Consider the following 55,185-nt stretch of genomic DNA (forward strand, 5'->3'; position numbering starts at 1 on the left):
CAGCGGCGCGGGCGCCAGATCGTCGAACGCTTCGGCCGATCTGACGCCCAGGGGCAGGATCTCCTCGATCACGGTCTCAGCGGGGACGGGCGATCAGACCCGACACCGCACGTACGATCTCCGCCGGCCGCTCAAGCGGCAGCATATGACCGGCGCCGGGGAGGCGTTCGAACCGCGCGTCGGGCAGCGCCTTGGCGAGCGCGTCGCCCAGCTCCGGCTTGACGACCCGGTCGTGCTCGCCCGCGAGCACCACGGCGGGCACCTCGACGGTGGCCAGGGCCGCGCGCAGATCCATGCCGCGGGACGAGGCGAAGCAGTCGGCGCGTACCCGCGGGGAAGCCGCCGCGAACATCTGCCGGTTGACTTCGAGGAGATACGGGTCGACCCCCTTGCCCATCGTCTGGGCCAGCAGCCGTCGGCCGAGGGCCGGCTGTCGCAGGGCCCGGGAGAACAGCGCGCTGCCCATCATGCGCACCTCGCTGTCGGGGGTGTCCTGGTCATGCGCGGCGGTGCCCAGCAGGACGAGACCGCGCAGCCCGCGCGCGGCGGCCGGGTCGGCCGTGACATACGACAGGGCCGCGAAGCCGCCGCCGGAGTGTCCGACGAGGAGGGCGTCGCGGGAACCGGTCTCGCCCAGCACCGCCGCCAGGTCCGCGCCGAACCGGCGGATGGCGATCGGCTCCTCGCCCAGGCCCGACGCGCCGTGCCCGCGCTGGTCGTACAGCACCACCCGGTGGCCGGAGCGGATCAGCCGGTCGGCGACCGTACCCCAGACCCGGCGGACCGCGGCCCAGCCGTGCGAGAGGACGACGGTCGTGCCGGTCGGCGCCCGCAGCGGGGCGAGGACGGTGACGGCGAGCGTGGCGCCGTCATCCGTATGTACCGTCGTCTCCTCGGTGCGGGAGAGGGTCCCGGTGGGGTTCACCGCGTCCTCCCGGCCAGCGGTCGGGTCAGCAGCGCGTTGAGCGAGACGAAGGCCGCCAGCGTCGCTTTCGAGTGCTCGGCGCCGATGTCGGCGACCCTGGACAGGAGTTTCAGCTTGCCGTGCGGGCGCCCCTGGAAGTGCATGGTGACGCGGGTGCGGTGGCCGTCGTCCAGCGGTTCGAGGAGGAAGTCGGCCGGGCCGCGGAAGACTCCGTCGACATACTCGACGGTCAGCCGGCGGCCCGGCACGACGGCCACCGTACGGGCGGTGAAGCGGAGCTTGAGCCCGCCCTTGTCGACGCCCTTGGTATGGACGGTCACGCCGACCTCGCCGCCCACCACGTCGGGCGCGCCGGAGACGGTCGCGAAGGTGTTGGCGGGCACCCACCAGCGGGCGGCACCGCGGAACTCGGCGATGAGCGCGTCCCAGACGACGTCCGCGGGGGCGTCGACCACCGCCTCGTCGATGATGTCGTAGCCGTTCATGCCAGTCTCCCTGTGTGGGGCGGCGGATGGGAAGGTCGGGAAGCGGGGCCCGGGAAGGGCCCCGCTCCGGTGCGGCAGGGCCGGGTCAGGCGAAGAAGCCCTGACCGGGCGTGAGGATGCCGGCCGGGTCGTAACGCCGCTTGGCGTTGCAGAGGTCGGTGTAGCGGTTGCCGAAGTGCCTCTTCCAGTCCGCGGGGGTCATCCGCGGGACGGCGCCGACCAGATAGCGCTTGGCGCCCAGCGCCACGGCCTTGTCGTACAGCCGCCGGTTCTGCTCCAGCATCCCCGCGATGTCCGGCTCACCGGGGTGCGGGAAGCGCAGCAGGTCGAAGAGGTAGCCCACCGAGTCGTTCGGCTGCACCGCCATCGGACGCTTGAGCTTCGACGTGCGGTACGGGTACGTCAGTACGAAGCCGATGCCCAGGTCGTTCGCGGTCAGCTCGGCCTCGGCGATCTGGAGGAACTGCTTCACCTTGGAGGCCGGCAGGAACAGGCTCAGCCAGGGCTTGGGCTGGTCCCAGTAGTCCGCCTCCTTGTAGTACTCGACATACGCGTCGAACCGGTAGACGTAGTCGAGGAACGGCATGTCGTCGATGACGGCCTCGGCGCGGACGTCCCGCAGCCCCGCGATCAGCGGCTCCCGGGCGGGAGCGGTGCCGGTGTAGGTCGCGCCCAGCTCCATCTTGTAACGCCAGCCCGAGTCGTCGGGCCTGCGCTGGAGTTCACCGGCCTGGACCTCGAACCGGCCCTCCGCCAGGACCTTCTCCGCGTCGGCCAGATAGGTCGCCGCGTCGTTGTAGACGAGGTTGAAGACGACCACCCGCTCCTTGGGCGGGACGATCTTCACCTTGGCGCGGACGATGATGCCCACCTGACCGCCGCCCGCCAGCGCGGCGTTGAACAGGTCGGGGCGGACCGAGGGGGAGGCGGTGAGGAGCTGCCCGGTACCCGTGACGATGTCGATCGACTCGATGGTGTCGACCGCGAGGCCGTACTTGCCGACCGTGCCGCCGATGCCGCCGACGCTGATCGTGCCGCCGATCGACAGATGCATGTAGTCGGGCATGGCCGGCGGCATCTTGCCCTTGGCCAGGGCCGCTTCGGTCAGCTGGTGCCAGGTGACACCCGCCTCGACCACGGCGGTGTTCGCACCGATGCTGACGATCTTCGACAGACCGCGCGAGTCGATCGAGATACCGCCCGGGACCGCCGCCTGGCCGTAGTTGGAGTGCGACTCAAGATCGTCGCCGGTGCCGCTGCGCCCGTTCGCGGCGATCTTCAGATCGTTGGACCGGGCGAAGTCGACCATCTTGACGATGTCATCGATCGAGCCCGGTACCAGCACGGCCCAGGGAGTGATGTCCGACACCAGATTGCCGAAGTCCTTGCCGAACTGCACAAGGTCGGCCGCCGAGGTCTTGAGCGTGCCGTCCAGCGCCGGTACGGGCGACACCCTGCCGCCGTCGTGGCCGCGGCCCGCCTCGGCGGCGGTGGCCCAGGTCCGCGTGGCCACGTTCCAGCCCACGACGGTCGCGGCGGTCGCGGCAATTGAGCCCAGGACTCTGCGCCGAGAGGGGGTGTTGGTGCTCATCTGGTCCGTTCTCCCGTTCGTCATGCGTGGTTGACGGCCGGTCGCCCGGCGCCCACGGTGGTGGCGAGCTGGTACTCGCCCAGGTCGAAGTGCTTGGTGCCGTTGCGGAACCGCCAGGTGTACGTGGGCCAGATCGACGGGTTGCGCCCGGCGCTGTCCAGGTACCAGCTCTTGCAGCCGCCGGCGCTCCAGACCGCGCGCGCCTGGCGCCTGTCGAGCGTGGCGTTGTACGCGCGCTGCGCCTCCGGCCGTACCTCGACGCTGGACAGCCCGCGCTTGTCCATCTGCTTGAGCGCGTCCACGACGTAGGCGATCTGGGACTCGATCATCACGGTCTGCGAGGAGTGGCCCAGTGTCGTGTTCGGGCCGAGCAGCATGAAGAGATTGGGGAACCCGGCGATGGTGGTGCCGCGGTGCGCGGACATCCCCTCGCTCCAGGCCTCCCGGAGCTGGACCCCGCCCCGGCCCCAGATCCGCCGCGCGATCGGACGGTCCGTGGCGAGGAAGCCGGTGCCCATGATGATGGTGTCCACCTCGCGCTCCCGGCCGTCCTTGGTGACGATGGACTTGGCCCGGACGTGGTCGATGGAGTCGCTGACGATATCGACGTTCGGCTGCTGGATCGCCGGGTACCAGGTGTTCGAGAACAGCAGCCGCTTGCAGGCCACGACATAGTCGGGGGTGAGCCGCTCCCGCAGCGCCGGGTCCTCGACGCTCTTCTTGAGATGGTCCGAGGCCATCTTCTGGACCTTCTCGGCCACCTTGGGCCGGGCGAAGGCGAAGGCCAGGACCTCCCGGCCCCACATGTTGAAGTTGCGCCGGAAGCCCTGGTAGCCGGGGAGGCTACGCAGCATCTTCGTGTGGAAGGCGCTGTTGACCTTGTCGTTCTTGGGGCCGACCCACGGAGGCGTGCGCTGGTAGAGGTCGAGCTGCCCGACCTCGGGCTGGATCTTCGGCACGAACTGGATGGCCGAGGCCCCCGTACCGATCACGGCGACGCGCCTGCCGGTCAGATCGTGGTCGTGGTCCCAGCGGGCCGAGTGGAAGACCTTCCCCTCGAAGTCACCGAGCCCCGGCAGATCGGGGACGGCCGGCTCGCTGAGATAGCCGGCGCCCGTGACCAGGACCTGGGCGGTGTACTCGCCGCCCGAGGTCTCGATGTGCCAGCACCGGGTGTGCTCGTCCCAGCGGGCCGCGATCAGCTCGTGGTTGAAGCGGATGTGCGGGCGCACCCCGAAGCGGTCGGCGCAGTCCCGCAGATACGCGTACACCTCGTCGCGCTTGGCGAAGGTGCTCTTCCACTCCGGGTTGCGGGCGAAGGAGAAGGAGTAGAGATGGGCCTGGACGTCACAGGCGCACCCGGGGTAGTCGTTGTCGCGCCAGGTGCCGCCCACCTCCTCGGCCCGTTCGAAGACCAGGAAGTCGTCGATGCCCTGCTGGAGCAGCCGGATGGCCGTTCCCAGGCCCGAGAAACCGGTGCCGATGACCGCGACCCGCAGATGACGGGTGGGTCCCCGGCCGGCTGGGCGCTCCGGCTCCGTACCGTTGCCCACCCCGTCTCCGCGGGCGGGTTCGAGAATGCTCGTCACGGCGGCCTCCTCAGCCCCTGCGCGCGATGGTGACGCGGAAGTTGTTGAAGAACTTGTCCTCAAGCGTGTACGCGAAGATGTCGAGGTAGCGCTCGAAGCGGGCCACGACCTCCTCGCCCTCCAGGGCGACGGCCGTCGCACGGTCGGCGGCCAGCCGCTTCAGCCAGGCGCGGCACGCCATCGCGAACGACTCCCGCTCGTTGACGATCTCCACGACCTCGAACTGGCCCTCGGCGGCGGCGGTCAGCTCGTGGAGATGCGGGATGTGCATCCCCTCGAACTCGGAGCGCTGGAGGAACTTCAGATCGGCGAGCAGCTCCCGGTTCATGGGCTGGGCCTCGGCCGTCATCGTGTGCAGGACGAACTTCGCGCCCGGGTTCAGCGCCTTGTACACCTGGCCGAAGAAGAAGCGGTAGCGCTTGGTGCGCTCACGCGGCGGCAGGTTGGAGGAGACGAAGTGCTCCAGCGCGTTGATGCAGAACGCCGCGTCGTACTTCTCGTCCGTCGCGTGGTCCGCCCAGCTCTCCACCCGCGTGGTGATCCGCGGGTTGTCCAGGCCGGCGATGAACGCCTCCTGGGTGCGGCTCAGCGTGAGACCGACCGCCTCCTCCACCCCGTGCACGGTGGTGAGCCGGTTGAGCATGGTGCCCCAGCCGCAGCCGATGTCCAGCACCCGGCGGGCGCCCTGGGCCCCGGCCAGCGCGGCGAACACATCGAGCTTGCGCTCCTGGGCCTCGTCCAGTGTCGCGACGAGATCCTCGTCCTGCTCCCAGTAGCCGCCGGAGTACATCATGGTCGGGCCCAGCAGGAGCCGGTAGAAATCGTTGCTGACCTCGTAGTGGTGTCTGACCGCGTCGACCTCGGGGTCCACCGACCTGGGTGCGACCGTTGTCATCCTCGACCTCTTTCCTGATCCTGTCGCTGCGCCGCTCGTACCGACCGTGTGATGCGGTCACGAGATAACCGCGTGGCTCGCAACAGATGTGCAAGACGACCGCGCGTCAACGGTGTTGCGTCCGGATTGCGCGCGCCGCGCTTCCATGCCTCTCGACACCGGATGCACCGCGAGAGAGGACCGAAGCTCATGACGCTCCCCACCATCGAAGAACTGGCGAGCCAGCTGGAGGCCGTGTCGGGCGCGCAGGAGGTCAGCCCCGACGCACCGCTCCAGCACATCGCGGACGTCGACTCGCTGGACCTGATGGAGTGGCTGTACGGGTTCCAGAACCAGTACCCGCACATCCCCGCCGACGAGTCGCTGTTCGCGGATCTCGATGACACGACCACGCTGCGGCATGTGTACGAGCGGATCGTCGCGCTCGTTCCGCAGCCGGCGCAGGCGTAGCGAGAGCGCCCGTGAACGGCTTCGACATCACCGGGTGGGGCATGGCCGTACCCGAGCGCAAGGTCACCAGCGTGGAGCTCGCGGAGCGGTTCGGTGTCGACGAGAACTGGATCGTCAGCCGCTGCGGCATCCGGGAGCGCCGTGCCGTGGGGCCGGGACAGACGACCGCCTCGCTGGCTGTCGAGGCCGGCCGGCGCGCCCTGGAGAAGGCGGGCCTGACCGGTGCCGACATCGCCCATCTGATCGTCGCCACCGCCACGCCCGAGCAGCCCTCACCGGCCACGTCCGCGTTCGTCCACCACGATCTCGGTATCGCGGGCAGCGCGCACGACGTCAACTCGGAGTGCGCGGGGTTCGTCTACGGTCTGGTGTCGGCGATGGCGCTGATCGCCATCGATCCCCGGCCCATCCTGCTGATCGGCTCCGACACCCACACCCTGACGGCCAACCCCGCCGACCGTGATCTGTCGATCCTCGTCGGCGACGGGGCCGGGGCGGTCGTGCTCCAGCCCGGCCCGGAGAACCGGGTGAAGGCCTGGAACCTCGGCGCTGACGGCTCGTGCACCGGCAGTCTGAAGGTGCTGGCGGGCGGCAGCAGGATGCCGACCACCGAGGAGACGGTCCGCGAGGGGCTGCACTTCGCCAAGATCAACGGCAATGAGATCTATCTCAACGCCGTGCGCTACACGGTCCGTACGGTCCGGGAGACGCTGGAGAGCGCCAAGGTCGACGCGGCCGATGTCGACCACATCATTCCGCACCAGGCCAATATCCGGATCATCAACTCCATCCTCAGCCACACCGGTCTGCGGCCGGAGGCGCTGGTCACCAATCTGGAGCGGTACGGCAACACCGCGTCAGCGTCCATCCCGATCGCGCTCACCGAGGCGCTGGAGGGCGGCCGGATCCATCCGGGCGACCAGGTGCTGCTGGCCGGTTTCGGCGCGGGAATGACCTGGGGATCGATGCTCATCGAGTGGGGCGGGGAGAGGAAATGAGCCGTAACAGCGAGCCGGGCACCCGTCCCGAGCGGCCGGTCGCCCTGGTCACAGGGGCGTCCGGCGGGCTCGGGCAGGCCCTGGCGCTCGAACTCGACGCGCTCGGCTGCCGGGTCGCCGTCCACTACAACAGCTCGGAGGCGGCGGCCCACGCCGTACGGGAGAAGCTGAGCAACGACTCGGCCGTCGTGACCGGCGATGTCGGCTCCTGGGACGCCGTCACCGCGATGTACGCCGAGATCGGTGAGCGGCTCGGTCCGGTCGACGTGCTCGTCAACAACGGCGCCATCCGCAAGGACGCGCTGATGGCGATGCAGTCGCCGGCGGACTGGCAGCAGGTCATCCAGACCAATCTGATCGGTTCGTTCCACACGGCGCGGGTGTCCGTTCCGTATATGCTCCGGCAGCGGTGGGGCCGGATCATCAATGTGGTGTCGCCCTCCGGGCTGATCGCGACGGCGGGTCAGACGGCGTACTCCGCCTCGAAGGCGGGTCTCATCGGCTTCACCCGCACCCTGGCCGCCGAGTGCGGCAGACGGGGTGTGACCGTGAACGCGCTCTCCCCGGGGTTCATGATCACGGGAATGACGGAGAACCTGCCGGGACACGTCATCGAGGGGATGGAGGGCAAGGCCCCCATTCCGCGCTTCGTCACGGTCGAGGAGGTGGCCCGCAGCGCCGCCCTGTTCCTGGACCAGGACTGTATGACGGGCCAGGTCATCAGCATCGACAGCGGTGTCTCGATCACCTGAGAACGGCTTGTACGCACAGAGAGGCGGCCCGGCGCATCCTGCCGGGCCGCCCGCGTTCGTTCCCCCGCTACTGCTGGGGCCTTTCGTTTGGATCAGGCCCGGTCACGGAGCGGGCCTGATCCAAAGGAAAGGCCCTACGCCACACGCCACTCGGGCACCGGGGGCGCGGGGTGGGTGAGGCAGCCGTCCGCCGTCAATAAGCAGGGCCGCGGCGGGGCCGGCCGCGGGCACGGGGCCTCGAACATGCCCATCAGCAGGGGGTCGAGACGCGGCACGGCGCCATGGTCGGGCGCCGGTCTTCGGGGGGTGTCGGGGCCGCGCAGCAACTCCAGATAGGCGGCCTGGCTCTCCGGCGCCGGGTCGATCCCCAGCTCCTCGGCGAGCACCTCCCTCAGCTGCTGATAGGTGCGCAGTGCCTCGGCCCGGTTGCCGGCCGTACGGTGCGCGGCCATCCGGCACCGGTAGGCGCTCTCCCTGAACGGCGCCCGCCGTACCGCCTCCTCGGCGTACCGCAGCGCGTGATGCTCGTCGCCCAGGGCCGCCGAGGCGAGACTCGCGGTCTCCAGCGCGGACAGTCGCAGCTCGTCGAGCCATTCCCGCACGCCGTTGACCCACTCGCCCTCGTGGGCGGGCAGGAATGACCCGCGTAGATTCGACACGGCCGCGGCGGCGAGCTTCTGGGCGACGGCGAACGAGCCGGTGGCGTACGCCTCGGCCGCCTCCCTCGCCGCCGCCTCCGCGCACTCGACGTCGACGGCCGCGTCGTCCGGCAGCCGCAGCAGATAGCGACCGCCCTGGGCGACCAGCGGTGTGACCCCGGGCCGCTGCTGGGGGAACGTGACGAACGTACGGACCCGGCTGACAACACTGCGCAGGGCCGAGGCCCAGGTGTCCGGCAGTCCGTCGGGCCAGACGGTGTCGGCCAGTTGATCGCGACTGGTGCCGCCGGACCGTTCGAGGATGAGCCTGGCGAACGCGACTTGAGCCTGAGCGCTGGACAGATGCTGTGGCGGAACCCCTTCGGGTTCGATCGTGACAAGGCCAGCGAGTCTGATGAGCAAGCTGTACTCCCCGGTGCGGTCGGCCCTGGGCCGGTTGCACCGACGGCGGCTGCCGCCGGCGAGGGTGTCGACATCACGCCAGGGGGCCCCGCCACAGTGGTCCTTGTGAAGGAGTCCGGGACACTCTGTGCATGCCCCCTGCACAGAAATTGGACGATATCAATCGGCCATCTCGGTGTGTCAATAGTGGCCGGGAAACATTACCGGGATTTCTCTGGAGACCATCATTCCGCTTGCGTAAAGCTGACGCGTTGTTCTTGCGCTCCCCTCTTTTCCCATTTCAGCGCCGTGTTGCGCGCGCCTTGCGCAGCTGTCGTTGAATTTGCGTCGGCACTCTGAGTCCAGGTTGAGCGGACTCCGGTAATTGTCCGAAACGTGGTGAGGGAGACGTACGTGAACACATCCGGGGGCTGGGAACGTCTCGCGCCGAAACTGGCCGCGACTCATCGCCGTGTGCGGGCCCTGGAGTGGGAGCCCGCCCGCCGCAACAGCTTTGTGACGTACACGGTCGAGCGCGACACCGCCTACGCCGACCTCGACGGCGAGCGCCTCCTGATGATGTCGGGCTACAGCTACTTGGGCCTCGCCGGCGACGAGCGCGTGGTCGCCGCCGCCAAGTCCGCCGTCGATCTGTACGGCACCGGCAACCACGGGGTGCGGGCGCTGGCGGGTTCGATCCCGCTGCACGAGGAACTGGAGGCGGAGGTCGCCCGGTTCGCGGGCCGCCAGGAGGCGCTGGTGTTCGGCTCCGGGTACGCGGCCAATGTCGGCACGGTCGGCGCGCTGGTCGGCGCCGGGGACACCGTACTGATCGACAAGTACGACCACGCCAGCATCGTGGACGGCTGCCGGCTGAGCGGCGCCACCGTCACCCGCTTCCGGCACAACGACGTCGGCCACCTCGACCGCAGGCTCGCCGCCGCGAGCCCGGACGGGATCCGGCTCGTCATCGTCGACAGCGTCTACTCCATGGACGGTGACATCGCGCCGCTCCCGGAGCTGCGCCGGGTGTGCGACGCCCACAACGCGCTGCTGATGGTGGACGAGGCCCACGCCCTCGGTGTCATCGGCGCCACCGGCAAGGGCATCGAGGAACACTTCGAGTACACCGCGCGCGTCGACGTCAAGCTGGGCACGCTCTCGAAGGCCATTCCCTCGATGGGCGGCTGGGTGGCGGGACCGAGCGAGCTGATCGGCCATCTCAAGTACGCGGCACGGCCGTTCCTCTTCTCCGCGGCCCTCGGCCCTGCCCAGTCGGGCGCGGCGCTCGAATCGCTGCGGATCCTGGAGCGCGAACCCGAGCGGGTCGGCCATATCCAGCGGGAGTCCGCGCGCTTCCGCCAGATGCTGAACGACGGCGGGATGCGCACCGGCGACAGCGAGACCGCCGTCGTCCCCGTCATCGCCGGATCCGACGACGCCGCGTACGACTACGCCACGGCCTGCCGCGCGGCGGGCGTCATCGGTCTGCCGGTGGTCACCCCGGCCGTCCCCAACGACCTGGCCAGGCTGCGGATCGCGATCACCGCACGCCACACGAAGAGCGACATCGACTTCGCCGCGGAGGCCTTCCTCAAGGCGGCCCACGTGTGCGGACTCATCGCGGACTGACGCACCGTCAGCTCGCTTCTCACCTCCGCCCTCCGCCCTCCGACGTTCGTACGGGATACGGGATCCGAGATGCCAACCTCACCGAGGCACGCACCGCCACAAGCGCCTGTCGCGATCACCGGCATGGGTGTGGTCACCCCGGCCGGCTGCACCCCCGACGATCTGTGGGCCGCGCTGCGCGCGGGCAGGTCCACAGCCGCCGCGCTCACCCATCTCGACCTGGAGCGCCACCGGGTGCGCATCGGGTGCCGGGTCCGCGGGCTCGACTCCCTCGGTCTCGTGCCCGCCAAGGACGCCCGCAGGATGGACCCGTTCGCGCTGTACGGGACGACCGCCGCCCTCGCCGCGCACCGGGACGCCGGCGGGCCCACCGCCGATCCCGGCCGTACGGCGATCGTCGTCGGCAACGCCGTCGGCGGCCGGGCCACCAGCGACCTGGAGTCCCGGCACTTCACCGAGTCGGGACCGCACCGGGTCAACCCGCTGATGCCCCTGATGACGATGCCCAACGCGGCGGCGGCCCAGATCTCGATGCGGCTCGGCTGGCAGGGGCCCGCCCTGACCATCGCCACCACCTGCGCCAGCGGCGCCGACGCCATCGGCCACGCGCTGACACTGCTGCGGACCCACCGGGCCGATGTCGTCCTGGCCGGCGGCTGTGAATCGACCCTCACCCCCGTCACCCTCGCCGGATTCGGCAACCTCAACGCCGTATCGCTGCGCAATGACGACCCGGAGCACGCGTCCAGGCCGTTCGACGCCGACCGCGACGGCTTTGTGATGGGGGAGGGCGCCGGGTTCGTCGTCCTCGAACGCCTCGACGACGCGCGGGCGCGCGGCGCCCGTACCTACGCGACCGTCGCCGGCTACGCCGCCACCTCCGACGCGTACCACCTGGCCATGCCGCTGCCGGACGGCGGCGCCGCAGTCGGCGCGATGGCGGGAGCCATCGCCGACGCGGGTCTGGCCCCCTCCGACATCGTCCATGTCAACGCGCACGGCACCTCGACCCCGCACAACGACCGGGCCGAAGCACTCGCGCTGGCCAAGGTGTTCGGCACGGACGGCCCGCCGGTGACCGCGAGCAAGAGCGTCATCGGCCATCTCATCGGCGCCGCGGGCGCCGTCGAACTGATCGCCACCGTCCAGGCGATGAGCCGGTGCGAGGTCCCTCCCACCGCCAACCACGAACAGCTGGAGCCAGGCATGGAAATCGATGTGGTCCACGGCGCCCCGCGCACCGTCGCGTCCGGTCCCGCGCTCTCCAACTCCTTCGGCTTCGGCGGCCACAACTCCAGCCTGGTGGTGGCCCCGATATGACCGTCGCCCCCGCCCCGACGGCGACGCGCACCGTCACCGCCGATGAGATCGCGGCCTACCGGGGCGCCGTCCGCGCCGAGCTGCCCGCCGCGCGTGACCAACTCGCCTCGCCCGTCCACGCGTTCGTCCTCGCCCACGCCGTCGCCGAACGTACGGTGGCCGCGCTGACCGCCGACGAGCCCGGTCCCGTGTCGGTCGTCCACCTCGGCCAGGACATCCGCTGCCGGCGGCTCGTACGCCCCGGTGAACAGGTCACCGTACGGCTGGAGGTGCTCGGCGCCCGCCGTGAACCGCGCGGGACACGGGTCGCGCTGCGCTCCCGGCTGACCGGCGACGGCGCGGACCTCACGGACTCCCCGAGCTCCCCGGATCCGGGTGGTGCCGCCGAGCCGTTCGCCGAACTGGTCACCAGCGCCCTGCTCGTGGGCGCGACCGCCCTTGAACCCTTCGGGGAGATCTCCGGCGGCGCCGCCGCCCCCGCTCCCGCAGGAGCGGCCGAGCCCGCCACCGTCGTCCACGAGCCGACCGTGGAGTGGATCCGCCGCTACGCGCTGGCCTCCGGCGACGAGAACCCGATCCATCTCGACGCCGACGCGGCCCGCGCCGCCGGTTTCCCCTCGGTCATCGCGCACGGGATGAGCGTGCTGGCCCTGGCCGTCGAGGAGATCACCGACCGGTACGCCGACGGTGACGCCGCCCGGATACGGGGGATCGGCGGTCGTTTCTCGGCGCCCGTCACGCCCGGCGAGCCGCTCCGGTTCGACCTCCAGCCGGACACGGCCCGCCGCGTGGTGCGCTTCGGCTGCCGCACCCCCGCGGGACCCGCCGTCAAGAGCGGCTGGGCCGAACTGGCCGCGCACCCGGGCAGAGCGGGAGCCGGACATGACGACTGACGGCCCCGGCCTGGTGGGCGGATTCCTCTCCCAGGTCCGCGAACGGCCCGACGCCACCGCCCTGGTGTGGAACGGCGAGGAGACGACCTACCGCGAGCTGTACGAGCGGGCCGGACGCGAGCGCGACCGGCTGACCGGTCTTGGGCTCACCCCCGGCGAGCCCATCGGCCTCCTGGCCACCAAATCACCCGCGGCCGTCGCGCTGGTGCTGGCCTGTCTGCTGGCCCGGCGCCCCTTCCTGCTGCCGTCGCCCGCGCTCGCCGACTCCCTGCTCGCGGATCTCTTCGCGCAGGCGGGCTGCCGCCGGGTGATCACGGCCGACGGCACGGACGCCGCGGTGGCGCCGAACCCCGAGGTCACCGCGCAGCCGCTGGCCCCCCGCGAGGCCGCAGAAGTGTCGTTCATGCTCACCACCTCCGGCTCCACCAGCCTGCCCAAGATCGTCCCCCTGGGCCGGGACGCCGTGAACCGGTTCGTCGCCTGGGCCGCCCCCGCCTTCTCCATCGGGCCAGGCGTCACCGTACTCAACTACGCACCGCTCAACTTCGACCTGTGCCTGCTGGATATCTGGACGACCCTCGCACACGGCGGCCGGGTGGTCCTGGTCGACCCGGCACTGGCCGCCCGGGGCGCGCATCTGCTCGACCTCCTCGTCCGCCATGACGTACGGGTGGTCCAGGCGGTGCCGATGTTCTACGGGCTGCTGCTCGACGCGGCCGAGCGGCGCGGGGCGACATTCCCCGGGGTCGGGCAGGTGATGTTCAGCGGCGATGTCATACCCGACCGCACCTTCGCCGCCCTGCCCGGACTGTTCCCCGGGGCCCGGATCCACAACATCTACGGCTGCACCGAGACCAACGACAGCTTCGTCCATGAGGTCGACACCGGCGCCACCGAGTGTCCGCCGGTACCGATCGGCCGCCCGCTGCCGGGAGTCGAGGCCCTGATCCTCACCCCGGACGGCGCGGCCGTCGAGGGGCCGGGCTCCGGCGAACTGTATGTCTCCACCCCCTTCCAGTCGGCCGGCTATCTCGACCGGACCCGGCACGCCGACAAGTTCACCGGCCATCCGCTGGGACGCGACGACCGGCGCTGGTTCCGCACCGGCGATCTGGTACGGCGTGACGCCGACGGCAGGCTCCATCTCACCGGCCGCGCCGACCACCAGGTCAAGGTCCGTGGTGTCGCCGTGAACACCGCGGAGATCGAACGGGTACTGCTCGACCACCCCGCCGTACGCGAAGCGGGGGTGGCCGCCGTACCCGACCAGGTCGAGGGCCGCCGGCTCATCGCCGCCGTACAGAGCGAACCGGGCAGCGGGCTCAGCTCTCTGACGTTGCGTCAGCACTGTGCGAGACGTCTGCCCAGGGCGGCCGTCCCCGCCAAGCTCCGGATCGTCGAAGAACCGCTGCCGAAGACCGCCACGGGAAAGGTCGACCGCACGGCGCTCGACCGCCTCGACGAGCTGTCCACCGTCTCCACCGCCACGTCAGCCACAACCGCCCAGGGAAGGACGTCATGAGCCACGCCGGCACCATCAAGCAGTTCGTCATCGAGGAGTTCCTGCCGGACATCACCGCCCAGGAGCTGGCGGACGACCACGATCTGCTCTCGGACGGTGTCATCGACAGCCTCGGTGTGCTGAAGCTGATCGCCTGGGTCGAGGACCGCTTCGAGCTGCCGATCGGCGACACCGACCTCGACCCCGACAACTTCCGCAGTGTGGCGGCCATCGACGCGTTCATCGCCGGTGCACGCCGTACCGAGGTGGCGGGCGGATAACGGTGCATGACGCACTCACCGGCCTGCTGGAGCGGCGCGCGCCCGTCGGGCGCGAGACCTGGCGGTCGTTCTGGGACCAGCTCGGCGACGGCGGCCTCGACAGAGCGCAGGCCCTCGCCCTGCTGGCCTCCCTGGCCACCTCGCTGCCCGGCCACGGGACACTGCGCCCGCTGCTCGACTCGCTCGCCGAGCGGCGGCCCGCCCGGCCGGCGGGCCGCTGGCCGGGAACGGTCAATGTGGTGGGCACCGGAGGCGGACCGAAGACCTTCAATATCTCCACCGCGTCGGCCTTCGTGGCCGCCGCTACCGGGGTGCGGGTCGTCAAGACGGGCTCGCGCGCGTACACCAGCTCGCTCGGCTCCATCGATCTGCTGGAACGGCTCGGCGTCCGGCTGACCTCCTCCTACGACCAGACCGCCGACACCCTGGACCGGTACGGCATCGCCTTCGCCGGACCGTTCGTCTACCCGGCGCAGCTGACCCGGCTGGCCAGGACCATCGCGCCGACGAGCATGAAACCCTTCGGCCGCTTCCTCAACGCCCTCGGGCCGTTCCTCGCGGATCTGCCCGTCACGGCGCAGGTCACCGGGGTCTCGGCGAGCGCGCCCCTGGCCGAACTCCGCGCGCTCGCCAGGAGCGAGAGCGGGACCCGGCCGGGCCGCACGCTCTGGCTGACCACCAACGACCGCGGCGCCGACGAACTGCTCGGCTTCGCCAACAACACCATCCACACCCACGACGGCCGTGAACTCCACATCCCCGCAGGCGAGTTGGTCCCGCCCGGCGGAGGCTTCGACGATCTTGAGCCCGCCCCGGACCCCGCCTCGGCACCCGCGCACTTCCTCTCCGTGCTCGCGGGCACCGGGGGAGAGGTGGCCACCCGTACGGTCTGCCTCAACGCGGCGGCGCTGTCCGTCGCGAGCGGACACACCACGGATTGGACGCGGGCCGTCGCCGCCGCCCTGGAGGCGGTACGCGGCGGAGCCGCCCGCGAACTCGCCGAGCGCGTAAGGGCCGGGGCGTCGCGCCCGCCCACCCGCACGGAGGAGATGACCCATGGCTGACTTCTTCTCCCGCGTCGGACCCGGCGAAGGACCGGGTCTGGCCCTCTTCCTCAACGCCGGGGACCCACCGCTCGACGTCCTCGCCGACCTCGTACTCATGCTGGACGAGGAGGGCGTCGACTGCCTCGAACTCGCCGTGCCCTTCCCCGACTCCGTCACCGACGGGCCCGTGATCCGCCGCTCCTCCCGCCGCGCCCTCGACCAGGGCGTCGGGCTCGACGAGGTCCTCGACTTCATCGCCGCCGTACGCCCGCGCCTGCGCCGGCTGCGGATCGCGCTGCTCGCCGACTGGAGCCACTCACTCAAGCACCGGGACCGCGAGCACGGCGACCCGGCGCGCACCCTCCGTACGATCGCCGGCTCGGGCGCGGACGGACTGCTCGTCCACGCGCTGCCGCCCCGGCTGCGCACCGCACACCACGCGGCGGCCCGCGAGGCCGGGCTGCCCGTCGTCACCACCTGCTACCAGCAGAGCCCGCCGTCGACCATGGCCGAGGCCGCGGCCGACGCCACCGCCTATCTCTATCTCGTCGCCCACTACGGACGCAGCGGCACCGCCCCCGCCACCGGGCACGCCGCGCTGGCGACCACCGTCGCCGCGCTCCGGGCGCACACGGAATCCCCGATCGCCATCGGCTTCGGGGTCAGGACCAGACAGGACGTGGAGACCGTGGGCGCCTGCGGAGCCGATGCCGTCATCATCGGCTCCGCGGGTGTCGCCCGGATCGAGCGGTCGCTCACTCAGAAGAGCGACGTCGTCGACGGTTTCCGCGCCTTCGTCAGGTCCGTATCGCCCAACCGTTCCATCACACCTGAGAGAACCGGGAGTTGAACATGTTCGTCCGTGACCTGGAGAGCGTGAAGACGGTCGAGTGGGGCAACGGTCTGAGCCGTCGCTTCATCGTGGCCGCCGACGGCCTCGACTACAGCATCACCGACACTACCGTGCGCGCGGGTACCAAGTCCCGTCTGGAGTACCGCAATCACATCGAATCCTGCTACTGCATCGAGGGTTCGGGAGAGGTGATCGAGCTGGACGGCACCTCGCACCCGATCGTGCCCGGCCGTCTCTACTCACTCAACGAGAACGACGCCCACTACCTCGTGGCCGGCCCGCACGAGGATCTGCGTCTGGTGTGCGTCTTCTCCCCGGCGCTCCAGGGTGACGAGGTCCACCAGCTCGACGAGCAGGTCTCCTCGGCGTACTGACCGCACACCGCGGTTCCCGGTCCGTCCGTCACCGAACCGCGCGTCACCGAATCACCCGTCACCGAATCACCCGTCACCGAATGGCCCGTCAACGAATCGTCAGGGAAAGGCTCGCCGTGATCCGCTGGAACGCCGACCAGGCCGAACTGCGCGAAGGTCTGGCCCGGTGGGGTGAGGCGCTCAGCGCCGGCCACATAGAACAGGACGAACAGGCCACGTTCTCCTGGGACAAGTGGAAACTGATCCGGGAGACCGGCATTCTCGGACTGCCCTTCGAAGAGCGCTGGGGCGGCCTCGGCCAGTCCCTGCTCACCACCATGTATCTGCTCGAAGGGCTGGGCGAGCACTGCCGCGACTCCGGGCTGAGCTTCTCGGTCACCACCACCATGGCCAGTACCGGTGTGCCACTCGCGCGATTCGGCACGGACGCGCAGAAAGAGCGGTATCTGACCCGGATCTGCTCGGGCGAGGTGATCGGCGCCCATGCCATCACCGAGGCCGAGGGCGGCTCGGACGCCATGGCGATGACCACCAGAGCGGTACGGGACGGCGACCAGTTCGTCCTGAACGGCTCGAAGATCTTCGTCAGCAACGGCCCTGTCGCCGATGTGTTCGTCGTCTACGCGCGTACGCATCCGGACGGCGGCCCGCTCGGGGTCACCGCGTTCCTCGTGGACCGGGACACCCCGGGGCTCACGATCGGCACACCGACCAAGAAGATGGGACTGCGCACCTCGCCGCTCAGCGAGTTGTTCTTCGACGAGTGCCGTGTTCCGAGGACCCGGGTCCTCGGCCGGGTCGGCGGCGGATTCATCGTGCTCGACCAAGTGATGAAGCGGGAGATCCTCTTCTCCTTCATCGTGAACGTGGGGGAGATGCGGCACCGGCTCGACCGCTGCCTCGACTACGCGAAGACCCGTCGTTCCTTCGGCAGACCGATCGGCTCGTACCAGTCCGTCGCCAACAAGATCGTCGACATGAGGATCCGGCTGGAGACGGCAGGCAAGTGGCTGTACGACACCGGTGAACGCCTCGCGGCCGGCGAGAACGTCACGGTGGATCTGGCCATCGCCAAACTGATCACGAGCGAGAGCAATGTGGCGACCAGTCTGATGGCCGTGCAACTCTTCGGCGGGCACGGCTATATGACCGAGTACGGCCTGGAGAAGGACGTGCGCGACGCCGTGGCCGGCACGATCTACTCCGGTACCACGGAAATCCAGTACAACCGCATCGCCTCGATGCTGGGTCTGGGCACGTGAGCCCGGAGCCCGCCTCCGGGCTCCCGGCGGGACACTCGGCCGCACCCGAGACCCGCCGGGTTCTGAAGGTCTGCGGGGCCACCTCCGCCGACGACCTCACCACGCTCGCCGCCGCGGGCGCGGACTGTGTCGGCCTGTGGCACGGCATACCCGGCGGCCACGCCGAACTCCCCGCCCGGCGCCTGAGCGAACTCGTCACGGCCGCCCGCGCCACCGGCCGGCTCGAACCGGTCCTCGTCACCTTCCTCGGCGACCCCGAAGTCCTCGCCGGTCTCGCCCGTCGCACCGGGCTGCGCTGGCTGCAACTGCACGCCTACCAGCCACCCGCGGTGGTACGGACGCTGCGCGCCGCCCTGCCCGACGCGGTCCTGGTCAAGGTCCTCCATCTGCGCGGCGGCAGCTGTCCGGAACGTCCGCTGATCGGCGCGTACGAGCGGGCCGGCACCGACCTGTTCCTGCTCGACACGGCCACCGAGGACGGCCGGATCGGCAGCACGGGACATCAACTCCCCGAGCGTGCTGTGCTCGGCCTGCTGCCCCGGCTCACCCGGCCGTTCCTGCTCGCCGGGGGCATCTCCCCTTACAACCGTCCCGACTACGGGTCCGTCGTCGCCCACCCCGGCTTCCGTGGCATCGATGTCGACACCGCGGCCCGTGATGCCCACGGACGTATATCGGCGCCCGCCGTCACCGCTCTGGCCCGCGCCTGGCGGACCGACACGCCCCCTGAGGAGTCCCGATGACGTCCCGGTTCCTGGAAGCCCTGCTGGCCGCCGGTCGCCCGCTGGTCATGGAGATCAAACGGCGCGACGCGCACGGCTACGACCTGCTCGGCGGCCGGACCCCCGCCGCGATCGTGGAGTCGTACGAAGCCGCGGGCGCGCCCTGTATCTCGGTGGTGACGGGACGCTGGTTCGGTGGCACCACCGATCTGCTGCGCGATGTCGCCGCGCTCACCGATCTGCCGCTGCTCCAGAAGGACTTCATCACCCGCAAGGACCAGCTGTCGGCCGCGAGGGAACTCGGCGCCTCCGCCGTGCTCCTCACCGCCGCGCTGCTGCCCCGGTCCAGTATGCGCACCCTGATCACCGCCTCACTGACCCTCGGCCTCACCCCGTTCGTGGAGGTGACGGAGGAGTCCGAACTCGACGGTCTGCCACACGCCGACGAGTGCGTCGTGGCCGTCAACAACAAGGACATCAAGGCCAAGGAGCGTGACCGCGGCGACCTCGACCGCAGCCTCGCCCTGCTGCCCGCGGTCCGGGCCTCGGGCACCCGCTGCCCGGTCAGCGCCAGCGCCATCGACGGCCCGCTCGCCGCCGCGAAACTGCTCGACGCGGGGTACGCCGGCCTGCTGGTGGGCACCTCGCTGCTGCGCACCGACAGCGCGGCCGGCTGGGTCGACCGCCTGGACCGCGCCAGGACCCGCCCGGTGGGCCGGCCGCACTGACCGGCCCCGACCGGCCCGCCCCCGCCGCTCAGGAGAACCGCCTGCCATGACCGCACCCGTATCCCTTTCCGCTTCCGCCACCGCCGCGGCGTTCGCCGTCCGTGCCGTGACCCTGCACGCGGGTGACGTCCCGCTGTCGGGTCTGCTCGCCGAGCCGGAAGGCGGCTCGGAACCACGCTCCGTGATCGTCGCCGTCCACGGCCGGGGCATGTGCGCCGACTACTTCAACGGGCTGACCGATCCGGCCGACTCACTGCTCACCCTGGGTGCCCGGCTCGGTCATACGGTGCTGGCCCTGGACCGGCCCGGGTACGGCGCCTCCGCCGGCCCACTGCCGGACGGACAGCCCCTCGGCGAACAGGCGACAACACTGCACCGGGCCCTCGCCGGCTTCGCCCGGCACCACCCCACCGGCTCGGGTTTCTTCGTGGTGGCTCACTCCGACGGTGGCAAGGTGGCGCTGCACATGGCCGCGCAGGACGCGGGAAGCGGGCTGATCGGGCTCGACGTCAACGGATGCGGCTGGCGGTACGCGCCCGAGGCGCGGCACTTCCCCGACACCCTCGGCGGTGGCGCGTCCCGGCTCAACTGGGGCCCGCTGCACCTGTATTCACCCGGTACGTTCCGGGCGAGCCGGGCTCTGCTGAGGCCCGTACCGGCGCGCGAGGCGGCCCAGACGGCGACCTGGCCCGTCCAGTACCCGCGGCTGGCCGGCCGGATCACCAGCCCGGTCAGACTGACCTTCGCGGAGCATGAACTCTGGTGGGAGCTGGACGACGAGGCGCTGGCGGCGATGACGGGGCAACTGACCGCGGCGCCGGTCGTCACGGTGGAGCGGCTGTCCGCCGCCGGGCACAACATCAGCATCGGCCGCGCGGCCCGCGCCTACCATCTGCGGGCGCTTGCCTTTCTGGAGGAGTGTCTGCGGCGGGCCGGAGACACCCCCGCCGGATCCTGAACTCCACGCGGGGGAAGGCCGGTTGTGCGCGGGCGTCGTCCCGGTGATCAGTACGTGATCAATCCGTGGTCATGGCGGGGGAGCGCGGCGCATCGCGGCTACTGTGTGCGCACTGTATTCATCCACGCACCGAGCGGCTCCAGGAAGGACCCCTCCTCATGGCGGCAGAGACCGCGGATCTCCCGCAGCATCCCAGGCCGGGCCCGCGTGCCCTGATGGCCGACGGGCAGCGCTCGTACTCCTTCGAGTTCTTCCCGCCGAAGACGCCCGCGGGGGAACGTACGCTCTGGAACGCGATCCGCCGGATCGAGGCGCTCGCGCCGTCCTTCGTCTCCGTGACCTATGGCGCCGGCGGCTCCTCGCGCGACCGGACGATCGAGGTCACCAAGCGCATCGCCGCCGAGACCACCCTGCGCCCGGTCGCCCATCTCACCGCGGTCGGCCACTCGGTCGCCGAACTGCGGCACATCATCGGGCAGTACGCGGACGCCGGTATCCGGGACGTACTCGCGCTGCGAGGGGACCCGCCGGGTGACCCGCGCGGCGAGTGGGTCCGCCATCCGGAAGGCTTCGCCCAGGCCAGTGAACTCGTCACCCTCATCAGGGAACTCGGCGATTTCACGGTCGGGGTGGCCGCCTTCCCCGAGCGCCATCCCCGCTCGCCCGACTGGGACAGCGACATCCGCCACTTCGTCGCCAAGTGCCGGGCGGGCGCCGACTACGCGATCACGCAGATGTTCTTCGACGTCGAGGACTATCTGCGGCTCCGCGACCGGCTCGCTGCCGCGGGCTGTACGACCCCGATCGTCCCCGAGATCATGCCGGCCACGGATGTACGGCAGATCCGCCGCTTCGCCGAACTCAGCGACGCCCGCTTCCCCGACGCGCTGGCCCAACGGCTCGAAGAGGCGCGCGACCGGCCGCGGGACGGACATCGCATCGGTGTCGAGTACGCCACGGCCATGGCCGAACGACTGCTCGCCGAAGGCGCCCCCGGACTGCACTACATCACCCTGAACCGCTCCACGGCCACGATGGAGATCCACCAGAACCTGGGCGTGGGGGTACGACGCGACCGGCCACTGGCCGCCACTCGTCCCTGAACCGACGGCCGGCCGGGGGCCGGTGAGCCGTCCGCCCGCTTGGACGCTGGAACATGGAGCTGAGATTCATGGCTATGTTCCGTCTCACCGCGCCGTACTTGACTGGTCCCCTGACGCAGTACGTGAGAAAGCCGTGTCACATGTCGGCGGCGGCGTTGGCGACGACACCGTGGCGGTCGCCGGATCACCTCGTATCGGACGGCTTCGACCACCAGACAAGGAAGTCCCATGAGCTTCAACCCGACCGGAACCCCGAACCCCTACGCCGCCTATCCGCCCGCCCCCGCGGTGGCGCCCGTGCGCCGGAGCAAGGCGGTGGCGCCGCTGCTGATGATCGCCACCATCACCATGGGGCTGATGGCCGGTCTCTTCTTCGCGTACGACATCTCGGTGATGCCGGGGCTGGCCAGGACCGACGACCGCACCTATGTCGACGCGATGCAGAACTTCAACGCCCTGATCGACGGCAACGGTCTCTTCGGCATGATCTTCATCGGGGCGCTGCTGGCCGCGGCGGTCGCGGCGTTCCTTGAGCACCGCCAGGGCGGGCGGGGTGCCGCGCTCTGGATCGGGGCGGCGGCCGTGCTCTATCTGGTGGCCCTGATGATCACGTTCAGCGTCAATATCCCGCTCAACAATGAACTGGCCGCCGCCGGTGACCCGGCCAAGATCACGGACTTCTCGATCGTCGAGAAGTTCAGGACCACCTGGGAGACGAGCAACATCGTGCGGACTCTGGTCTGCACGGCGGCGCTCGGCTTCCTCGCCCGCGCGCTGGTGCTGCACGGCCGTGCGGGCGCCGGCGCAGGCAGCGCCACGATGCGCCCGCACGGCGTCTGAGCCGGGGCCGGGACAGGCGGGGCGGTGGGCTCCGGCCCCACCGCCCCGCCTCATCGACCGCTCAGCGGTCCCGGGCTCAGCAGTCCCGGAACTCGGGCGACTGGTTGAGGATCTGCGAGCGCGTCGAGGTGAACCGGGTGTGGGTCGCACCGCCCTGGTCCTCCGGGCGGAACACGGCCACCCGGTGGCAGTTCTGGAACGCCAGGCCGACCCCGAAGTGCCGCTCCAGACTGGAGCGGATGGCGTCGCTGGCGAGCGCGCGCAGCAGCTGACCGCGTTCGTGCTCGGAGGGCGGCGGTGTCTGGTTGTCGGCGAACACCGCGTCGCCGCGCCGCAGTTCACCGACCAGATCGGCGATGAGGGTGTACGCGTACGGCAGGGAGGTCCGGACGGTGTCCACGAAGTCCTCTTCGCGGATCTGGCCGTTCTCGGCGTCGGCGAGCAGCTTGGGGGAGACATCGAGCGACATGAGTGCCTGTCCTGTCGGGTTGGGGGTCACAGGGGCCCGGTGGGGGAGGAGACGGTACGAGGGCGCGGCGGAACTCAGCGCGCCAGGGCGTCCGGGCCGTGCCGGAAGCCGGGGTCGACCTGGAGCGCGAGTTGGCTCCCGGTGGCCCGGTCGGCCCACGCGTGCGCGTTGCGCAGATGGAACTCGACGGCGTGGCGCTGGAACGTGTCCCAGTCCTTCGGCCGCGCGTCGACCGCGGCGCGCAGCTGGCGCAGGGTGTGCGCGTTGTGCGGTTCGAGCCCGCCTCCCGTACGGCCCTGCTCCTGTGCCCGTACCCAGGGGGACTGCTCGCAGTAGGCGATCAGATCGTCCCCGACATGCTCCTTGAGGAAGAGGAGATCGTCCTCGCCCGTCACCTTGTTGCCGACGACGGCGAGCGCGATCCCGAACTCCCGGGCGTGATCGCGGTACTGGCGGTAGACCGAGACGCCCTTGCGTGTGGGCTCGGCGACCAGGAACGTCAGATCGAACCGGGTGAACAGACCGGAGGCGAACGCGTCGGCCCCGGCGGTCATATCCACGACGACATACTCACCGGGCCCGTCGACCAGATGGTTCAGATACAGCTCGACGGCCCCGAGCTTGGAGTGGTAACAGGCCACCCCGAGGTCGCTGTCGTCGAACACCCCGGTCACCATCAGCGGCACCCCACCCACCGGACGCGCGTGGTGAGTGTGCACCGGGTCCTCGCCGAGCACCCGCAGCAGACGTGAACCGCGCCCCGGCGGAGTGGTCTTGATCATCTCCTCGCGTGAGGCGATCAGCGGATTGTTCCCGCGCAGCCAGTCCTTGATCTCGCCGGTGCGCGCGCTGAGCGGTGGCGCGTTGTGGCTCTCGCCCTCCCCGGGGGAGAGGGCCTCGGCCAGATGCTGGTTGATGTCCGCGTCGATGGCGACCACGGGCGCCCCCTCGGCGGCTAACTGCCGGGCGAAGAGGGCCGACAGCGTGGTCTTGCCGCTGCCGCCCTTGCCGACGAACGCTACGCGCACGGCTCAGCCCTCCGGGGTCAGCAGACCGCGCTCGTACGCCGCGACGAGTCGCTGCGGTACGAGATGGGACGTACCGTCGATGGTGACGGGCACGAGGGTCGGCGTGACGCCCTTCCACTGGGCCCGGCGGTGACGGGTGTTGCTGCGGGACATCTTCCGTTTGGGTACGGCCATGGCGAACCTCCTGGGTGCGGAGCGCGGATGGTGATGCCGTCGAACGCTACATGCAAATGAACACCGTTACCAAAACCGGCTCGCGCCCATGAGTGACGCGGGCTCGCGCCCACGAGTGATGAGGAGAGAGCCATGACGACCGCGCACGCTCCCCACCCGGACCACACGCACCAGCACGGCGCGGGCTGCGGCCATGTGGCCTTCCCGCACGCAGGGCATGTCGACTACGCGCACGACGGCCATGTGCACGCGGTCCACGGCGACCATGTGGACGAATGCGAGCCCGGAGCCCACGCCCCGCACAGTGGCCATACGCACCAGCACGGCGAGGGGTGCGGCCATGTGGCAGTGCCTCATGACGGCCATGTGGACTATGTGCACGACGGACACCGCCACGCCGAGCACGAAGGGCACTGGGACGACCACTGACCCCTACGCGTACGACCGCCCCCTACGCGTACGGCCCCGGACGCACCTGAGAGGGTGCGGCCGGGGCCGTGACGTCATGCGGTGATACGTGGGGCTCGGCCCCGCGCGGCGGTCAGCTCACCGGGGCGGGCGGAGTGGACTTGGAGATGTCCTCCGCCTGCTTGCTCTCCTCCGCGAGCCGCTCCATCCCGCTCGTGGTCTTGAGCGGCTTCTCCTTGACGAAGAGCACCGCGACGAGCGCCAGCGCGGCGAACGGCGCGGCGACCAGGAAGAGTTCCGCCGTGGCCACACCGTAGGCGTGCTGCACGATCTCCCGCATCGCGTCGGGCAGCTTCGAGATGTCGGGTACGGCGCCGTGGCCCGCGCCACCGGACGCTCCCTGGCCGGACTCGCCCAGGCTCTTGGTCATCTCGGCCGCCACCCGGTTGGCGAGCACCGCGCCGAGGACGCTCGTACCGATCGTTCCGCCCATGCTGCGGAAGAACGACAGGACGGACGTGGCCGCGCCCAGTTCGGCGGCCGGTACGTCGTTCTGCGCCACCAGCACCAGGTTCTGCATCAGCAGCCCGACGCCGATACCGAGCACCGCCATATAGAGGCTGAGCAGACCGAAGCCCGTGCCGGCGTCGATGGTCGCCAGCAGGCCCAGGCCGGCTGTCATGATCACGCTGCCCGCGATCAGATAGACCTTCCACTTGCCGGTGGCGCTGATGATCTGGCCGGCGACGGTGGAGGAGACCAGCAGACCGAGGATCATCGGCAGGCCCATCAGCCCGGCGACGGTCGGGGACTTGCCGAGCGAGATCTGGAAGTACTGCGAGAGGAAGACGGTGCCGCCGAACATGGCCACACCGACCAGCAGGCTGGCGACCGTGGTCAGGGCGACCGTGCGGTTACGGAAGATGTCCAGCGGAATGACCGGCTCGGGGACCTTGGCCTCCACGAAGACCGCGGCCACCAGCAGCACCACACCCGTGGCGGTCAGCGCGAAGGTCTGCCAGGAAGCCCAGTCGAACTGGTTGCCCGCCAGGGAGATCCAGATCAGCAGCGCGGAGACGCCCGCCACGATCAGGAACGCGCCCAGGTAGTCGATCTTCACCTGGCGCCTGACCGTGGGCAGCCGCAGCGTGCGCTGCAGGATCAGGATCGCGGCCACCGCGAACGGCACACCGATGAAGAAGCACCAGCGCCAGCCCAGCCACGAGGTGTCCACCAGCACGCCGCCGATCAGCGGCCCGGCGACCGTACCGACGGCGAAGACGGCGCCGAAGATCCCGGAGTACTTGCCCAGCCGCCGGGGCGGGATGATCGCGGCCATGACGATCTGCGCGAGCGCGGTCAGACCGCCGGCGCCGATGCCCTGGATGACCCGGCTGAAGATGAGCAGGCCGACGCCCTGGGAGAAGCCGGCCAGCAGCGACCCGACCACGAACATGGCGAGCGACAGCTGGAGCAGCAGCTTCTTGTTGTAGAGGTCCGACAGCTTGCCCCAGAGGGGCACGGTCGCCGTCATGGCGAGCAGTTCGGAGGTGACGACCCAGGTGAACGACGACTGACTGCCGTCGAGGTCGGCGATGATCCGGGGCAGGGCGTTGGCCACCACTGTGCTGGCGAGGATGGCGACGAACATGCCGGCCATCAGCCCCGACATGGCCTGGAGTATCTGGCGGTTGGTCATGGAGGTCGGCGCCTGTCCGGGCGCCTCAATTGCACTCAAGGTGTCCTTCTTCGAGTCCATGGTCGATACGTGGGTGGAAGCGGTGGAGGGCGGGCGGCCGGCTGTCAGCCGTCGGCCGGAGGTTCGGGCAGCCCGGCGGCCAGATAGGCGAAGACGCGCCGGAAGATGTCCGGGAAGGAGGCATCCGGGCCCTGCGCGCACCAGTGCTCGACGGCGACCCGTACGGCCGTCGTGCCCGCGGCTGCGAGCAGCCGCGGATAGAGCCCGAGCGCCGAGGTGTCCGGGACATGGGCGCAGGGCCCCGGCCGACGGGATCCCCGCTCGCCCTCCGCCGTACGGAACGCCGGCGCGCCGAGCCGTTCCGCGATGGTTTCGGCCAGTTCGAGTTCCTCGGTCATATGGGCGCCCATGCCGCGGACGAGCAGATGTGGGGAGCGTTGCAGCACTGTGGCCCGCAGGTCCCAGATCTCGCGCTGCTCCTCCACATCGGCCAGTTCGGTGGCGAGCGCCTCGCGGACCGCGTCGAGCGCGGTCATCGAGGCCGGTGCCTCGCGCACCGCGCGCCGTACCCGCTCGCCGACGCCCCGGTCGATCATGACGAACGCGTCGTCATGGCTGTCGAAGTAGTTGAAGAAGGTACGCGGAGAGACCCCCGCGGCCTCGCTGATCGCCTCGACGGTGACATTCTCGGCGCCGTGCTCGGCGGCGAGCCGTACCGCCGCCTCGGCCAGCGCGGCTCGTGTGGCCTGCTTCTTGCGCTCGCGGAGCCCCAGCGCCGCACCCTCGCTTTTCACATCTTGCAGGGTATGCAAAAGTGCAGGATCCGCAAAATTAATCATCGCTGCCTGCGCCGTAACATGATCCGTATGGAGCAACGTGCACTGGGCAAAACGGGACGAAACGTATCCGTCGTGGGGCTGGGGACCTGGCAGCTGGGCGCCGACTGGGGCGAGGTGTCCGAATCGGATGCCTTCGCCGTCCTGGACGCGGCCGTGGAATCGGGCGTCACCTTCTTCGACACGGCGGATGTGTACGGCGACGGCCGGAGCGAACAGCTCATCGGCCGCTATCTGAAGGGCCGCCCGGACGCCGGGGTGTTCGTCGCGACGAAGATGGGCCGGCGGGCCGACCAGGTCCCGGAGAGCTACGTTCTGGACAACTTCCGCGCCTGGAACGACCGCTCACGGGCTAATCTCGGCGTGGACACCCTGGATCTCGTACAACTGCACTGCCCGCCCACGCCCGTCTACACGTCCGACGCGGTCTTCGACGCGCTCGACACCCTGGTGGCGGAGGAACGGATCGCCGCCTACGGCGTGAGCGTCGAGACCTGTGCCGAGGCCCTCGCGGCCCTCGCGCGCCCCGGTGTGGCCAGTGTCCAGATCATCCTCAACCCCTTCCGGCTCAAGCCGCTGGAGGAGGTACTGCCCGCCGCCCGGGCGGCGGGGGTCGGCATCATCGCGCGCGTACCCCTCGCCTCCGGTCTGCTGACCGGGAAGTACACCGCGGACACGGTCTTCGCCGCCGACGACCACCGTTCGTACAACAGGCACGGCGAGGCCTTCGACCAGGGCGAGACCTTCTCCGGTATCGAGTACGGGACAGGGCTGGCCGCCGCCGCGGAGTTCACCGGGCTGGCACCCGAGGGCGCCACCCCGGCGGCCACGGCGCTGCGGTGGATCATTCAGCAGCCCGGCGTCAGCAGTGTCATCCCCGGCGCCCGCTCCGTCGGGCAGGCACGTGCCAACAGCGGCGCGGCGACCCTCCCGCCGCTGTCGCCGTCGACCCTGGAGGCGGTCCAGGAGCTGTACGACCGCCGGCTGCGCGCCTCGATCCATCCCCGCTGGTAGCGCCCGCGCCCCCGTGGGCACTGCTGGCGAACGGGTGATCATGGGCCGTTCGCGCTCCGATTACGCGGCACAGGCGCAAGAGTTGGTCGTTTCTGTGGCTGTATCGCTTCGCGCCATGTAGCGTCTTGATCAGCTGTCGTGGTTCCGAAGTACCGCTCGCCCGTGACGTGCCGTCACGGGCGTTTGTGCTGTTCAGCGTCTCTGCGGACCAAGGCGATCACCTCCGGTTCCCGTACGGTGCGGGAATCTTGCGTCCCTTGAAACGGAGACTCAGCATGGCCAGTGGAACAGTGAAGTGGTTCAACTCGGAAAAGGGCTTCGGCTTTATCGCCCAGGACGGCGGTGGCCCGGACGTGTTCGCGCACTACTCGAACATCTCCACGTCCGGCTTCCGTGAGCTCCAGGAGGGCCAGAAGGTCACCTTCGACGTCACGCAGGGCCAGAAGGGTCCGCAGGCGGAGAACATCCTTCCCTCGTAACACACCGCCGTCCCAAGGGCTCTGAGCAGCCCGGTGGCCGGCACGGAACAAGAGGGCGTCGGCCCGGCGGAGCTTCTTTCCGCCGGTCCGGCGCCTTTGTCGTTACTCCGCGTGTGAAACGGGGGAGGGCTTGACCGTGCCGGACGACCGCCGCGCGACGGAAGCGGCGGGGCCGGTCCGAGGGACGGAGGAGTTTCGGTGGCACTGACCCGAGAAGAGCGCGAGCTGTTCCTGGCCGAGCCGCGTATCGCCGCGCTCGCGGTGGCGGCGGCGGAGGGGCGGGCTCCGCTCACGGTGCCGATCTGGTACCAGTACCGGCCGGGCGACGACATCTGGATCATGACCGGACGTGACTCGCGCAAGGGCCGGCTCATCGCCGCGGCGGGCCGCTTCACCCTGATGGTCGAACGCGCCGAACCGAGCGTCCGCTATGTCTCGGTCGAGGGCTCCGTGACCGCGACCGAGCCCGCCACCCGCGAGGCGCTCCACGAGATCGCCTCACGCTATGTCGCGGTGGACAAGGTCGGCGCGTATGTCGACTCCGCCTGGTCCGAGCACGGCGAACAGGTCATCATCCGGATGCGGCCCGAGCACTGGCTCTCGGCCGACCTCGGACAGCTCTGAGGGCCGCTGGGCCGGGCGTGGTCAGGCCGCGCTCTCCTTCTCCCGGGCGGCGCTCAGGACACTCTCGGGGATCGCGAGATTCCATGCGGTGATCACCGGCCGGTCGTGCTCCGTGCCGAGACGGGAGACGGTCCCGGTGGCGAGAAGGAACAGCGCTCCGGCGGCCGGGAGCAGCCCGAGATAGCGCGCGGTGAGCACCCGCAGGAAGTGGGCGTGCGAGACCAGGGCGACATCGTCACCCGAGCGCAGTCCCTCCAGGGCCTCGGTGAGCACCCGGTCGGCGCGGTGCCCGACCTCCGCGGGGCTCTCCCCGGGCCGGCCGTCGGGACCGGGGACGGTGCCGTCGGTCCACAGGTCCCAGCCGGGGCGCGTGTGGTGGATCTCGGCCGTGGTGATGCCCTCGTAGCCGCCGTAGTTCCACTCACGCAGATCCGGCGTGGTGCGGAGTCCGCCGAGACCGGCCAGCTCCGCGGTGCGCCGGGCGCGCGCCATCGGGCTGACGAGTGTGAGGCCGATCCGGCGCTCACCGAGAAGGGGCGCCAGGGAACGGGCCTCGCTCTCGCCGCGCTCGGTCATCGGCAGGTCGGTGTAGCTGGTGTGCTGCCCGGACAGGGACCAGGCGGTCTCTCCGTGCCGTACCAGGATCAACTCACCCATGGGTGCCGCCCACTTCCTGTTCTCCGCACTCCGCCGCCGGAGTCGTCCCCGGCGGTCGTCGGCCCGGACGGCCCGCCCGTGCCGAGGGGAGAACTCGGCGGGCCGCGAGCGCGTTCCTCGGCGGGCCGCGGGAAGCCCGTCACGCCCAGTGTCCCCTGTTCCGGCGCTCGGGACATGGCGGGAATGCCGAGGGGGAGCGTCGCGTTACCCCAATGTGCGACTTGATGGAAACGATATCCATCATGAGGAGGGAGTTCCTATGAAGCCTCGTATCCACCCCGTCTCCCGTCCGGTCGTCTTCCGGGACCGCGCGGCGGGTACCGCGTTCCTGACGCGCTCGACCGCGGATTCGACGCGGCGCGTGGAGTGGGAGGACGGCAACACCTACCCCGTCATCGACGTGGAGATCTCCTCCGCGAGCCACCCCTTCTACACCGGGACCGGCCGGGTATTCGACACCGCCGGCCGGGTGGAGCGGTTCGAGCGCCGCTACGGCGCCTCGGGTGGCGCGAAGAAGAGCTGACGCCGTACGGCTGATCCGCGCCGCGTACCGGAGCGGGTGCACGACCTGTGTGAGAAGAGCCGGACGGAGACCCCGACCAGGGTTTCCGTCCGGCTCTTCCACGTGCGGGGGCGGGCGGGTGCGGGGCGCGTCAGTCCGCGGAGCGGGGCGACTTCACGGTCCTGACCAGGGCGGCCAGCTCGGGGACCTTCGCCGCCTCGTCGAGCGCCTCCCGCAGCGCCGCGTCATTGGTGGGGCGTGCCTCGGCCAGCAGTCGCAGCCCCGCCTCGCTGACATTGGTGTAGATCCCGCGGCGGTCGGTCGGGCACAGATAGCGGGTGAGCAGTCCGCGGTCCTCCAGCCTGGTCACCAGCCGGGTGGTGGCGCTCTGGCTGAGGACGACCGCGTCGGCGACCTGCTTCATCTGCAGATGGCCGCCCTCGCCGTCGTGCTGACGGCTGAGGACATCGAGCAGGGAGTACTCACGGACGCTCAGACCGTGCCCGGCCTGCAGCGCGCGCTCGATATGCCCCTCGATCCTGCCGTGCAGCAGCGAGAGGGCGCACCAGCCCTGGGCGAGCCCGGTGAGCGCGGTGTCCGTGGCGGTCATGGCTTCCTCCAGCGGGAGATGAGGGCGGGCGGCGGCGGGAAGCGTCCCCGTACCCCAGGATAGGGCACATTCGCAATATAGCGCGTTTGCAATTAAACAGCGTCTGCAAGTATTGTCGGCGCTCGTAAAGCGCTCGTGCAAACGTTCTGGAGGTCACATCCATGCCACTCGCGCTCCTCGCCCTGGCCATCGGGGCATTCGGAATCGGCACCACCGAATTCGTGATCATGGGGCTGCTCCCCGAGGTCGCCGCCGACTACGGCGTCACCATCCCCACGGCAGGACTGCTGGTCACCGGCTATGCCCTCGGAGTCGTGCTGGGCGCCCCGCTGATGACCGTCCTCGGCACCCGGATCCCCCGCAAACGGATGCTGATGGTGCTGATGGGGCTGTTCGTGGTGGGCAATGTGCTCTCCGCGCTCGCTCCGAGCTTCGGACTCATGCTCACCGGACGCGTCGTCGCCTCGCTCGCCCATGGAGCCTTCTTCGGCATCGGATCCGTCGTCGCCGCCGGTCTCGTCGCCCCGGAGAGGAAGGCCGGCGCCATCGCCATGATGTTCACCGGGCTGACCGTCGCCAATGTCGTCGGCGTACCGTTCGGCACCTACCTCGGCCAGAGCGCCGGCTGGCGGGCCACCTTCCTCGTGGTCGCCGGACTCGGTGTCCTGGGCCTCGCGGGCATCGCGAAGCTCGTACCGGAACAGCCACGGCCCGAGGGCGTACGGATACGGCATGAGCTCGCCGCCTTCCGTAACGCGCAGGTGCTGCTCGCCATGGCGATGACCGTCCTCGGCTTCGGCGGGGTCTTCGCCGCGATCACCTACATCACGCCGATGATGACCGAGACCGCGGGCTTCGCCGACTCCTCCGTCACCTGGCTGCTGGTGCTCTTCGGTCTCGGTATGGTCGCCGGGAATCTGATCGGCGGCAGGTTCGCCGACCGCCGGCTGATGCCGCTGCTGTATGTCTCCCTGGGCTCGCTCTCCGTGGTGCTCGCCCTCTTCACCTTCACCGCGCACAACAAGATCGCGGCGGCCGTCACCCTCACACTGATCGGCGCCCTGGGGTTCGCGACCGTACCGCCGCTCCAGAAGCGGGTCCTCGACCAGGCGTCCGCCGCGCCCACCCTGGCCTCCGCCGTCAATATCGGCGCCTTCAACCTCGGCAACGCGCTGGCCGCCTGGCTCGGCGGCATCGTCATCGCCGCGGGGCTCGGATACACGGCGCCGAACTGGGTCGGCGCCGCGCTGGCCGGCTCCGCCCTCGTCCTGGCGATCGTCTCCAGCGCCCTGGAGCGCCGCACGCCGACCGCCGGGGAGACGGTTGCCGAGGCGGCTGCTCCGCGGCGGCCCGAGCGGGTCACCACTACCGCGCCGCACTGACCGGGCTCTCCCGTACGGAGGCGGCGGACCGCCACAGCGCGCGGCACCGACGACGTCGTTACGTTGGAAGTCGGAAGTCGGTGTGCCCCCTCCTTCTCCCCACAGTGCAAACCGCTCACAGCGCCCCCCACAGTGAATCCACGAAGAAAAGGAACACCATGAATTCCGTCCCCAACGTCGTACTCAACAACGGCGTCAGGATGCCGCGGCTCGGCTTCGGTGTCTTCCAGGTCAGCGACGAAGAGACCACCGGCGCGGTCAGCACCGCGCTGGAGACGGGCTACCGCAGTATCGACACCGCCGCCTTGTACCGCAACGAGAAAGGTGTCGGCCGCGCCATCGCCTCCTCGGGCCTGCCCCGCGACGAGCTGTTCATCACCACCAAGCTCTGGAACGACGACCAGGGGTACGACTCGACGCTCGCCGCGTTCGAGGCGAGCCTCGCCAAGCTCGGTCTCGAACGGGTGGATCTGTATCTCATCCACTGGCCCACCCCGGCGCGCGACCGCTATCTCGACACCTGGCGCGCGATGGAGAAGCTGCTCGCCGACGGCAGGACCCGCGCCATCGGTGTGTCCAACTTCCAGCCCGCCCATCTCCAACGTCTGCTGGACGAGACCGATATCGTCCCCGCCGTCAATCAGATCGAGCTGCACCCCGGTCTCCAGCAGGAGGAGCTGCGGGACTTCCACGCCCAGCACGGCATCGCGACCGAGGCGTGGAGCCCGCTGGCACAGGGCGCCCTGCTCCAGGAGGAGGCGGTCACCGAGATCGCGGGGCGGCATGAGAAGACGCCCGCGCAGGTGGTGCTGCGCTGGCACCTTCAGCTCGGGAACATCGTCATCCCCAAGTCGGTCACTCCCGCGCGGATCCGCGAGAACATCGACGTCTTCGACTTCGAGCTCTCGGCAGGCGACATGGCCGCGCTCGCCACGCTCGACCGCGGTCTGCGTACCGGCCCGGATCCCGACACCCTCAACTGACCGGCGCCGGCGCGGGTGCCCCGGCCGTCACACCGCCCAGCCACTTCAGTCCGTCGATGACGAACCGGTTCTGGACCTCGTTGCCGAACGTCCACGACAGTGTGGTGCCCGACCCGTAGTCCATGGCGTTGTGACCGAAGTTGGTGTACAGCATCCGGTAGTTCTTGTTGGTCCACACGATCGGGTAATACCCGCTGTACCAGGACTGGTTGGGGTCCGTGCCCAGTGGGAAGCTCACCGGATCGACCGAGGCCAGGACATTGATGGCGGGGTTCTTCCTGAGGTCGTTCGTCCAGCTGTACCACTCGCTCACGGCGGAGGTGAACGTCGCGGGCAGCCGGGTGGTCGACGGATGGGAACGGTTCTCGGTCCGCAGCACTGCGGTGGTCGGGCCCCAGGTGTTGGACTTGAACCCACCGCTGCCCAGGAACTCGTTGTGATACCAGGGCCACTTCTGGGCCTCGGTGGTGAACGCGGAGACATGGAAGCCCATCCAGGCCCCGCCGGCCCGCATGTACTGCTCGAACCCGGTCCGTTGCGCCGCCGTCTGCGGCAAGTCGTCCAGGAACAGCACCACTTGGTAGTCCCGCGGAGTCGTGCTGGTCAGGCGATTCCAGTTGTTGGTCGACTCGTAGGAGAAGTTGTTGGCGGCGGCGGTCCTGGGGAACCACTCGTTCGCTTCATGGACGAAGCTGATGTGGGCGGCGTCCCAGGTGCCGTTGTAGAAGGCGAGCACCTTGAACGCGGGCGCGGCGGGTGACTGCGCGCGTCCGACGCCGGGCACCGCGGCCAGTCCGAGCAGCAGCGCGAGCAGTACGAGCAGACGCAAGGGGCCGTGCGTCGTACGGGACGTGAGTATGGCCATTGTGACGATCCTTCCCGCGCCGGTTCGGTGAACGGAGGCGCGTGGAATGTGGGGGATGTCGCGCACATGACAGTAGAAGGACAGCGGGAAGCGCTTGCTGGACGATTTAAGAAGTGAACCAACGCCCTGTCAAGGCTTTGGTATGGACCAACGGCCGGCCGGTCCGAGGTTCCTCCCGGCGGTGTCAGGCGTTCTCGTCCGGGTTCCACTCCAGCAGGCGCACCTTCGCCACGGTCCGTACATGGCGCCGCATCGCGGCCGCGGCGGCCTTGCCCCGTCCCGACTCGATCGCGTCGAGGATCGCGCGGTGCTGTGCCAGCGACCGCTTGGGGCGACCGGGCTGGCGCAGAGACTCATTGCGGCTCTCGGCGATCTGCTCCGTGATGGAGCGCATGAACTCGGCGAGCAGTCCACTGTGCGCGGCGGCGGTCACCGCGGTGTGGAAGAGCCGGTCGCCCTCCACTCCATAGCCGCCCGCCTCGATCTCGTCGGACATCTGGTGCAGCGCGTCGTGCAGCGCCGCCAGATCCAGATCGGTGCGCCGCTCGGCCGCGAGTTCGGCGAGCTTGGTCTCCAGCGCCTCACGCGCCTCCAGCACATCGGGCAATCGCCGCTTGCGCTCCACCAGTCGCTCGACGGGCTCGGGATCGAGACCCGCCCGGGTCAGATAGGTGCCGCCGCCGTGCCGTACCTCGACCAGCCCCTGGACCTCCAGGACGACGATCGCCTGCTTGACGGAGGCGCGGCTCACCCCCAGCCGCTGGGCCAACTCCCGCTCGGGGGGCAGCCGATCGCCCACCCCGAGGTCGCCCTCGCTCACATAGCTGCGCAGTCGGTCGAGGACCTGCTCGTACAAACGCGGCCGGGCCATCGGCCGCAGTGCGTCGGACATCCGGACCCCCCATCGCTGCCCACTGTCTCGCGATCCTGTGCGCGCCCAGCCTAACACCGGGCGGTCAAGTGGCTGAGCCAATTCCTGTCCGATCTCTTGACGCTCGCCCCGGCAGGCCGTCAATGTGGTCCAGCCACTTGGCCAGTCGTCCAGTCAGCCAGTCGGCCAATTCCCCGCTGTTTCAAGGGACCCAGGGACGGGAGCCCGCGCAATGTCCGCCGAACTGATCTCGATCCTCGTACTCGCGGTCGTCTTCGTGATCGCCACCACCCGCTCGATCAATATGGGCGCGCTCGCCTTCGCCGCCGCGTTCGGCGTCGGAGGACTGGTCGCCGGTCTCGACGCCGACGGTATCTTCGCGGGCTTTCCCGGTGATCTGTTCGTGGTGCTCGTCGGCGTCACCTATCTCTTCGCGATCGCCCGCGCCAACGGCACCACCGACTGGCTCGTCCACGCCGCGATCCGGCTGGTCCGCGGCCGGATCGTGCTGATCCCCTGGGTGATGTTCGCGATCACCGGCGCCCTGACCGCCATTGGGGCCGTCTCCCCGGCGGCCGTGGCGATCGTCGCGCCGATCGCGCTCAGCTTCGCCGCGCGGTACGGGATCAGCCCGCTGCTGATGGGCGCCATGGTGGTGCACGGTGCCCAGGGTGGTGGCTTCTCACCCATCAGTATCTACGGTTCGATCGTCAACGGCATCGTGGAACGGGAGAACCTGCCGGGCAGCGAACTCACCCTCTTCCTCGGCTCGCTCGTGGCCAATCTCGTCATCGCCGGGGTCGTGTTCGTACTCTTCGGCGGACTCAAGCTCTCCGCCAGGCGCCAGGAGCCCGGTGGTACGGAGCCCGGTGGGACCGAGCCCGAGGGGCAGCGGGGAAGTCTCCGGCTCACCCCCGCCATCGGCGCCACCCTCGCCGCACTGGTCGCGCTCGTCGTCGCCGTCCTGGGCTTCGACCTCGACGCCGGACTCTCCTCCCTCACCCTCGCCGTACTGCTCAGCGCGGTCTGGCCGGACACCAGCCGCAAGGCCGTGGGCGAGATCGCCTGGCCGACGGTACTGCTCATCTGCGGTGTCCTCACGTATGTCGGTGTCATGGAGGAGATGGGCACGATCGACTACGCCGGAAACGCCGTCGGGGACATCGGCATCCCGCTCCTCGCCGCCCTACTGCTCTGCTACATCGGCGCGATCGTCTCCGCGTTCGCCTCGTCCGTCGGCATCATGGGCGCGCTCATCCCGCTCGCCGTGCCGTTCCTCGCCCAGGGCGAGATCGGGGCGATCGGCATGATCACGGCGCTCGCGATCTCGGCGACGGTCGTCGACGTCAGTCCGTTCTCCACCAATGGCGCGCTGGTGCTGGCCGCCGCGCCCGAGGTGGACCGTGAGCGCTTCTTCCGGCAGCTCATGGTGTACGGAGGGATCGTGGTGGCGGTGGTACCCGCCGCGGTCTGGCTGGTACTCGTGGTGCCAGGCTTCGGGTGACCGCTTTGCCCGCGATGATCGGCCAGACTCGTCAACAGTTAGGAGAACGACGCGTGTCCTCTCTCTTCCCGGCCCTCGCCGCGCGTTCGGAACGCCCCGCACTCCGGTTCGGCGACCGCGCCCTCAGCTATGCCGAACTGGCGGACGCGGCCGGTTCCCTGGCCGCTCGTATCGCCGGTGAACGACGGATCGCGGTCTGGGCCACCCCCACGCTCGGCACGGCCGTGGGGGTGGTGGGCGCGCTACTGGCCGGTGTCCCCGCCGTCCCGGTCAACCCCAAGAGCGGCGAACGCGAGCTGGCGCACATCGTCGCGGACAGCGCGCCCACCCTGGTCGTCGCCGAACCGGATGCCGTCCTCCCGGCCGCGCTGGCCGGGCTGGTACGTGTGGACGCCGGAGCCGGCGGCACGGCCGACGCGGCCACGGAACACCCACGGGCCGACGCCTTCCCCGCGCTGTCCCCGGAGGCCCCCGCCCTGATCGTGTACACCTCCGGCACCACCGGACCGCCCAAGGGCGCTGTCGTACCGCGCCGCGCCATCGCCGCGACGTTGGACGCGCTGGAGGACGCCTGGCAGTGGACCGCCGACGACGTACTCGTTCACGCCCTGCCGCTCTTCCATGTCCATGGGCTGATCCTCGGCATCCTCGGCCCGCTGCGCCGCGGCGGGTCCGTCCGCCATCTGGGCAGGTTCAGCACCGAGGGCGTCACTCGTGAACTGTCGTCCGGTGCCACGATGCTCTTCGGCGTACCGACGATGTACCACCGTATCGCCGAGGCGCTCGCCACCGATCCGGCGCTCGCGAAGGCGCTGGCCGGAGCGCGTCTGCTGGTATCGGGCTCCGCCGCGCTGCCCGTGCACGACCATGAACGGATCGCCGCGGCGACCGGCCGTCGGGTCATCGAGCGGTACGGCATGACGGAGACCCTGATGAACGCCAGCGTGCGGGCGGACGGCGAGCCGCGCGCCGGGACCGTCGGGGTACCGCTGGGTGGCGTCGAACTACGGCTTGTCGACGAGTCGGGCGTCGCGTTCGAGGCGTACGACGGCGAGACGGTCGGCGAGATCCAGGTACGCGGCCCGAATCTCTTCACGGAGTATCTGAACCGGCCCGACGCCACCGAAGCCGCCTTCACCGACGGCTGGTTCCACACCGGGGACATGGCGATCCGCGACCCCGACGGCTATGTCCGTATCGTCGGCCGCAAGGCCACCGATCTGATCAAGAGCGGTGGGTACAAGATCGGCGCGGGGGAGATCGAGAACGTTCTGCTGGAGCATCCCGGGGTACGGGAAGCCGCGGTGACCGGCGAGCCCGACGCGGACCTCGGTGAGCGGATCGTCGCCTGGATCGTCCCGGCCCGCGCCGAAGCGCCGCCGTCCGCACAGGAGTTGGCCGATCATGTGGCGGCGCAGCTCGCCGCGCACAAGCGGCCACGCACCGTACGCTATCTGGACGCCCTGCCCCGCAACGACATGGGCAAGATCATGAAGCGCGCGCTCCATGACTGAGCGGCCGAACGCGCGCGAGGTCATCGCCACCGTCGTCGACGAGGGCGCCTTCACCGAACTGCCCCCGCTCCAGGGCGTGTCCGCGCCTGAGGGACCGCTGGGCTGGGAGGGGTACGACGCCTCGCGCGCCCGCGCCGAGGAACGTACCGGGGAGAAGGAGTCCGTCGTCTGCGGCACCGCGCGGATCGACGCGGTCGACGTGGTGCTGATCTCCTTCGAGTTCGGCTTCCTCGGCGGCTCGCTGGGGGAGCGCACCGGCGATCTGCTCGAAGCCGCCCACACCCTCGCGCGTGAGCGGGGGCTGCCGGTTGTCTCGCTCATCGCGACCGGGGGCAGCCGGATGCAGGAGGGGATGCATGCGCTGCTCCAACTCCAGCGTGTGGCACGGCAGTCCGCCCTGACCCGGGCGGCGGGACTGCCGCAGCTGGCGGTGGTGCGCGACCCGACGACCGGTGGTGGCTGGGCCACGCTCGGGGCGGGCGCCGATGTCGTCCTGGCGCTGCCCGGCGCCCAGATCGGTTTCGCGGGCTCGCGTGTGCGCCCGGCGGACGCCGACCCGTACGCCTACACGGCGGAGGCGCAGCTCGCCGCGGGCCATGTCGACGCGGTGGTGGGCCGGCACGAGCTGCGCACCACCGTCGGCCACTGGCTGACCCTGCTCACGGGAGGCGTACGGGACGCCGTGCCGTCCGCCGCCCCGCCCCCGGAGGGACTGGGCCGCGCGGGGCTCCCCGCCACCGGATGGGAGGCCGTTCTTCAGGCCCGCGTCCCTCAACGGCCCCGGGCCGCAGCGTACTTGGACGCCTACTTCACCCATCGCGAGGCGATCGGCGGAGACCGCTGCGGTGGTACCGACCCCGGGATGCTGTGCGGTTTCGGCCGGCACGAAGGGCGGACGATCGCGTACGCGGCGCAGTGCGGTACCGCCACGCTCCCGGCCGGCTATCGCACGGCAGCCCGGCTGGTGCGGCTCGCGGGCCGACTGGGCATCCCCGTACTGACGCTGGTGGACACCCCCGGCGCGGCCAATGACGCGGAGGCGGAGCGCGCGGGAGCGGGCAGCGCCATCGCGGACCTGTTCGCCGCCATGGCCACCGCCCGGGTCCCCGTCACCACGCTGCTGATCGGCGAGGGCGGTTCTGGCGGTGCGCTGGCTCTGTCGGCGCCGGACAACGCGTGGGCCACGCCGGACAGTTACTTCTCGGTCATCGCGCCGGAACTGGCGGCGGCGATCCTCAAACGCGCCCCGGAGGAGACTCGGGTGACGGCCGACCAGCTCCGGCTGCGCCCACAGGATCTGGTGTCCCTGGGGGTGGTACGAGGGATCGTGCCGGGGCCGGAGCCGGAGAGAGGAGGGGTGTAGGGCGGTAGGGTACGGTCCGCGACGGGGGATTCTCACGGCCCTCTCACAAGCTTTTCAGACAACATGCTTAAGGTGAGAGCCGTGACGTACACAACTCCGCCCGGCTGGCATCCCGACCCGGGGCACACAGGTGAAGGACCACGCCAGGAACGCTGGTGGGATGGTTCCGCGTGGACCGACGAAGTCCGTGCCGCCCCGCCCGCCGAGTGGGATCCGCCCGCCGCGGCGCCCCCTCCCTCGGCGCCCCCGGCCACCGGGCTCTCTCCCGAATCGCCGTACCAGGTACCCCCGTATCCGATACCGCCGTACCCCGCCACACCGCCGCCCGGCTCCCGGCGCGGTGGGCGGCGGATAGCGATCGGCGCCATCGCCGCCGTCGTCGCGGTGGCCATCGCGGGAGGCTTCTATCTGCTCGGGCGCGACGGCGGTGGCAACGACGAGGCGGGCGCGGCGGGCTCCGGCCCTTCCGCCGCGCCCTCCCGGCCCGGCCAGCAGAGCCCGGCGCCCGACGGCCCGCGAGGCGGCGGCCCCGGCGGCGAGAACGGCGCGCCCCAGCAGCAGCCGCAGACGGAGGACGGTTACGCCACCGACGCGGCCAGCGGGATCAGCATTCCGGTACCGGACGGCTGGACCGGTGAATCCGGGACCATCGGGGCCGGGGTGACGACCGGGAAGTACGAGTGCCCCGGGGACACCTCGCAGAGCTGTGTGCGCGGCGGAGTGTTCTCCGCTCCTGCGGCTGCCCTGAAGATCGACGCCACCACGGCCAAGGCGGCGGCCGAGAAGGACATCGAGGTCAATGCCGAGGAATCCTACGGCGGCACGATCTACGGAGACATCTCCTCGCACCAGCAGCTGAAGTCGGAAGAGGTCACCGTCGCCGGACAGAAGGGCTATCTGGTGCGGTGGAAGGTCGTCACGAGCAAGGGGGACGACGGTTATGTGCAGTCGCTCGCCTTCTCCTCACCGACATCACCGGAGCTGATGGTCCTCGTACGCTCCGGGTTCGATGTCAACGACAAGGCGCCGAAGCTGACCGTCATGGACGAGATCACCAAGGGGATCAAGGCGGCGGCGGGCACCGGCTCCGGAGGCAGCGGCCAGGGAGTCTGAGCGCGAACATCCGCATGTCCCGGGCGGGCCGCTTCGAGCGGCCCGCCCGAGTGCTGTCCGGCGGCGGGGCGGGAGCGGGGGGTGTTCCTTCGGCCGTACACTCCACGCATGGGTTGTACACGTGCCGTAAGGGAGTGCCTGCGACAGGCTCCCTGCGCGCTGTGCTCGGCCGCCGCCGTGATCGCGGGGCCGGGCCCGCTGTCCGCGCCGGAGGCCGGCTGCCGCGCCCTGCACGGCCACGGCTAGTGAGCTTTCGCCTTCCCCTTTCCCCGGACCAATTCCCCGGACCAGTGCCGCGGACCGTTCTCGTGGTCCCGCTCGTTCCGGTTCTCCGGTAGGCCGCTTCCACTCGGCCCGTTCCTCCGGGCCTGTTCCCCCTCCTGCTCGTGAGAGCGCGCACGTCCCCTACGCACCCCTTCCGCGACGCCACGGCGTGCCGTCGGCGCCCACCCGGCGACCGCCGGAGACCTGGCACGTCGCATCTTCGAGAGGACCCCTGTGAAGTTGAGCGCACTGCTCGCCGGGCACGACCACGAAATCCTGCGGGGCGATCCGGAGACGGAGATCACCGAGGGCACGTGTTTCGACGCGCACCGGGTCTCGCCGGGTTCGCTGTTCATCGCGGTTCCCGGTCACCGTGAGGGCGGCCCGGAGTCCGTGGGCCAGGCCCTCGCGCGCGGCGCCGCGGCGGTCCTGCTCGACGCGGGGGCACCGGAGCCGCCGGCAGCGGTGTGGGCGGACACGGAGGTATGTGTGGCGCGGGTGCGGGACACCCGGAGCACCGCGTCCCTCGTCGCCTCCCGCTACTACGGGGAGCCCGGACGGGCCATGGACGTGGTGGCCGTCACCGGTACCAACGGCAAGACCTCTGTGTCGTACATGGTCGAGTCCGTGCTGCGGCTCGCCGAGGGCGCGACGGTCGGGGTCATCGGGACCGCGGGCAGCCGGATCGGCGATGAACCGATCCCCATGCCGAGGTCGGTGCTCACCACCCCCGAGGCGCCTGACCTGCAGTATCTGCTGGGGCGCATGCGCGACCGCGGGGTCGGCACCGTGGTCCTGGAGGCCACCTCCATGGGCCTGCTGACCCACCGGGTGGACCATGCCCACACCGACGTCGGGATCTTCACCAACCTGACGCAGGATCATCTGGACGACCACGGCACCATGGAGAACTACCGGGACGCCAAACTCCGGCTGTTTCAAGGGCTTTGCCGACGCGCCGTGATCAACGTGGACGATCCGATCGGCGCCGCGGTCGGTGCGCTGATGCCCGGGGCCGTCACGACCTACGCGCTCGACGCCGAGGCGGACTTCCGGGCGACCGATCTCACCGTGAACGCGTTCGGCACGCGGTTCACGCTGCATCACGAGGGGCGCAAGTACCCGGTGGCGATCCCCGTACCGGGCCGCTTCTCGGTGGCCAACGCCCTTGCCGCCGTGGCCGCCTGCCAACTGCTGGGGCACGATCTGGACGGCCTGGTCGGCGCGCTCGACCGGATGCCGCCGATCCCCGGACGGTTCGAGCGCTTCGAGGCCCCGTCGGGCACATCGGTCATCGTCGACTACGCACACTCGCCCGACTCGCTGGAGAAGGTGCTCACCACCATCCGCGACTTCGCCAACGGCCGGATCGTCACCGTCTTCGGCTGCGGCGGCGACCGCGACATCACCAAGCGCGCGCGGATGGGGGAGATCGCCGGAACCCACTCCGATCTGTGCGTGCTCACGTCGGACAATCCGCGCTACGAGGACCCCGGGACGATCATGGACCAGATCACCCCGGGCCTCCTGGCCACCGGCACCCGGTTCGAGCGGCTCGCCGACCGGCGCCGGGCCATCGCCTTCGCCCTGGCGGACGCCGGTCCCGACGACATCGTCCTGATCGCGGGAAAGGGCAGCGAGCCGTATCAGATCGTCGGTGACCGACTGCTGCCGTTCAGCGATATGGCGACCGTTCGCGAACTCACCTTGTAGGAGTGGCGGGAGGCCGGGGCGCGGACCGGCCGCCCCGTTTCCGGAGCGTGGGCCGTTCCCGGGTCGTGCGTCAGCTTGTGCGTCAGCTCGCGTCCGGGCCGTGGCCCAGGACGTAGAGCTCGGGCAGGTTGACCACGATCGCCTCCTGCGTGCTGCGGGCGATCACCACCACGGCCTCGTCGTCCGGGCTGGGGTTCTCCTCGCGATGCGGGACGTACGGCGGTACGAAGATGTAGTCGCCGGGTGAGGTGCGGATCCGGATCTCCTCCGGGGTACCGCTGGAGTCGTCCAGGAACACGAACTCCGGGTGCCCCTTCACCACATGGATCGCCGTCTCGGAGGCGCCATGGTGGTGGTTGGAGGAGGCGGTGTCGGGCGCCACATGCGTCTGGCCCATCCAGATGCGCTCCGAGCCGACGGTGGATCCGCTGATCGCGGCGAAGCGCCGCATGCCACCTGTCTGCGCGGTATCGCCGTCGAGCGCGTCGGCCCGGATGTGATGCAGCCGCGCGCGCAGGGGCAGCGCGCTCCGCGCCGTACCGTCGTCGTCGTGGTCCTGGTCCGGAAGGTCGGGATGGAACGCGTCGTGCTCGGTGTGCGAGGCCATGGAGATCCTGCTCTTCGGTGCCGCGGGCCGCGGGTGTGGTCCCGGCGCCGACCGTAGAGAGCGCGGCGAATGGATGTCAAGATGTGTCCATTACCGCCGAGCTGGCCGTTCCCGGTTTCCGGCCGGTGCCTCAGCGGATAATCGGGCAGGCAAGGAACCCCCTCGGGAGAAGGTGCACATGCAGATCTCGGCGAAGGCGGACTACGCGGTGAGGTCGCTCGTCGAACTCGCCGCCGACACCGGACGGCCCCTCACCTGTGAGGGCATCGCCTCCTCCCAGGACATCCCGTTCCGCTTCCTCAAATCGGTCTTCCGCGATCTGCGGCAGGCCGGTCTGGTCCGCAGCCAGCGGGGCTGTGAAGGGGGCTACTGGATAGGCCGCGACCCGGCCGCGATCAGTGTCGCCGAGGTCATGACGGCGGTGGACGGGGAGTTCCTCACCCTGCGCGGCGCGCGTCCCGACACACTGACCTACCCGGGCGCCGCCCAGGGGCTGCCGGATCTGTGGCGCGCCGTGGAGGCCGCCGCGCAGGCGGTGCTCGGGCGGATGACCATCGCCGAACTCGCCACGAAGGGGGCGCGGTCGGACGGCGCGGGTCGGGAGCCGAGGAGCGAGGCCGGTCCGGCGCGTGAGGTCTCCCCGGCCGTATCCGCGTCCGTATCCCCGGCCGTATCCGCCTCCGCATGACCCCGGATGGTGTGATCCGCGAGACGCCGGAGGCGCCCCGCATGGCTCCTGACGAGATCCGTACGACTCCTGGTGCGGACCGGCCGCCGCTCTCGGTCACCGAGTTCACCGACCCGGCCTGCCCCTGGGCCTGGGGTTCCGAGCCCGTGTTCCGGCTGCTGAGACTCACGCTCGGATCGCGCGCCCACTGGCGGCCGGTCTTCGGCATCCTCTTCGACGAGGACGACGATCCGGCGCCCGATCCGGCCGCCGAGGCCCGCTGGTACGAGCGGTTCATCCGCGAGGTCACGGCCTGCACGGACGCGCCTTACGCGCCGCGGCTGCGCCGGTTGACCCGGTCCAGTCTGCCCGCCTCGCTCGCCGCCAAGGCGGCCGGGTCCCAGGGGCCCGAGGTAGCCGAGCGGGTTCTGCGCCGGCTGCGGGAGAGCACGTTCGTCCTGGGCGCGCCCGCCGACACTCCGGACGGAGTCCGTGGTGTCGTAGGGGGAGTCCCGGGCCTGGACAGTGACCGGTTGATGCGCGAACTGGCCGCCCGGGAGACCCGGGACGCGGTACGCGCCGACTGGGCCGAGACCCGGCGGCCGATCCCCGGCGTGCTCGACCTCGACGGACCCGGACCGCATCCCGGCCGGGCCAAGGAGGTCGGGGACCACCGCCGTTACGCGCTACCGACGCTGCTGTTCGACGGTCCCGGCGGCCGGGTGTGCGTACCGGGATGGCGGCCCCTGGAGACCTATCTCGAAGCCGCTCGTACGGCGGCCGGGGACCGGCTGCCCATCACCCCCGTACGCCTTCCCGCCGTGGCCGCGCTGGAGCGCTGGCGCAGTCTGACGGGGCCTGAACTCGCCCTGCTCACCGAGGAGTCGGCGGCTCCCGCGGAGGCCGTGCGCGTCGACACCGGGCATGGCCCGCTGTGGCTGCATCCGGACGAGGCGCGCGCCCGTGAGCAGTCGTCCTTCGCGGTGAAAGCGCAGGTCGCCGAGGTCTCGGACAATGAGACACCTGGAGGTGTCCATTGACAGGGTGTCGCGGGACCGTGAGGATACGGGGCATGCGTTCGATGCATCCTGCCGTGGTCTGCCGCTACGTGGATTACCTGCGTACCTCCAGCGCCCTCTGTCGCTGATCCGACCCGTCGAGGCCGGCCTTTTGAGGCCCTCGGCACCCCGGCCCTGCCCCGGTCCCCGGCGGCGCCCTCCCGGGTAACCCGGACGGCGCGAGCGCCCGATGAACCGGGATGTACGCCGGTTTCCTCCGCGGTACCCCCCGTCTCTCCCCCTCCGGGACTCCCTCGTCCCGCGCTCGGCGGGCGGCGTTCCGCTCCGAGAACGGACTCTCCCGAGTCGCCGTACCCGCCTCAACGCCGTGGCGGATCACGGCGTCGGCGCTCGTGCGCCACCGCGACTCCTTGCCCGCGCGCTCCGAGCAACTCCCTTGATTTCAGGGCCTGTTGTGCGGCAGCCCGGCTTCGGTACGTCCCTGTCCGCCGCGGTCCCGCCCCGTTACCCGCCCGCTCCTCTCCCGTTTCGCCGGGGCCTCCGCCCGGACGTCCCGCGGCCCCGCCCGCGTACCCGAGTACACCGGCACGGCCCAGAAAGGTGGCGCATCCATGCCGATCCTCCGCACCCCATCCACCACCGCCGGCGCGGACCGCCCGGCCACCGCACCGCTGTCCGCTCCGCCGTCCGGTTCCGGCCCCGGCTTCGGCTCCGGCCTCGGACGTCGGTCGTTCCTCGGACTCTCGCTCGGCGCGGGCGCCGCACTCGCCCTCACCGCCTGCGGAGGCGGGACCACCTCATCCGCCGGCGCTCAGGGTTCCACCCTCAAATGGGGCTGGAACCTGACGACTTCCTGGGATCCGGTCACCTCCTCCGCCGGCTGGGATGTGCACTCCCTCTCGCTCGTCTACTCGGGGCTCACCACACTCGACCAGGCCGGAAACGCCGTCCCCGCCCTGGCCACCTCATGGAAGTACAACCCCGAGGGAACCGTCGTCACCTTCGCCCTCCGCCCGGGACAGAAGTTCAGCGACGGCACGCCGATCGACGCCACCGCCGTCAAGAAGAGCCTCGAACGCGGCCGGGACTACGAGAAGTCGCTGGTCGCCTCGCAGCTCGTCGGAATCGAGCGGATCACGGCAGTCGACGCCCGCACCGTCGAACTGCGGCTCACCGAGCCCGACTTCCAGATACCGCTGCTCCTCGCCGGGAAGACCGGCATGATCGTCAACCCGAAGGTCTTCGAGAGCGACGCCGCGAGCCTCGCCACGAAGCCGGCCGGCTCGGGGCCGTACACCCTGGTCTCGTACGTACAGAACTCGAAGGCCGTGCTGCGCCGCAACCCGGACTACTGGGACGCCGCCCGCGTCAAGATCGAGAACTTTGAGCTCTATCCGCTCCCCGAGCCGTCGACGGTGGTCGCCGCTCTCACCTCGGGGCAGTACAACGTGGCGCAGATACCCGGCAGTCAGGTGGAGGCGGCCAAGGCCGCGGGCCTGGAGGTCCAGGTCATCCCCTCCATGGTGGTGGCCGTTCTCGATGTCCATATCGGCAAGGAGCCCTACACCGACCCCGATGTGGCCCTCGCGCTGAAGTACGCCATCGACCGCGAGGAACTGGTCAGGACCGCGTCCTTCGGGCACGGCGACGCCACCCGTCAGCCGTTCCCCAAGGGCTACGCGGGCCATGACGACGCCCTGGACGAGCTCTTCCCGTACGACCCCCAGAAGGCGAGGGAACTGCTGGCGAAGGCGGGCCACGCCGACGGGCTGAGGATCACGCTGTCCGCCCAGAACGCCGAGGGCGTACCGGAACTGATCCAGGCTCAGCTGAAGAAGGTCGGCATCACCGCCACGATCGAGACCATCCCGGCCGCCCGCGCCACCCAACTCGTCTACGTCCAGCGGAGCAAGGCGCTCTACGTCGACCAGTTCGCCGGGCGCGAGTCCGCCACCCAGGGCTTCCAGGTGCTGTTCGGCAAGGAGGGGCTGATGAACCCGGGCCGCACCATCTCGCCCGAGCTGGAGAAGGCACTCGACGAGGTCCGCCGCACACCGCTGGACGCGCCCGACTATCCGGCCGTTCTCCAGAAGGCCACCGGGATCGCCGTACGCACCATGCCGAACGTCTTCCTCTACACCACCCCGCGCATCCTGGCGCGCAATCCCAAGGTCTCCGAGATCCCCGCGTACACCGTCGTCCAGCGGTTCGAGGGGGTCACCGTCTCATGACCGCGCCCGTACTGGCGGGGCCGTCACGCAGCGGGCGCCTCGCGCGCGGGGGTGCCGTACGCCGACGGCTCGCCGGGGCGCCCAGGCCGCTCGGCCGGCTGCTCGTCACCACCGCCACGGTCTTCGTACTGGCCTCGCTCCTCACCTTCGCCCTCGGCGCTCTGTCCGACGCCAACCCGGCCGCCGCCGTCCTGGGCGACCAGGCGACTGAGGCGGATATCGCCCGGATGGAGGCGCAGTTCGGCCTGGACCGGCCGCTGTACGCGCAGTATCTGAGCTGGCTCGGCCACGCGCTCTCCGGCGATCTCGGCGTCTCATGGTTCACCGGCGTCCCCGTCGCGGACAGCGTCGCGCAGGCGCTGCCGGTGGATCTGTCCATCGCGGGGCTGGCCCTGCTGCTCGCCGTACTGATCGGCGGCGGGGCCGGCATCGCCGCCGCGCTGAACAGCGGCGGACGGATCGACCGGGCCGTCACGCTCGTCTGCTCGGTCCTCGCCACACTGCCGCCCTTCCTCATCGGCATCGTGCTGATCGTCGTCCTCGCGGTGCAGCTCGGCGCGCTGCCCACCGGCGGGTACGTACCGCTCGGACAGAGCCCGGGGGAGTGGCTGCGGTACGCGATCCTCCCCGCGTTCGCCCTCAGCCTGGACGCCGCCGCGTCCATCGCACGGCAACTGCGCACCTCGCTCGTCGGGGCCCTGCGCGAGAACTATGTGACCGGCGCCGAGATGCGTGGCTTCTCGGCGCGGCGCGTGCTGTTCGGCCATGTGCTGCGCAACGCGGCGGGACCCGCGCTCTCCGTTCTCGGGGTGAGCGTGCCCGTGATCCTGGGCGGCGCGGTGGTCACCGAGAAGATCTTCAATCTGCCGGGGATCGCCCAACTGTCGCTCCAGTCCGCCGAGCAGCACGACATCCCCGTCATCCAGGGGACGCTACTGGTGACCGTCGCTGTCGTGCTCGTCGCCAACATCGGCGTCAACGCCGCGCTCACCGCGCTCAATCCGGCGGCCCGCGGGCAGTCCGGCGGCGGCCGTGGCGCCGCCGGGGAAAGCGGGGCGTCATGAGGACCCTTCGCCGCACCTGGCGGCTGCCCTCGGCCCGGATCTCGCTGGCCGTGCTGGCTCTCGTCGGGCTGCTGGCGGTCGCGGGCGGCGCCCTCGCGCCGCACGATCCGCTGGCCCAGCACCCGGTGGACATGCTGCACGGGCCCAGTGCCGCGCATCCGCTCGGGACCGACTATCTGGGGCGTGATGTCCTCAGCAGGCTGCTGGCGGGCACGGGAAGCTCGATCGTGGGCGCCCTGGAGGCCGTCGGGGCAGCGATGCTGCTCGGAATCGTGCCCGGGATCGCCTCCGTATGGCTCGGCAGGACCGTCGAATGGACGGCGCAGCGGGCCGCGGACACCTTGATGATCATGCCGTTCACGGTCTTCGCGATCGCGGTGGTGGGCGCGCTGGGCAACGGTATGCACCAGGCGATGCTGGCGCTGGGCGTGCTCTTCGCCCCGCTGTACTTCCGGGTGACGCGTGCGGCGGCGCTGGGTCTGAAGCAGGCTCAGTACGTCGAGGCGGCGGAGCTGATGGGCGCGTCCCGCTGGTGGATCCTGCGCACCCACGTCTGGGGCAAGATCCTGCCGACGGTGGCGGTCACGACGGCGCAGGCGGTCGGACAGGCGCTGCTGGTGGTCGCGTCCCTGACCTTCCTGGGGCTGGGCGTCCAGCCGCCCGCGCCGACCTGGGGCGGGATGCTCGCCTCCGACCTGGGCTATCTGGCGCAGCAGCCATGGGCGCCGCTGATCCCGGGCGCCGCGATCATGATCACGGTCGGCGCCCTCGACATTCTCGCGGACGCGGTACGCGACAGCGGCACGGCGGCCGGCGATCCACGGGTACCGGCCCGGGCCCCGTCGGCCGGGACCGCGGCTCCGGCCCCGTCCCTCGGGACGGCGGCTCCGGCCCCGGTCGCGATCCCGGACCACGTACCGGAAGCGGAAGAGGAGTCGGCCGAACCCGTCGCTTCCCCGTCGGACCCCGCCCCCCGTACCGGCCACGGCCCATCAGAGGAGGTCGAGCAGCGTGTCACCACTGGCTGACCACGACACCACGCCCGTCGCGGTGTCAGGACCGGTCGACCCCGTACTGACCGTCGACGGTCTCGATGTCACTGTCTCCGGCGGAGCGCACGCCGTCCGGGACGTGTCCTTCACGCTCGCGCGCGGCGAAGCCGTCGGGCTGGTGGGGGAGTCCGGCAGCGGGAAGAGCCTGACCTGCCGGTCCGCCCTCGGTGTGCTGCCCGCCGGATGCGCGGTGTCGGGCGGCCGTATCACGCTTGGCGCCACCGGCACCGAGCCGGCCGCCGATCTCACCGCGTTCACCCGTAAGCAGTGGAACGCGGTACGCGGCAGCCGGATCGGCGCCGTGTTCCAGGACCCCGCCTCGTATCTCAATCCCTCGCTCACCGTGGGGCGCCAGCTCGCGGAGCAGCTGCGAGTGGGAGACGGGCTCTCCCGTACGGACGCGCGCATCCGAGCCGTCGAGCTGTTCGCGGCTGTGGGACTGCACCGCCCCGAGGAGGTCTTCCAGCAGTATCCGCACGAGCTGTCCGGCGGGATGCTCCAGCGCGTCCTGATCGCCGTCGCCGTGTCCTGCGCACCCGAACTCCTCATCGCGGACGAGGCCACCACCGCCCTCGATGTGGTCATCCAGGCGGAGATCCTCGAACTCCTCCAGCGCCTGCGGGCCGAACAGGGCCTCGCCCTGCTCCTTGTCACCCATGACCTGGCCGTGGTGGCCGAGAGCTGCGACCGCGTCCTCGTGATGTACGCGGGCGAGATCGTCGAGGACGGTCCGACCGCCGACGTGCTCGCCGCGCCCGCGCATCCGTACACCGAGGCGCTGCTGCGGGTCGCGTCGATCGGCGCGTGGGGACGCCGTGAGCTGGACATCATCCCCGGCCGGCCGCCGGAGACCGGCGCCGTACTGCCCGGCTGCCGGTTCGCCGACCGCTGCGCCCACGCCACCGCCCGGTGCACCGAGGGGCCCGTCGCCCGGCACGCGCTGGACGACGGACGCGGGGCGCGCTGCCTGCGCCCCGCCGGACTGCTGGACGAGGCGCCGCCCACGCGCCCCGGGGGCGCCGGATCTCCCGCGGATACGGAGGCGGATGCGGACGCGGCCGTTTCCGCGTCCGCCACCGCTTCCGCGACCACACCCGACCCGGTGTCGGAAGGAGCCTCCCTATGACCACCGTCCTGGGCCGGGACCTCACCCAGCGGAAGGGAGAACCGGCCGTGTCACCCCCGGATGGAGCCCCGCTGCTGGAGATCAGCGGACTGACCGTGTCGTACGGCCGCCGGGCCACCTCGCTGCGGCGCGCCGGCACCACCCGGGTGCTGTCCGGCGTCGATCTCACCGTACGTACGGGCGAGATCCTCGGGATCATCGGCGAGACCGGCTCGGGCAAGACCACCCTGGCCCGTGCCACGGTCGGACTGGTGCGGCCCGAAGCGGGCTCCATCAGCTTCGAGGGGACGGATCTGGTCCGGTTCACCCGCCGTGAGCTGCGGGAGTTCCGGCGCACCGGGCAGGCGCAGTTCATGTTCCAGGACCCGCTCCGCTCCCAGGACCCGGAGCTGACGGTACGCCGGACAGTGGCTGAGCCACTCGCCGCCATCGGCGCGCTCAGCCGCCGGGAGCGCGCCGAGCGTGCCGACGAGGCGCTGGCCCTGGTGGGGCTGGACGCCGAGGCACTGGGATCGCGTATCCCCGGGCAGCTCTCCGGCGGTCAGCGGCAACGGGTCTCGCTCGCCCGCGCCCTCGTCACCCGGCCGCGTCTGCTGCTCAGCGACGAGCCGGTCAGCGCGCTGGACGCCTCCAACCGCAATCTCGTACTCAGCCTGCTCGACCGGCTCCGCCGTGAACTGGGCCTCGCCGTCGTCGTCATCTCCCACGACCTCAGCTCGCTGGCCGGGATCGCGGACCGGGTCGCCGTCCTCTTTCGCGGACGCCTCGTGGAACAGGGCCCCATCAGTGCGGTACTTGAGCGTCCCCGGCATCCGTACACCGCGCTGCTCACCGCCTCCGCGCCGAGCGTACGCCGTGAACACCGGCTGCTGTTCAGCCAGTTGAGACCCGCGCCCGACCGCGAGCCATGGCCGGACGATGAGGGCTGTGTCTTCGCGCCACGCTGCCGCTTCGCGGGAACGGAGTGCCGGGACGAGCCGCGTCCCGCCGCCGTCATGGAGGCCGGGCGGTCCCACTCCGTCGCCTGCCACCACGCCGACGGCTGGCGAGCCCTGCTCGGCTGAACGAACGCAGGAGAGCCATCCGATGGAAGGAGAGCCACCCCCGTGGACGGAGAACCACCCCATGACCATCGAGTTCGCGTGCTGCCGCCCCTGGATCTCGGCCGGCTCCCCGCCCTCACCACCGCACTCGCCTCCCGTGCGGCCGAGCACGACCGCGACGCCTCCTTCCCGGCCGAGGGGTTCGTTCTCGCGCGGGAGGCCGGGCTGCTCACCGCCACCGTGGCGGCCCGGCACGGCGGCCCCGGGGCCGGACTCGCCGACACCGTCCGCGTCCTGCGCGCGCTCGGGGCCGGTGACCCGGCCGTCGCGCTGGTGACCGCCATGACGCTGTTCACGCACGCCGCCCAGGCCCGTACCCCGAACTGGCCGCCCGACGCGTACGCCGCGCTTCTCGACGAGGCGGCCACCGGACCGGCCCTGGTCAACTCCCTGCGAGTGGAAGCGGAGTTGGGCAGCCCGATACGTGGCGGACTCCCCGCCACCACCGCCCGGCGCGAGGGCGGTGACTGGCTGCTGACCGGACGCAAGATCTACTCCACCGGCGCCGTCGGGCTCAGCCGGATGCTGGTCTTCGCGCGGACGGACGAGGACCCCGTACGCGTCGGGACCTTCATCGTGCGCGCCGGCAGCCCGGGGCTGACCGTCGAACCGACCTGGGACCATGTCGGACTGCGTGCCAGCCGCAGCGACGATGTCGTCCTCGACTCCGTACCCGTACCGGTCGACGATGTCATCGCGCTCGACGAACCCGGCGACATCCCGGGCGCCCGGCCCGACGTGGCGACCGGTGCCTGGAACGCCCTCGGACTGACCGCCCTCTATCTGGGCGTCGCGGGCGCGGCCAGGGACTGGCTCACCCGCTTTCTGCACGACCGGGTCCCGACCGCGCTCGGCGCGCCGCTCGCCACACTGCCCAGGTTCCAGAGCGCAGTCGGCGAGATCGAGACCGCGCTTCTGGGGGCGAACACACTGGTCGACGCGGTGGCCGGGCGGATCGACGACGGCGACCAGGGGGCCGCGGAGCAGGCCGGGGCCATCAAGGTGCTCGGCACCCGCGCCGCCATCACGGCCGTCGAACAGGCCGTCGCCCTCACCGGCAATCACGGCCTCACCCGGGCCAACCCGCTCCAGCGGCACTACCGCGACGTGCTGTGCGCGCGGGTGCACACACCGCAGGACGACTCCGTACTGCTCACCACCGGCCGCGCGGCGCTCGCCCGTGCGCTCGACCGCCGGTCCGCACCGAAAGGCGACTGACCCCATGCCGGATCCGACCGCACCGTCCGCCCCCGAGGCCTCCGCCGCTGCTGGGGCCTCTGCCGCCCCTGTGGAGGTCCCCGCTCCTGTGGTCCCCGCCGCATCGAACGGCCGGACCCCTCACGGCGTCGAGTTCATCGGCATGATCGGGACCCAGGACGCCTCCGAGACCAGGCCGCCCAGCGGGCCCGTCATCGACCGTGACTACACGGCCCGGTTCGCCCGCGCCCACGAGGACGCCGGCTTCGACCGGATCCTCATCGGTTACAGCTCAAGCAGGCCCGACGGCGCGCAGGTCGCCGCGTATGTCGCCGCCAGGACCGAACGCCTCGGCCTGCTCGTCGCCCACCGCCCCGGCTTCATCGCGCCGACGCTCGCGGCCCGTTCCTTCGCCACGCTCGACCAGTTCAGCGGTGGACGCGTCGCCGTACACACCATCACCGGTGGCAACGACACCGAGCAGCGCAGGGACGGCGACTACCTGGACAAGGAGGAGCGCTACGACCGCACCGACGAGTATCTGTCCATCCTGCGCCGGGCCTGGTCGTCGGCCGAACCCTTCAGCCACGAGGGGCGTCACTACCGCTTCGAGGAGTACGGGTCCGAGGTCCTGCCCTGCCACCCTGCGGGCATCCCGCTCTACTTCGGCGGCTCCTCCGAGGCCGCCTACCGGGTGGGCGGCAGGCACGCCGACACCTTCGCGCTGTGGGGTGAGCCGCTCGCGGAGACCGCCGAGCAGATCGCGTCCGTGCGCGCGGCGGCCGTCGCCGCCGGGCGCACCACACCCCCCGGCATCAGTGTGTCCTTCCGCCCGATTCTCGGCGCGACCGAGGAACTGGCCTGGGAGCGGGCACACCGCATCCTGGACACCATCAAGTCCGGTGCCGGACGCCCCTTCTTCGACCAGGCGCGCCATCACCAGGGGCAGCACGGCCCGGCCAACGTCGGTTCGCAGCGGCTGCTCGCCGCCGCGGCCAAGGGTGACCTCCACGACCGCGCGCTGTGGACGCCGACAGCCACCGCCACGGGAGCGGGGGGCAACACCACCGCCCTCGTCGGCACCCCGGAGACCGTCGCGCGTGCGCTGCTCGACTATGTCGACATCGGTGCGACCACGTTGCTCATCCGTGGGTACGACCCGCTGGACGACGCCGTCGACTACGGGCGCGAGCTGATCCCGCTCGTCCGTCAGGAACTCGCCCACCGCCGGGCCACCGCCGCTGCCTCGCCGGTCGCGTCCACCACACCCGGGGCCGCGCCCGATCCTCACCGCCGAGACGGGTGACCTGTGACCATACGGATGAAGGGAAGCGGCATGACCATGTCCGCAGAACGCACCGCAGCCACCGAGCCCCTCGCCGCCACCTCCTCGGTGAACCCAACTTCCCCTGCCCTCGGGCTCATCGCCGGTGACGAGATACTCCGACGCACCCTGCGGCGGCACGCGGCCGGGGTCACCGTGATCACGGTCCCGGGGCCGGCCGGTTTCACCGCGACCTCGTTCACCTCGGTCTCGCTGGAACCGGCGCTGGTCTCCTTCTGCCTCGGCCTCACGGCCTCCACGCTCGCCGCCGTACAGAGCGCCGACCGCTTCGCCGTCCATGTGCTGGGCACCGAGAACACCACGCTCGCCCGGCAGTTCGCGCGCAGTGGCATCGACCGGTTCGCCGGGGTCCCCTGGACGGCGGACCATGACGGGCTGCCGCTGCTGGAGGGCGTTCCGGCCTGGCTCAGCGCTCGGGTGACGCTGCGTCAGCGCGTTGGCGACCATGTCCTCGTGGTCGGCGAGGTCGAGTCGGGCGGCGGCCATGGCGAGGGGCCGGCGCTGGTGCACCACAACGGCGCCTTCGCCACGCCCGTGCCGCTTCCACCGCACTAGGGCTTGTCCGGCCCTAGACGATTTCCCGGGCGTTCCCCGTGGGCGGCCGGAGCGCGGAGTTATCTCCGTTTTCCGGCCCTCGCGGGGCGTCACTCTCTTGACGTTCACTGTTCAACTGGCCGACATCCGCTCTGCCCGAAAACGACCGTATGTGCGTATGGCATGAATCATGGCAACGCAGGACCGGAATCGGACAGAGACAGATGTGAACCATTCGCCCCGCGCCCGTATACGCGCCGGCGACCCGGCCGAATTCGGGCGGCTATTCGAAGATTACGCCCGAATCGTCTATCGCTATGCCATGCGCGTAACCGGTGACTGGGCCACCGCTGAGGACGTCGTGTCGCTGACCTTTCTGGAGGCGTGGAGGCTGCGGGAAAGGGTGCACGCGGAGGGGGAGAGTCTGCGTCCCTGGCTGCTGGGAATCGCCACCAACGTCCTGCGCAACAGCGTGCGCACAGCCAGACGTCACGATCTCGCGCTCGCCCGGCTCCCGGAACCGGAAGCCGTACCGGACTTCGCGGAAGGTCTGGCCGCCCGGCTGGCCGACTCCGAGGAACTGGCCGCCGCCCGGGTGGCGTTGGGCGGGCTCCGGCGTGCGGAGCGGGAGGTGTTCACCCTGTGCGTCTGGGAAGGGCTCGACCACGCGGCCGTCGCCAAGGCCCTCGGGGTGGCCGTCGGCACCGTACGCTCCCGGCTCTCCCGCGCCCGCGGGCGGCTCCGGCAACTCACCGAAGCGGAACTGCGCCGCAGCAGAGCCCGGAATGGCGGCGGAGCCAGAGACAGCGGAGCCCAGTACGGCAGAGCCCGGAACAGCAAAGGCGAAAGTGTCAGAGAAGATACGCAACGCTTGCCCTCCCGCGGACAGTTCATAGCGAGCCGCACTTCCGCGGTCGCGTCGGCACAGGA

General features: G+C 70.7%; 57 protein-coding genes and 1 pseudogene (2 of these 58 only partly in view). 41 read left to right on the top strand and 17 right to left on the bottom strand.

Going from position 1 to position 55,185, the window contains the following annotated elements:
* The 6 genes from AB0M67_RS06235 to AB0M67_RS06260 all read right to left on the bottom strand — a co-directional run.
* On the bottom strand, positions 1-72 hold the beginning of the coding sequence (locus AB0M67_RS06235) for a 4'-phosphopantetheinyl transferase superfamily protein (protein ID WP_365743178.1). Its footprint begins 696 nt before the window's first position; 72 of the gene's 768 nt are visible here — the first part of the coding sequence; its start codon is at positions 70-72; its stop codon lies off the left edge, out of view.
* A 4-nt stretch (positions 73-76) separates the two neighbouring features.
* Positions 77-925 carry an alpha/beta hydrolase gene (locus AB0M67_RS06240; protein ID WP_365743181.1) on the bottom strand — a complete coding sequence of 283 codons (849 nt, stop codon included), beginning with the start codon at positions 923-925 and terminating at the stop codon, positions 77-79.
* Complete coding sequence (locus tag AB0M67_RS06245; protein WP_365743183.1) at positions 922-1,410, bottom strand: SRPBCC family protein; 489 nt, start codon at positions 1,408-1,410, stop codon at positions 922-924. The genes AB0M67_RS06240 and AB0M67_RS06245 overlap by 4 nt, the downstream gene beginning before the upstream one ends.
* An 85-nt stretch (positions 1,411-1,495) precedes the next feature.
* The gene (locus tag AB0M67_RS06250; RefSeq protein WP_365743185.1) at positions 1,496-3,001 is read right to left on the bottom strand and encodes an FAD-binding protein; all 1,506 of its coding nucleotides are present in this window, start codon (positions 2,999-3,001) and stop codon (positions 1,496-1,498) included.
* Between the two features lie 20 nt (positions 3,002-3,021).
* On the bottom strand, positions 3,022-4,590 hold the full coding sequence (locus AB0M67_RS06255; protein ID WP_365743187.1) for an NAD(P)/FAD-dependent oxidoreductase: 1,569 nt from the start codon (positions 4,588-4,590) through the stop codon (positions 3,022-3,024).
* 10 nt (positions 4,591-4,600) lie between these two features.
* On the bottom strand, positions 4,601-5,485 hold the full coding sequence (locus tag AB0M67_RS06260) for a class I SAM-dependent methyltransferase (protein WP_365743189.1): 885 nt from the start codon (positions 5,483-5,485) through the stop codon (positions 4,601-4,603).
* 189 nt (positions 5,486-5,674) lie between these two features.
* On the opposite strand from AB0M67_RS06260, the gene AB0M67_RS06265 reads away from it, so the two are divergent.
* The 3 genes from AB0M67_RS06265 to AB0M67_RS06275 are packed head-to-tail and all read left to right on the top strand — an operon-like array spanning position 5,675 to position 7,685.
* On the top strand, positions 5,675-5,935 hold the full coding sequence (locus tag AB0M67_RS06265) for a hypothetical protein (protein ID WP_030355857.1): 261 nt from the start codon (positions 5,675-5,677) through the stop codon (positions 5,933-5,935).
* 11 nt (positions 5,936-5,946) lie between these two features.
* Positions 5,947-6,933: a ketoacyl-ACP synthase III gene (locus AB0M67_RS06270; RefSeq protein ID WP_365743192.1), complete on the top strand. Its 987-nt coding sequence runs from the start codon at positions 5,947-5,949 to the stop codon at positions 6,931-6,933.
* The gene (locus AB0M67_RS06275; protein WP_365743194.1) at positions 6,930-7,685 is read left to right on the top strand and encodes an SDR family NAD(P)-dependent oxidoreductase; all 756 of its coding nucleotides are present in this window, start codon (positions 6,930-6,932) and stop codon (positions 7,683-7,685) included. Before AB0M67_RS06270 ends, AB0M67_RS06275 begins: the two co-directional genes overlap by 4 nt.
* A 134-nt stretch (positions 7,686-7,819) precedes the next feature.
* On the opposite strand, the gene AB0M67_RS06280 is transcribed toward AB0M67_RS06275, so the two are convergent.
* Complete coding sequence (locus tag AB0M67_RS06280) at positions 7,820-8,746, bottom strand: bacterial transcriptional activator domain-containing protein (protein ID WP_365743196.1); 927 nt, start codon at positions 8,744-8,746, stop codon at positions 7,820-7,822.
* Positions 8,747-9,139: 393 nt separating this feature from the next.
* On the opposite strand from AB0M67_RS06280, the gene AB0M67_RS06285 reads away from it, so the two are divergent.
* The 14 genes from AB0M67_RS06285 (at position 9,140) to AB0M67_RS06350 (ending at position 22,238) form a co-directional block, all read left to right on the top strand.
* Positions 9,140-10,357: a pyridoxal phosphate-dependent aminotransferase family protein gene (locus AB0M67_RS06285; protein WP_365743198.1), complete on the top strand. Its 1,218-nt coding sequence runs from the start codon at positions 9,140-9,142 to the stop codon at positions 10,355-10,357.
* A gap of 69 nt (positions 10,358-10,426) precedes the next feature.
* Positions 10,427-11,677, top strand: a complete 1,251-nt coding sequence (locus AB0M67_RS06290; protein ID WP_365743200.1) for a beta-ketoacyl-[acyl-carrier-protein] synthase family protein — start codon at positions 10,427-10,429, stop codon at positions 11,675-11,677.
* Positions 11,674-12,570 (top strand): MaoC family dehydratase, encoded by an 897-nt coding sequence (locus AB0M67_RS06295; protein WP_365743201.1) that lies wholly within the window; start codon positions 11,674-11,676, stop codon positions 12,568-12,570. The genes AB0M67_RS06290 and AB0M67_RS06295 overlap by 4 nt, the downstream gene beginning before the upstream one ends.
* Positions 12,560-14,092, top strand: a complete 1,533-nt coding sequence (locus AB0M67_RS06300; RefSeq protein WP_365743203.1) for an AMP-binding protein — start codon at positions 12,560-12,562, stop codon at positions 14,090-14,092. The genes AB0M67_RS06295 and AB0M67_RS06300 overlap by 11 nt, the downstream gene beginning before the upstream one ends.
* Complete coding sequence (locus AB0M67_RS06305; protein WP_365743205.1) at positions 14,089-14,352, top strand: phosphopantetheine-binding protein; 264 nt, start codon at positions 14,089-14,091, stop codon at positions 14,350-14,352. Before AB0M67_RS06300 ends, AB0M67_RS06305 begins: the two co-directional genes overlap by 4 nt.
* A gap of 2 nt (positions 14,353-14,354) precedes the next feature.
* Positions 14,355-15,416: a hypothetical protein gene (locus AB0M67_RS06310; RefSeq protein WP_365743207.1), complete on the top strand. Its 1,062-nt coding sequence runs from the start codon at positions 14,355-14,357 to the stop codon at positions 15,414-15,416.
* The gene (gene trpA, locus AB0M67_RS06315) at positions 15,409-16,248 is read left to right on the top strand and encodes a tryptophan synthase subunit alpha (RefSeq protein ID WP_365743209.1); all 840 of its coding nucleotides are present in this window, start codon (positions 15,409-15,411) and stop codon (positions 16,246-16,248) included. The genes AB0M67_RS06310 and trpA overlap by 8 nt, the downstream gene beginning before the upstream one ends.
* Before the next feature lie 2 nt (positions 16,249-16,250).
* Positions 16,251-16,625 (top strand): ectoine synthase, encoded by a 375-nt coding sequence (locus AB0M67_RS06320; protein WP_365743211.1) that lies wholly within the window; start codon positions 16,251-16,253, stop codon positions 16,623-16,625.
* Positions 16,626-16,741: 116 nt separating this feature from the next.
* Positions 16,742-17,887 (top strand): acyl-CoA dehydrogenase family protein, encoded by a 1,146-nt coding sequence (locus AB0M67_RS06325; RefSeq protein ID WP_365743705.1) that lies wholly within the window; start codon positions 16,742-16,744, stop codon positions 17,885-17,887.
* Positions 17,884-18,630 carry an N-(5'-phosphoribosyl)anthranilate isomerase gene (locus tag AB0M67_RS06330; protein WP_365743213.1) on the top strand — a complete coding sequence of 249 codons (747 nt, stop codon included), beginning with the start codon at positions 17,884-17,886 and terminating at the stop codon, positions 18,628-18,630. Before AB0M67_RS06325 ends, AB0M67_RS06330 begins: the two co-directional genes overlap by 4 nt.
* Positions 18,627-19,337, top strand: a complete 711-nt coding sequence (locus AB0M67_RS06335; RefSeq protein ID WP_365743215.1) for an indole-3-glycerol-phosphate synthase — start codon at positions 18,627-18,629, stop codon at positions 19,335-19,337. The genes AB0M67_RS06330 and AB0M67_RS06335 overlap by 4 nt, the downstream gene beginning before the upstream one ends.
* A 46-nt stretch (positions 19,338-19,383) precedes the next feature.
* Complete coding sequence (locus AB0M67_RS06340) at positions 19,384-20,295, top strand: alpha/beta hydrolase (RefSeq protein ID WP_365743217.1); 912 nt, start codon at positions 19,384-19,386, stop codon at positions 20,293-20,295.
* 215 nt (positions 20,296-20,510) lie between these two features.
* The gene (gene metF, locus AB0M67_RS06345) at positions 20,511-21,398 is read left to right on the top strand and encodes a methylenetetrahydrofolate reductase [NAD(P)H] (RefSeq protein WP_365743707.1); all 888 of its coding nucleotides are present in this window, start codon (positions 20,511-20,513) and stop codon (positions 21,396-21,398) included.
* A 228-nt stretch (positions 21,399-21,626) separates the two neighbouring features.
* Positions 21,627-22,238 (top strand): DUF1772 domain-containing protein, encoded by a 612-nt coding sequence (locus AB0M67_RS06350; RefSeq protein ID WP_365743219.1) that lies wholly within the window; start codon positions 21,627-21,629, stop codon positions 22,236-22,238.
* A gap of 76 nt (positions 22,239-22,314) precedes the next feature.
* On the opposite strand, the gene AB0M67_RS06355 is transcribed toward AB0M67_RS06350, so the two are convergent.
* From AB0M67_RS06355 to rpmF, 3 genes are all read right to left on the bottom strand, one after another.
* Positions 22,315-22,707: an SCO5389 family protein gene (locus tag AB0M67_RS06355; RefSeq protein WP_365743221.1), complete on the bottom strand. Its 393-nt coding sequence runs from the start codon at positions 22,705-22,707 to the stop codon at positions 22,315-22,317.
* A gap of 74 nt (positions 22,708-22,781) precedes the next feature.
* Positions 22,782-23,735 carry an ATP-binding protein gene (locus tag AB0M67_RS06360; protein WP_365743223.1) on the bottom strand — a complete coding sequence of 318 codons (954 nt, stop codon included), beginning with the start codon at positions 23,733-23,735 and terminating at the stop codon, positions 22,782-22,784.
* Between the two features lie 3 nt (positions 23,736-23,738).
* On the bottom strand, positions 23,739-23,909 hold the full coding sequence (gene rpmF, locus AB0M67_RS06365; protein WP_365743225.1) for a 50S ribosomal protein L32: 171 nt from the start codon (positions 23,907-23,909) through the stop codon (positions 23,739-23,741).
* 132 nt (positions 23,910-24,041) lie between these two features.
* Between rpmF and AB0M67_RS06370 the strand changes: the two genes are divergently transcribed.
* Positions 24,042-24,338 (top strand): hypothetical protein, encoded by a 297-nt coding sequence (locus tag AB0M67_RS06370; RefSeq protein ID WP_365743227.1) that lies wholly within the window; start codon positions 24,042-24,044, stop codon positions 24,336-24,338.
* A gap of 112 nt (positions 24,339-24,450) precedes the next feature.
* On the opposite strand, the gene AB0M67_RS06375 is transcribed toward AB0M67_RS06370, so the two are convergent.
* Positions 24,451-26,055 (bottom strand): MDR family MFS transporter, encoded by a 1,605-nt coding sequence (locus tag AB0M67_RS06375; RefSeq protein WP_365743229.1) that lies wholly within the window; start codon positions 26,053-26,055, stop codon positions 24,451-24,453.
* Positions 26,056-26,120: 65 nt separating this feature from the next.
* A complete protein-coding gene (locus AB0M67_RS06380) occupies positions 26,121-26,810 on the bottom strand; it encodes a TetR family transcriptional regulator (protein WP_365743231.1) in 690 nt (229 codons plus the stop codon).
* Positions 26,811-26,873: 63 nt separating this feature from the next.
* Between AB0M67_RS06380 and AB0M67_RS06385 the strand changes: the two genes are divergently transcribed.
* The 3 genes from AB0M67_RS06385 (at position 26,874) to AB0M67_RS06395 (ending at position 28,969) form a co-directional block, all read left to right on the top strand.
* On the top strand, positions 26,874-27,866 hold the full coding sequence (locus tag AB0M67_RS06385) for an aldo/keto reductase (protein ID WP_365743709.1): 993 nt from the start codon (positions 26,874-26,876) through the stop codon (positions 27,864-27,866).
* A gap of 275 nt (positions 27,867-28,141) precedes the next feature.
* Positions 28,142-28,345 (top strand): cold-shock protein, encoded by a 204-nt coding sequence (locus AB0M67_RS06390; protein WP_365743233.1) that lies wholly within the window; start codon positions 28,142-28,144, stop codon positions 28,343-28,345.
* Positions 28,346-28,543: 198 nt separating this feature from the next.
* On the top strand, positions 28,544-28,969 hold the full coding sequence (locus AB0M67_RS06395) for a pyridoxamine 5'-phosphate oxidase family protein (protein ID WP_365743235.1): 426 nt from the start codon (positions 28,544-28,546) through the stop codon (positions 28,967-28,969).
* 21 nt (positions 28,970-28,990) lie between these two features.
* Here AB0M67_RS06395 and AB0M67_RS06400 read toward each other — a convergent pair whose 3' ends face one another.
* Complete coding sequence (locus AB0M67_RS06400; protein ID WP_365743238.1) at positions 28,991-29,626, bottom strand: histidine phosphatase family protein; 636 nt, start codon at positions 29,624-29,626, stop codon at positions 28,991-28,993.
* Positions 29,627-29,885: 259 nt separating this feature from the next.
* Between AB0M67_RS06400 and AB0M67_RS06405 the strand changes: the two genes are divergently transcribed.
* The gene (locus tag AB0M67_RS06405; protein WP_365743240.1) at positions 29,886-30,149 is read left to right on the top strand and encodes a type B 50S ribosomal protein L31; all 264 of its coding nucleotides are present in this window, start codon (positions 29,886-29,888) and stop codon (positions 30,147-30,149) included.
* Between the two features lie 130 nt (positions 30,150-30,279).
* Here the strand turns inward: AB0M67_RS06405 and AB0M67_RS06410 are convergent, their stop codons facing one another.
* Positions 30,280-30,738 carry a MarR family transcriptional regulator gene (locus tag AB0M67_RS06410; RefSeq protein ID WP_365743242.1) on the bottom strand — a complete coding sequence of 153 codons (459 nt, stop codon included), beginning with the start codon at positions 30,736-30,738 and terminating at the stop codon, positions 30,280-30,282.
* A gap of 161 nt (positions 30,739-30,899) precedes the next feature.
* Between AB0M67_RS06410 and AB0M67_RS06415 the strand changes: the two genes are divergently transcribed.
* Entirely contained in the window at positions 30,900-32,120 is a 1,221-nt protein-coding gene (locus tag AB0M67_RS06415) for an MFS transporter (RefSeq protein WP_365743244.1), read from the top strand.
* A gap of 158 nt (positions 32,121-32,278) precedes the next feature.
* The gene (locus AB0M67_RS06420; RefSeq protein WP_365743246.1) at positions 32,279-33,103 is read left to right on the top strand and encodes an aldo/keto reductase; all 825 of its coding nucleotides are present in this window, start codon (positions 32,279-32,281) and stop codon (positions 33,101-33,103) included.
* A gap of 31 nt (positions 33,104-33,134) precedes the next feature.
* Here AB0M67_RS06420 and AB0M67_RS06425 read toward each other — a convergent pair.
* Positions 33,135-33,968: pseudogene (locus tag AB0M67_RS06425) on the bottom strand (ThuA domain-containing protein); the annotation flags it as partial.
* A gap of 184 nt (positions 33,969-34,152) precedes the next feature.
* Positions 34,153-34,860, bottom strand: a complete 708-nt coding sequence (locus AB0M67_RS06430; protein ID WP_365743248.1) for a FadR/GntR family transcriptional regulator — start codon at positions 34,858-34,860, stop codon at positions 34,153-34,155.
* A gap of 211 nt (positions 34,861-35,071) precedes the next feature.
* Between AB0M67_RS06430 and AB0M67_RS06435 the strand changes: the two genes are divergently transcribed.
* The 6 genes from AB0M67_RS06435 (at position 35,072) to AB0M67_RS06460 (ending at position 42,310) form a co-directional block, all read left to right on the top strand.
* Positions 35,072-36,343, top strand: a complete 1,272-nt coding sequence (locus AB0M67_RS06435) for an SLC13 family permease (RefSeq protein ID WP_365743250.1) — start codon at positions 35,072-35,074, stop codon at positions 36,341-36,343.
* Between the two features lie 53 nt (positions 36,344-36,396).
* On the top strand, positions 36,397-37,857 hold the full coding sequence (locus AB0M67_RS06440) for an acyl-CoA synthetase (protein WP_365743252.1): 1,461 nt from the start codon (positions 36,397-36,399) through the stop codon (positions 37,855-37,857).
* Positions 37,850-39,220, top strand: coding sequence for a carboxyl transferase domain-containing protein (locus AB0M67_RS06445; protein WP_365743254.1), 1,371 nt, complete (start codon positions 37,850-37,852; stop codon positions 39,218-39,220). Before AB0M67_RS06440 ends, AB0M67_RS06445 begins: the two co-directional genes overlap by 8 nt.
* Before the next feature lie 81 nt (positions 39,221-39,301).
* Positions 39,302-40,333: a DUF2510 domain-containing protein gene (locus AB0M67_RS06450; protein ID WP_365743256.1), complete on the top strand. Its 1,032-nt coding sequence runs from the start codon at positions 39,302-39,304 to the stop codon at positions 40,331-40,333.
* Positions 40,334-40,441: 108 nt separating this feature from the next.
* The gene (locus AB0M67_RS06455; RefSeq protein WP_365743258.1) at positions 40,442-40,579 is read left to right on the top strand and encodes a hypothetical protein; all 138 of its coding nucleotides are present in this window, start codon (positions 40,442-40,444) and stop codon (positions 40,577-40,579) included.
* Positions 40,580-40,831: 252 nt separating this feature from the next.
* On the top strand, positions 40,832-42,310 hold the full coding sequence (locus AB0M67_RS06460) for a UDP-N-acetylmuramoyl-L-alanyl-D-glutamate--2,6-diaminopimelate ligase (RefSeq protein ID WP_365743260.1): 1,479 nt from the start codon (positions 40,832-40,834) through the stop codon (positions 42,308-42,310).
* 82 nt (positions 42,311-42,392) lie between these two features.
* Here the strand turns inward: AB0M67_RS06460 and AB0M67_RS06465 are convergent, their stop codons facing one another.
* The gene (locus AB0M67_RS06465) at positions 42,393-42,917 is read right to left on the bottom strand and encodes a cupin domain-containing protein (RefSeq protein WP_365743261.1); all 525 of its coding nucleotides are present in this window, start codon (positions 42,915-42,917) and stop codon (positions 42,393-42,395) included.
* A 178-nt stretch (positions 42,918-43,095) separates the two neighbouring features.
* Between AB0M67_RS06465 and AB0M67_RS06470 the strand changes: the two genes are divergently transcribed.
* From AB0M67_RS06470 to AB0M67_RS06520, 11 genes are all read left to right on the top strand, one after another.
* Complete coding sequence (locus AB0M67_RS06470; protein WP_365743263.1) at positions 43,096-43,605, top strand: Rrf2 family transcriptional regulator; 510 nt, start codon at positions 43,096-43,098, stop codon at positions 43,603-43,605.
* On the top strand, positions 43,602-44,624 hold the full coding sequence (locus AB0M67_RS06475; protein ID WP_365743265.1) for a DsbA family protein: 1,023 nt from the start codon (positions 43,602-43,604) through the stop codon (positions 44,622-44,624). The genes AB0M67_RS06470 and AB0M67_RS06475 overlap by 4 nt, the downstream gene beginning before the upstream one ends.
* Before the next feature lie 590 nt (positions 44,625-45,214).
* Positions 45,215-46,834 (top strand): ABC transporter substrate-binding protein, encoded by a 1,620-nt coding sequence (locus AB0M67_RS06480; protein ID WP_365743267.1) that lies wholly within the window; start codon positions 45,215-45,217, stop codon positions 46,832-46,834.
* Complete coding sequence (locus AB0M67_RS06485; protein WP_365743269.1) at positions 46,831-47,898, top strand: ABC transporter permease; 1,068 nt, start codon at positions 46,831-46,833, stop codon at positions 47,896-47,898. Before AB0M67_RS06480 ends, AB0M67_RS06485 begins: the two co-directional genes overlap by 4 nt.
* On the top strand, positions 47,895-48,926 hold the full coding sequence (locus AB0M67_RS06490) for an ABC transporter permease subunit (RefSeq protein ID WP_365743271.1): 1,032 nt from the start codon (positions 47,895-47,897) through the stop codon (positions 48,924-48,926). The genes AB0M67_RS06485 and AB0M67_RS06490 overlap by 4 nt, the downstream gene beginning before the upstream one ends.
* Positions 48,919-50,076, top strand: coding sequence for an ABC transporter ATP-binding protein (locus tag AB0M67_RS06495; protein WP_365743710.1), 1,158 nt, complete (start codon positions 48,919-48,921; stop codon positions 50,074-50,076). The genes AB0M67_RS06490 and AB0M67_RS06495 overlap by 8 nt, the downstream gene beginning before the upstream one ends.
* A complete protein-coding gene (locus AB0M67_RS06500; RefSeq protein ID WP_365743273.1) occupies positions 50,073-51,140 on the top strand; it encodes an ABC transporter ATP-binding protein in 1,068 nt (355 codons plus the stop codon). The genes AB0M67_RS06495 and AB0M67_RS06500 overlap by 4 nt, the downstream gene beginning before the upstream one ends.
* 42 nt (positions 51,141-51,182) lie before the next feature.
* The gene (locus tag AB0M67_RS06505; protein WP_365743275.1) at positions 51,183-52,397 is read left to right on the top strand and encodes an acyl-CoA dehydrogenase family protein; all 1,215 of its coding nucleotides are present in this window, start codon (positions 51,183-51,185) and stop codon (positions 52,395-52,397) included.
* 142 nt (positions 52,398-52,539) lie between these two features.
* Positions 52,540-53,682: an LLM class flavin-dependent oxidoreductase gene (locus AB0M67_RS06510; RefSeq protein ID WP_365743277.1), complete on the top strand. Its 1,143-nt coding sequence runs from the start codon at positions 52,540-52,542 to the stop codon at positions 53,680-53,682.
* 30 nt (positions 53,683-53,712) lie between these two features.
* The gene (locus AB0M67_RS06515) at positions 53,713-54,276 is read left to right on the top strand and encodes a flavin reductase family protein (RefSeq protein WP_365743279.1); all 564 of its coding nucleotides are present in this window, start codon (positions 53,713-53,715) and stop codon (positions 54,274-54,276) included.
* A gap of 205 nt (positions 54,277-54,481) precedes the next feature.
* On the top strand, positions 54,482-55,185 hold the 5' portion of the coding sequence (locus AB0M67_RS06520) for an RNA polymerase sigma factor (RefSeq protein ID WP_365743281.1). The gene runs 13 nt beyond the window's last position; 704 of the gene's 717 nt are visible here — the first part of the coding sequence; it begins with the start codon at positions 54,482-54,484; the stop codon falls past the right edge of the window.

Source organism: Streptomyces sp. NPDC051662, from assembly GCF_040681655.1.
Lineage (GTDB): Bacteria > Actinomycetota > Actinomycetes > Streptomycetales > Streptomycetaceae > Streptomyces.

What these genes read in the sequence shown, in the direction of transcription:
- AB0M67_RS06245 (WP_365743183.1), bottom strand. Translation starts at nt 1,410, where the DNA reads ATGAACGGCTACGACATCATCGACGAGGCGGTGGTCGACGCCCCCGCG.
- AB0M67_RS06250 (WP_365743185.1), bottom strand. Translation starts at nt 3,001, where the DNA reads ATGAGCACCAACACCCCCTCTCGGCGCAGAGTCCTGGGCTCAATTGCC.
- AB0M67_RS06260 (WP_365743189.1), bottom strand. Translation starts at nt 5,485, where the DNA reads ATGACAACGGTCGCACCCAGGTCGGTGGACCCCGAGGTCGACGCGGTC.
- AB0M67_RS06265 (WP_030355857.1), top strand. Translation starts at nt 5,675, where the DNA reads ATGACGCTCCCCACCATCGAAGAACTGGCGAGCCAGCTGGAGGCCGTG.
- AB0M67_RS06275 (WP_365743194.1), top strand. Translation starts at nt 6,930, where the DNA reads ATGAGCCGTAACAGCGAGCCGGGCACCCGTCCCGAGCGGCCGGTCGCC.
- AB0M67_RS06290 (WP_365743200.1), top strand. Translation starts at nt 10,427, where the DNA reads ATGCCAACCTCACCGAGGCACGCACCGCCACAAGCGCCTGTCGCGATC.
- AB0M67_RS06295 (WP_365743201.1), top strand. Translation starts at nt 11,674, where the DNA reads ATGACCGTCGCCCCCGCCCCGACGGCGACGCGCACCGTCACCGCCGAT.
- AB0M67_RS06300 (WP_365743203.1), top strand. Translation starts at nt 12,560, where the DNA reads ATGACGACTGACGGCCCCGGCCTGGTGGGCGGATTCCTCTCCCAGGTC.
- AB0M67_RS06305 (WP_365743205.1), top strand. Translation starts at nt 14,089, where the DNA reads ATGAGCCACGCCGGCACCATCAAGCAGTTCGTCATCGAGGAGTTCCTG.
- trpA (WP_365743209.1), top strand. Translation starts at nt 15,409, where the DNA reads ATGGCTGACTTCTTCTCCCGCGTCGGACCCGGCGAAGGACCGGGTCTG.
- AB0M67_RS06320 (WP_365743211.1), top strand. Translation starts at nt 16,251, where the DNA reads ATGTTCGTCCGTGACCTGGAGAGCGTGAAGACGGTCGAGTGGGGCAAC.
- AB0M67_RS06335 (WP_365743215.1), top strand. Translation starts at nt 18,627, where the DNA reads ATGACGTCCCGGTTCCTGGAAGCCCTGCTGGCCGCCGGTCGCCCGCTG.
- AB0M67_RS06340 (WP_365743217.1), top strand. Translation starts at nt 19,384, where the DNA reads ATGACCGCACCCGTATCCCTTTCCGCTTCCGCCACCGCCGCGGCGTTC.
- metF (WP_365743707.1), top strand. Translation starts at nt 20,511, where the DNA reads ATGGCCGACGGGCAGCGCTCGTACTCCTTCGAGTTCTTCCCGCCGAAG.
- AB0M67_RS06350 (WP_365743219.1), top strand. Translation starts at nt 21,627, where the DNA reads ATGAGCTTCAACCCGACCGGAACCCCGAACCCCTACGCCGCCTATCCG.
- AB0M67_RS06355 (WP_365743221.1), bottom strand. Translation starts at nt 22,707, where the DNA reads ATGTCGCTCGATGTCTCCCCCAAGCTGCTCGCCGACGCCGAGAACGGC.
- rpmF (WP_365743225.1), bottom strand. Translation starts at nt 23,909, where the DNA reads ATGGCCGTACCCAAACGGAAGATGTCCCGCAGCAACACCCGTCACCGC.
- AB0M67_RS06370 (WP_365743227.1), top strand. Translation starts at nt 24,042, where the DNA reads ATGACGACCGCGCACGCTCCCCACCCGGACCACACGCACCAGCACGGC.
- AB0M67_RS06385 (WP_365743709.1), top strand. Translation starts at nt 26,874, where the DNA reads ATGATCCGTATGGAGCAACGTGCACTGGGCAAAACGGGACGAAACGTA.
- AB0M67_RS06390 (WP_365743233.1), top strand. Translation starts at nt 28,142, where the DNA reads ATGGCCAGTGGAACAGTGAAGTGGTTCAACTCGGAAAAGGGCTTCGGC.
- AB0M67_RS06400 (WP_365743238.1), bottom strand. Translation starts at nt 29,626, where the DNA reads ATGGGTGAGTTGATCCTGGTACGGCACGGAGAGACCGCCTGGTCCCTG.
- AB0M67_RS06405 (WP_365743240.1), top strand. Translation starts at nt 29,886, where the DNA reads ATGAAGCCTCGTATCCACCCCGTCTCCCGTCCGGTCGTCTTCCGGGAC.
- AB0M67_RS06410 (WP_365743242.1), bottom strand. Translation starts at nt 30,738, where the DNA reads ATGACCGCCACGGACACCGCGCTCACCGGGCTCGCCCAGGGCTGGTGC.
- AB0M67_RS06415 (WP_365743244.1), top strand. Translation starts at nt 30,900, where the DNA reads ATGCCACTCGCGCTCCTCGCCCTGGCCATCGGGGCATTCGGAATCGGC.
- AB0M67_RS06420 (WP_365743246.1), top strand. Translation starts at nt 32,279, where the DNA reads ATGAATTCCGTCCCCAACGTCGTACTCAACAACGGCGTCAGGATGCCG.
- AB0M67_RS06430 (WP_365743248.1), bottom strand. Translation starts at nt 34,860, where the DNA reads ATGTCCGACGCACTGCGGCCGATGGCCCGGCCGCGTTTGTACGAGCAG.
- AB0M67_RS06435 (WP_365743250.1), top strand. Translation starts at nt 35,072, where the DNA reads ATGTCCGCCGAACTGATCTCGATCCTCGTACTCGCGGTCGTCTTCGTG.
- AB0M67_RS06445 (WP_365743254.1), top strand. Translation starts at nt 37,850, where the DNA reads ATGACTGAGCGGCCGAACGCGCGCGAGGTCATCGCCACCGTCGTCGAC.
- AB0M67_RS06455 (WP_365743258.1), top strand. Translation starts at nt 40,442, where the DNA reads ATGGGTTGTACACGTGCCGTAAGGGAGTGCCTGCGACAGGCTCCCTGC.
- AB0M67_RS06465 (WP_365743261.1), bottom strand. Translation starts at nt 42,917, where the DNA reads ATGGCCTCGCACACCGAGCACGACGCGTTCCATCCCGACCTTCCGGAC.
- AB0M67_RS06470 (WP_365743263.1), top strand. Translation starts at nt 43,096, where the DNA reads ATGCAGATCTCGGCGAAGGCGGACTACGCGGTGAGGTCGCTCGTCGAA.
- AB0M67_RS06475 (WP_365743265.1), top strand. Translation starts at nt 43,602, where the DNA reads ATGACCCCGGATGGTGTGATCCGCGAGACGCCGGAGGCGCCCCGCATG.
- AB0M67_RS06480 (WP_365743267.1), top strand. Translation starts at nt 45,215, where the DNA reads ATGCCGATCCTCCGCACCCCATCCACCACCGCCGGCGCGGACCGCCCG.
- AB0M67_RS06485 (WP_365743269.1), top strand. Translation starts at nt 46,831, where the DNA reads ATGACCGCGCCCGTACTGGCGGGGCCGTCACGCAGCGGGCGCCTCGCG.
- AB0M67_RS06490 (WP_365743271.1), top strand. Translation starts at nt 47,895, where the DNA reads ATGAGGACCCTTCGCCGCACCTGGCGGCTGCCCTCGGCCCGGATCTCG.
- AB0M67_RS06500 (WP_365743273.1), top strand. Translation starts at nt 50,073, where the DNA reads ATGACCACCGTCCTGGGCCGGGACCTCACCCAGCGGAAGGGAGAACCG.
- AB0M67_RS06510 (WP_365743277.1), top strand. Translation starts at nt 52,540, where the DNA reads ATGATCGGGACCCAGGACGCCTCCGAGACCAGGCCGCCCAGCGGGCCC.
- AB0M67_RS06515 (WP_365743279.1), top strand. Translation starts at nt 53,713, where the DNA reads ATGACCATGTCCGCAGAACGCACCGCAGCCACCGAGCCCCTCGCCGCC.